The sequence below is a fragment of the bacterium genome, from assembly GCA_020444065.1.
Taxonomy (GTDB): domain Bacteria; phylum Sumerlaeota; class Sumerlaeia; order SLMS01; family JAHLLQ01; genus JAHLLQ01.
The window spans coordinates 173,014-230,684 of record JAHLLQ010000007.1 but is presented as its reverse complement, the minus strand read 5'-3'; the positions used below and the strand labels follow the sequence as shown (position 1 = coordinate 230,684).

52 protein-coding genes (1 of these 52 running past the window's edge) are annotated in these 57,671 nt (G+C 61.2%); 33 read left to right on the top strand and 19 right to left on the bottom strand.

Annotated elements, in window-relative coordinates; genetic code table 11:
- Positions 1-281: 281 nt before the first annotated feature.
- Positions 282-881, bottom strand: coding sequence for a gamma-glutamylcyclotransferase (locus tag KQI84_16720; GenBank protein MCB2156521.1), 600 nt, complete (start codon positions 879-881; stop codon positions 282-284).
- A gap of 126 nt (positions 882-1,007) precedes the next feature.
- Between KQI84_16720 and KQI84_16715 the strand changes: the two genes are divergently transcribed.
- The 8 genes from KQI84_16715 (at position 1,008) to KQI84_16680 (ending at position 7,649) form a co-directional block, all read left to right on the top strand.
- On the top strand, positions 1,008-1,841 hold the full coding sequence (locus KQI84_16715) for a squalene/phytoene synthase family protein (protein ID MCB2156520.1): 834 nt from the start codon (positions 1,008-1,010) through the stop codon (positions 1,839-1,841).
- Positions 1,842-1,869: 28 nt separating this feature from the next.
- On the top strand, positions 1,870-2,574 hold the full coding sequence (locus KQI84_16710; protein MCB2156519.1) for a uracil-DNA glycosylase: 705 nt from the start codon (positions 1,870-1,872) through the stop codon (positions 2,572-2,574).
- Positions 2,561-3,118: a peroxidase-related enzyme gene (locus KQI84_16705; protein MCB2156518.1), complete on the top strand. Its 558-nt coding sequence runs from the start codon at positions 2,561-2,563 to the stop codon at positions 3,116-3,118. Before KQI84_16710 ends, KQI84_16705 begins: the two co-directional genes overlap by 14 nt.
- A gap of 12 nt (positions 3,119-3,130) precedes the next feature.
- Positions 3,131-3,376, top strand: a complete 246-nt coding sequence (locus KQI84_16700) for a MoaD/ThiS family protein (protein MCB2156517.1) — start codon at positions 3,131-3,133, stop codon at positions 3,374-3,376.
- A 407-nt stretch (positions 3,377-3,783) separates the two neighbouring features.
- Positions 3,784-4,587 carry a phosphoadenylyl-sulfate reductase gene (locus tag KQI84_16695; protein ID MCB2156516.1) on the top strand — a complete coding sequence of 268 codons (804 nt, stop codon included), beginning with the start codon at positions 3,784-3,786 and terminating at the stop codon, positions 4,585-4,587.
- Positions 4,588-5,115: 528 nt separating this feature from the next.
- Entirely contained in the window at positions 5,116-5,721 is a 606-nt protein-coding gene (locus KQI84_16690) for a YigZ family protein (protein MCB2156515.1), read from the top strand.
- 20 nt (positions 5,722-5,741) lie between these two features.
- Positions 5,742-6,809 carry a hypothetical protein gene (locus KQI84_16685; GenBank protein MCB2156514.1) on the top strand — a complete coding sequence of 356 codons (1,068 nt, stop codon included), beginning with the start codon at positions 5,742-5,744 and terminating at the stop codon, positions 6,807-6,809.
- A 264-nt stretch (positions 6,810-7,073) separates the two neighbouring features.
- Entirely contained in the window at positions 7,074-7,649 is a 576-nt protein-coding gene (locus tag KQI84_16680) for an STAS domain-containing protein (protein MCB2156513.1), read from the top strand.
- Positions 7,650-7,968: 319 nt separating this feature from the next.
- On the opposite strand, the gene ilvN is transcribed toward KQI84_16680, so the two are convergent.
- Both ilvN and ilvB read right to left on the bottom strand, forming a co-directional pair.
- Positions 7,969-8,553 (bottom strand): acetolactate synthase small subunit, encoded by a 585-nt coding sequence (gene ilvN / locus KQI84_16675; GenBank protein MCB2156512.1) that lies wholly within the window; start codon positions 8,551-8,553, stop codon positions 7,969-7,971.
- Positions 8,554-8,585: 32 nt separating this feature from the next.
- Complete coding sequence (gene ilvB, locus KQI84_16670; protein MCB2156511.1) at positions 8,586-10,433, bottom strand: biosynthetic-type acetolactate synthase large subunit; 1,848 nt, start codon at positions 10,431-10,433, stop codon at positions 8,586-8,588.
- A gap of 554 nt (positions 10,434-10,987) precedes the next feature.
- Here ilvB and KQI84_16665 point away from each other — a divergent pair.
- From KQI84_16665 to KQI84_16650, 4 genes are all read left to right on the top strand, one after another.
- Positions 10,988-12,292 carry a polysaccharide deacetylase family protein gene (locus KQI84_16665; GenBank protein ID MCB2156510.1) on the top strand — a complete coding sequence of 435 codons (1,305 nt, stop codon included), beginning with the start codon at positions 10,988-10,990 and terminating at the stop codon, positions 12,290-12,292.
- Positions 12,293-12,822: 530 nt separating this feature from the next.
- On the top strand, positions 12,823-13,884 hold the full coding sequence (locus KQI84_16660; GenBank protein ID MCB2156509.1) for an OmpA family protein: 1,062 nt from the start codon (positions 12,823-12,825) through the stop codon (positions 13,882-13,884).
- Positions 13,885-14,004: 120 nt separating this feature from the next.
- On the top strand, positions 14,005-14,886 hold the full coding sequence (locus tag KQI84_16655; protein MCB2156508.1) for a DUF4410 domain-containing protein: 882 nt from the start codon (positions 14,005-14,007) through the stop codon (positions 14,884-14,886).
- 98 nt (positions 14,887-14,984) lie between these two features.
- On the top strand, positions 14,985-15,401 hold the full coding sequence (locus KQI84_16650; GenBank protein MCB2156507.1) for a hypothetical protein: 417 nt from the start codon (positions 14,985-14,987) through the stop codon (positions 15,399-15,401).
- 123 nt (positions 15,402-15,524) lie between these two features.
- Here KQI84_16650 and KQI84_16645 read toward each other — a convergent pair whose 3' ends face one another.
- The 3 genes from KQI84_16645 to lexA form a co-directional block, all read right to left on the bottom strand.
- Complete coding sequence (locus KQI84_16645; GenBank protein MCB2156506.1) at positions 15,525-17,615, bottom strand: elongation factor G; 2,091 nt, start codon at positions 17,613-17,615, stop codon at positions 15,525-15,527.
- Positions 17,616-17,810: 195 nt separating this feature from the next.
- Entirely contained in the window at positions 17,811-18,992 is a 1,182-nt protein-coding gene (locus KQI84_16640) for an aminotransferase class V-fold PLP-dependent enzyme (protein MCB2156505.1), read from the bottom strand.
- 140 nt (positions 18,993-19,132) lie between these two features.
- Positions 19,133-19,774, bottom strand: coding sequence for a transcriptional repressor LexA (gene lexA, locus KQI84_16635; protein ID MCB2156504.1), 642 nt, complete (start codon positions 19,772-19,774; stop codon positions 19,133-19,135).
- A 393-nt stretch (positions 19,775-20,167) separates the two neighbouring features.
- Between lexA and KQI84_16630 the strand changes: the two genes are divergently transcribed.
- Entirely contained in the window at positions 20,168-21,496 is a 1,329-nt protein-coding gene (locus tag KQI84_16630) for a Glu/Leu/Phe/Val dehydrogenase (protein MCB2156503.1), read from the top strand.
- Between the two features lie 72 nt (positions 21,497-21,568).
- On the opposite strand, the gene KQI84_16625 is transcribed toward KQI84_16630, so the two are convergent.
- A complete protein-coding gene (locus KQI84_16625) occupies positions 21,569-23,497 on the bottom strand; it encodes an O-antigen ligase family protein (protein MCB2156502.1) in 1,929 nt (642 codons plus the stop codon).
- A complete protein-coding gene (locus tag KQI84_16620; GenBank protein ID MCB2156501.1) occupies positions 23,494-24,624 on the bottom strand; it encodes a hypothetical protein in 1,131 nt (376 codons plus the stop codon). The genes KQI84_16625 and KQI84_16620 overlap by 4 nt, the downstream gene beginning before the upstream one ends.
- 521 nt (positions 24,625-25,145) lie before the next feature.
- Here KQI84_16620 and KQI84_16615 point away from each other — a divergent pair.
- Genes KQI84_16615 through KQI84_16595 form a run of 5 tightly spaced genes read left to right on the top strand, consistent with a single transcriptional unit; the run spans position 25,146 to position 30,973 of the window.
- On the top strand, positions 25,146-26,630 hold the full coding sequence (locus KQI84_16615) for an FHA domain-containing protein (GenBank protein MCB2156500.1): 1,485 nt from the start codon (positions 25,146-25,148) through the stop codon (positions 26,628-26,630).
- Positions 26,605-27,384 (top strand): metallophosphatase family protein, encoded by a 780-nt coding sequence (locus KQI84_16610; GenBank protein ID MCB2156499.1) that lies wholly within the window; start codon positions 26,605-26,607, stop codon positions 27,382-27,384. Before KQI84_16615 ends, KQI84_16610 begins: the two co-directional genes overlap by 26 nt.
- A gap of 57 nt (positions 27,385-27,441) precedes the next feature.
- Positions 27,442-28,578, top strand: coding sequence for a bifunctional diaminohydroxyphosphoribosylaminopyrimidine deaminase/5-amino-6-(5-phosphoribosylamino)uracil reductase RibD (gene ribD, locus KQI84_16605; protein ID MCB2156498.1), 1,137 nt, complete (start codon positions 27,442-27,444; stop codon positions 28,576-28,578).
- Positions 28,575-29,801: a glycosyltransferase gene (locus KQI84_16600; protein ID MCB2156497.1), complete on the top strand. Its 1,227-nt coding sequence runs from the start codon at positions 28,575-28,577 to the stop codon at positions 29,799-29,801. The genes ribD and KQI84_16600 overlap by 4 nt, the downstream gene beginning before the upstream one ends.
- Positions 29,798-30,973: a glycosyltransferase gene (locus tag KQI84_16595; protein MCB2156496.1), complete on the top strand. Its 1,176-nt coding sequence runs from the start codon at positions 29,798-29,800 to the stop codon at positions 30,971-30,973. Before KQI84_16600 ends, KQI84_16595 begins: the two co-directional genes overlap by 4 nt.
- Here the strand turns inward: KQI84_16595 and KQI84_16590 are convergent.
- Complete coding sequence (locus KQI84_16590; GenBank protein ID MCB2156495.1) at positions 30,912-34,055, bottom strand: hypothetical protein; 3,144 nt, start codon at positions 34,053-34,055, stop codon at positions 30,912-30,914. The genes KQI84_16595 and KQI84_16590 overlap by 62 nt on opposite strands.
- Positions 34,042-34,641 carry an RNA polymerase sigma factor gene (locus KQI84_16585; protein ID MCB2156494.1) on the bottom strand — a complete coding sequence of 200 codons (600 nt, stop codon included), beginning with the start codon at positions 34,639-34,641 and terminating at the stop codon, positions 34,042-34,044. The genes KQI84_16590 and KQI84_16585 overlap by 14 nt, the downstream gene beginning before the upstream one ends.
- A 337-nt stretch (positions 34,642-34,978) precedes the next feature.
- Here KQI84_16585 and KQI84_16580 point away from each other — a divergent pair, with 337 nt between their 5' ends.
- The 13 genes from KQI84_16580 to KQI84_16520 all read left to right on the top strand — a co-directional run bounded on the left by KQI84_16580 (position 34,979) and on the right by KQI84_16520 (position 47,078).
- Complete coding sequence (locus KQI84_16580; GenBank protein MCB2156493.1) at positions 34,979-35,620, top strand: NYN domain-containing protein; 642 nt, start codon at positions 34,979-34,981, stop codon at positions 35,618-35,620.
- A gap of 27 nt (positions 35,621-35,647) precedes the next feature.
- On the top strand, positions 35,648-36,691 hold the full coding sequence (gene mtnA, locus KQI84_16575) for an S-methyl-5-thioribose-1-phosphate isomerase (GenBank protein MCB2156492.1): 1,044 nt from the start codon (positions 35,648-35,650) through the stop codon (positions 36,689-36,691).
- Positions 36,692-36,733: 42 nt separating this feature from the next.
- Positions 36,734-37,939, top strand: coding sequence for a hypothetical protein (locus KQI84_16570; GenBank protein ID MCB2156491.1), 1,206 nt, complete (start codon positions 36,734-36,736; stop codon positions 37,937-37,939).
- Positions 37,940-37,999: 60 nt separating this feature from the next.
- A complete protein-coding gene (locus KQI84_16565; GenBank protein MCB2156490.1) occupies positions 38,000-39,097 on the top strand; it encodes an FHA domain-containing protein in 1,098 nt (365 codons plus the stop codon).
- Between the two features lie 7 nt (positions 39,098-39,104).
- Positions 39,105-40,304 carry a serine/threonine protein kinase gene (locus KQI84_16560; GenBank protein MCB2156489.1) on the top strand — a complete coding sequence of 400 codons (1,200 nt, stop codon included), beginning with the start codon at positions 39,105-39,107 and terminating at the stop codon, positions 40,302-40,304.
- A gap of 103 nt (positions 40,305-40,407) precedes the next feature.
- The gene (locus KQI84_16555; GenBank protein ID MCB2156488.1) at positions 40,408-41,784 is read left to right on the top strand and encodes a TlpA family protein disulfide reductase; all 1,377 of its coding nucleotides are present in this window, start codon (positions 40,408-40,410) and stop codon (positions 41,782-41,784) included.
- A gap of 636 nt (positions 41,785-42,420) precedes the next feature.
- On the top strand, positions 42,421-42,738 hold the full coding sequence (locus KQI84_16550; GenBank protein ID MCB2156487.1) for a metalloregulator ArsR/SmtB family transcription factor: 318 nt from the start codon (positions 42,421-42,423) through the stop codon (positions 42,736-42,738).
- Positions 42,735-44,132 carry a permease gene (locus KQI84_16545; GenBank protein MCB2156486.1) on the top strand — a complete coding sequence of 466 codons (1,398 nt, stop codon included), beginning with the start codon at positions 42,735-42,737 and terminating at the stop codon, positions 44,130-44,132. Before KQI84_16550 ends, KQI84_16545 begins: the two co-directional genes overlap by 4 nt.
- 26 nt (positions 44,133-44,158) lie before the next feature.
- The gene (locus KQI84_16540) at positions 44,159-44,773 is read left to right on the top strand and encodes a tRNA CCA-pyrophosphorylase (protein MCB2156485.1); all 615 of its coding nucleotides are present in this window, start codon (positions 44,159-44,161) and stop codon (positions 44,771-44,773) included.
- Between the two features lie 33 nt (positions 44,774-44,806).
- The gene (locus KQI84_16535) at positions 44,807-45,595 is read left to right on the top strand and encodes a sulfite exporter TauE/SafE family protein (GenBank protein ID MCB2156484.1); all 789 of its coding nucleotides are present in this window, start codon (positions 44,807-44,809) and stop codon (positions 45,593-45,595) included.
- 34 nt (positions 45,596-45,629) lie between these two features.
- Positions 45,630-45,863 carry a TM0996/MTH895 family glutaredoxin-like protein gene (locus tag KQI84_16530; GenBank protein ID MCB2156483.1) on the top strand — a complete coding sequence of 78 codons (234 nt, stop codon included), beginning with the start codon at positions 45,630-45,632 and terminating at the stop codon, positions 45,861-45,863.
- Positions 45,864-45,873: 10 nt separating this feature from the next.
- Positions 45,874-46,392, top strand: a complete 519-nt coding sequence (locus tag KQI84_16525) for a hypothetical protein (GenBank protein MCB2156482.1) — start codon at positions 45,874-45,876, stop codon at positions 46,390-46,392.
- Positions 46,389-47,078 carry a sulfite exporter TauE/SafE family protein gene (locus KQI84_16520; protein ID MCB2156481.1) on the top strand — a complete coding sequence of 230 codons (690 nt, stop codon included), beginning with the start codon at positions 46,389-46,391 and terminating at the stop codon, positions 47,076-47,078. The genes KQI84_16525 and KQI84_16520 overlap by 4 nt, the downstream gene beginning before the upstream one ends.
- A gap of 6 nt (positions 47,079-47,084) precedes the next feature.
- Here KQI84_16520 and ruvB read toward each other — a convergent pair whose 3' ends face one another.
- From ruvB to hisB, 6 genes are all read right to left on the bottom strand, one after another.
- A complete protein-coding gene (ruvB, locus tag KQI84_16515) occupies positions 47,085-48,128 on the bottom strand; it encodes a Holliday junction branch migration DNA helicase RuvB (protein MCB2156480.1) in 1,044 nt (347 codons plus the stop codon).
- Positions 48,129-48,224: 96 nt separating this feature from the next.
- A complete protein-coding gene (sulP, locus tag KQI84_16510; protein MCB2156479.1) occupies positions 48,225-49,952 on the bottom strand; it encodes a sulfate permease in 1,728 nt (575 codons plus the stop codon).
- A gap of 226 nt (positions 49,953-50,178) precedes the next feature.
- Entirely contained in the window at positions 50,179-50,775 is a 597-nt protein-coding gene (locus KQI84_16505) for a hypothetical protein (GenBank protein MCB2156478.1), read from the bottom strand.
- Positions 50,772-51,272 carry a GNAT family N-acetyltransferase gene (locus KQI84_16500; GenBank protein ID MCB2156477.1) on the bottom strand — a complete coding sequence of 167 codons (501 nt, stop codon included), beginning with the start codon at positions 51,270-51,272 and terminating at the stop codon, positions 50,772-50,774. The genes KQI84_16505 and KQI84_16500 overlap by 4 nt, the downstream gene beginning before the upstream one ends.
- A 5-nt stretch (positions 51,273-51,277) precedes the next feature.
- A complete protein-coding gene (locus KQI84_16495; GenBank protein ID MCB2156476.1) occupies positions 51,278-52,315 on the bottom strand; it encodes an NAD-dependent epimerase/dehydratase family protein in 1,038 nt (345 codons plus the stop codon).
- Positions 52,316-52,432: 117 nt separating this feature from the next.
- Positions 52,433-53,044, bottom strand: coding sequence for an imidazoleglycerol-phosphate dehydratase HisB (hisB, locus tag KQI84_16490; protein MCB2156475.1), 612 nt, complete (start codon positions 53,042-53,044; stop codon positions 52,433-52,435).
- 127 nt (positions 53,045-53,171) lie between these two features.
- On the opposite strand from hisB, the gene mntR reads away from it, so the two are divergent.
- Positions 53,172-53,633: a manganese-binding transcriptional regulator MntR gene (mntR, locus tag KQI84_16485; protein MCB2156474.1), complete on the top strand. Its 462-nt coding sequence runs from the start codon at positions 53,172-53,174 to the stop codon at positions 53,631-53,633.
- Between the two features lie 11 nt (positions 53,634-53,644).
- Positions 53,645-54,427, top strand: a complete 783-nt coding sequence (locus KQI84_16480) for an HAD hydrolase family protein (GenBank protein ID MCB2156473.1) — start codon at positions 53,645-53,647, stop codon at positions 54,425-54,427.
- On the opposite strand, the gene KQI84_16475 is transcribed toward KQI84_16480, so the two are convergent.
- The 3 genes in view from KQI84_16475 to KQI84_16465 are tightly spaced (at most 15 nt apart) and all read right to left on the bottom strand, a layout consistent with a single transcriptional unit that may run on beyond the window.
- A complete protein-coding gene (locus KQI84_16475) occupies positions 54,424-55,242 on the bottom strand; it encodes a DUF72 domain-containing protein (GenBank protein ID MCB2156472.1) in 819 nt (272 codons plus the stop codon). The two genes, KQI84_16480 and KQI84_16475, sit on opposite strands and share 4 nt — an antisense overlap.
- Positions 55,243-55,247: 5 nt before the next feature.
- Complete coding sequence (locus KQI84_16470) at positions 55,248-56,684, bottom strand: trehalose-6-phosphate synthase (GenBank protein MCB2156471.1); 1,437 nt, start codon at positions 56,682-56,684, stop codon at positions 55,248-55,250.
- Between the two features lie 15 nt (positions 56,685-56,699).
- Positions 56,700-57,671: the 3' portion of a mechanosensitive ion channel family protein gene (locus KQI84_16465; GenBank protein MCB2156470.1), read on the bottom strand. It continues 198 nt past the right edge of the window; only the last 972 of its 1,170 coding nucleotides appear in the window; its start codon lies off the right edge, out of view; it ends in the stop codon at positions 56,700-56,702.

Genomic DNA, 57,671 nt, shown 5'->3' with positions numbered 1-57,671 from the left:
CAAATGCTAGTGGAGAGTGCACCCCCTCCAATCCGTGCTCGTGCTCGCAATCGCCCACTCGAGGTGACTGGGGCAGTTGCCAGGCCGGCTTGTCCGCCGTAGCTCGCAGAACGAAGGCGGAAGCCCACCCAAAAACCACCGCCCAGAACCCGACGGAGCCCCCAACACCCCCGGGGCTTGAGCAAAGATGCTCAATCTACCTCACAAACCACTCGAGGTGACTTGGGCATCCTTGCCCAAGAGCTCCCCCAAGAACCACAGCCAGGCAAATCCCCGCTCTCCTACCCCACAACCCGGTGCCCGCGCACACCCGCCAACACCTCGTCAATCGCCGCCAATTCCTCCGCCTCCAGCGCCGCCTTTCCGCGCCGCGCATACCGCGGCTCCGCCCGATCATCCACCCACGCGTGCTCCCAATGCCGCGTCGACTCCACAAACCGCCGCGCATACTCCTCCCCGTACCTCAGGCAGCCCGCCAACACCGTGTCCACATAGGACTGCACGATCGGCGCATGCGCCGTCGGCCGCACATCCCGCGCAATCACGGTATAGAGCCAGAACTTCGCACCATTCCCCCGCAATTCCTCCCCCACCGCGACATCTTCGGCGGGAACCGCAACGCGTCGATACAGAGCACCCTCCCCCTCACGCCGATCGAAAGCGGCCAACTGCTGATCATCCACCTCCACCGCCACGGCATTTAGCGAGGCCCCCGCAGCCGGCTCCGCCCCCAGCACACACATCCCGCGCACCGCGATCGTCCAACCCCGCTCGAATCCCCGCACCTCAACGGGCACAGCCACTCCGGAGCCCGCCGTCACCGCACGACTGTGCGGATTGATCAAGCTCCCGTATCCGATAATGAAGTGCCTCGTCGACATCGCGGCTGCCCCGATGGAAGTGCCCGCGATGGTAGACAAACCGCCCTCGCTGGCAACCGTTGAATCACCCCGACTGGCCAGAACATCCTCGCCCACCGGGGCAAAGAAATTGCATGGAAAACGGCCATGGACCTTCTGCGGAACAAACGCCGGCTGCCCTGGGCCGTCCGGCTCGCCTCCACGGCCCTGCCTGCCGACAAACGCCGTCAGGCCGCCGAAATCCACGACCACTGCCTCCGCGTCGACGGTCGCATGAAGGCCGCCTTCGCCCGCGGTGGCATCGAGTTCCGCAACGCCATGCAGGCCCAACTCCGTGAACTCACCGATCTATTCGCCGAGGGACACCCCAAAGACCCCGCGCTCCACCCGCTGCGCGAAGTCATCGACCGACACGAACTTCCCAAGCGCGACTTCTCCGCGATCATTGACGGTTGCAACCAGGCCATCCTCCAGCGCGATTTCTCCGACTGGCACCAGCTCGAAGCCGCCTTGCATCAATCCGCAGCCACTCCCGCCGCGATGATCGCACGCGTTCTGGGGGCGACCTCCGACCCCGCCCGTATCGCCGCACAGAACCTCGGCAAAGCCATCCGCTACTCCGACATGTTGCTCGATATCACTGCGGCACTCGACGACGGGCGCGTCCCGTTTCCCGTCATCGACATGCACGATTTCGAAGTCGATCCCAACACCCTGGCCACGCGCGACTTCACGCCGGCTTTCCGCCGATTGGTCGAACACCAGGTCGAACGCCTGCGTCGCCTCCTCTCCGAACCACACGAAGCCCTCGATGAATTCCCCGATGACGGATGTCGCCACTTCGTTCGCGTGATTCTGGCCTGGCAGACATCGCTCCTCGATCGCATCGAAGCTGCCGATTACAATCTCTTCCAGGACAGCATTGCCCTCGGCACCTGGGATTCGATACGAATGGCTTTCACGGGAGGAAAGAAATCGTGAGAACAAAAAGTAGGGACGTAGTCAATCCATGAACCTCAAACGCTTCGAAGAACTCCTCGCCGACTCGCCCGAGCGCGACGACCTTTACAATCCTTGGTGGCATTGCGATCCAGACCACGACATTCCCGATTTCGACACCGCCGCAATTCGACGCACCCATCTGCGCGCGTACCTGCAGCACCGCGCCGGCCGCGCGAAATATCTCCTCGTCGCCGAAGCACTCGGTTACCAGGGCGGACACTTCAGCGGCATCCCCATGACTTCCGAACGCATGCTGCTTGGCCACCAGGCCGTCGAGCCGACCGTCATTTTCCCATCCCCCATGCCACAACGCACCAGCCGGCCCGAACTGAAGAAAAACGGATTCATCGAACCGACCGGCACCATTGTCTGGGGAGCGATCCTGAATTCCGGCCACGATCCGCGCGAGTTTGTGCTGTGGAACGCCTATCCCTGGCACCCCTATCACAAAAACAAGGGATTGCTTTCTAACCGCCCACCGGCGAAGAGCGAACTGCCGCATGGCGAAGTCGTTCTGCGCGAACTGATGACTCAGCTCGGCGTCGACAACGTCCTCGCCATCGGTCGCAATGCAGAACGCGTGCTCGGCGAGATCGGCATCCAGACCGGAGTCGCCCGCCATCCGGCCAATGGCGGCGCAAACGAATTCCGCCGGCAATTCACCCAGTGGCTTCAAGAAATCGACGAGGAGCACCCCGATGGCCTGGATTGAAACAATCGATGACGACGGCGCCGAAGGGCCGCGGGCTGAAATCTACACGCGCATCAACAAGCAGCGCGGCAAGATCGCCAACATCTGGAAAGCCGGCAGCCTGAACCCCGAAGCGCTCCAGGCACACCTCGATCTGTACATGGCAATTCTCTTTGCGGACTGCTCGCTCTCGCGCGAAGACGCCGAACTCCTCGCCACCGTCGTCTCTGCTCGCAACGGATGCGGATACTGCACACGCCACCACGCCGAAGCCCTCAAGCACTACTGGAAGAGCGACGAACGCGTCGAACAGCTCGCCATCGACTTTCGGAACGCGCGCTTGTCGCCCAAACAGCGCACCCTCGTCGCTTACGGCGTCAAACTCACCAACCTCCCCCAGCAGATGGCCGAGACCGACACCGAAGCCCTCCGCGACGCCGGCTACACCGACCGCGAGATCCTCGACATCGTCCTCATCGTCGGCTACTTCAACTTCGTCAACCGCATCGCCCAGGGCCTCGGCGTCCAGATGACCGACGAGGAGGCGGCCGGGTACGAGTACTGACCCCGCGGCACCATGAAGATCGAAATCCTCTACTTCCAGCTCCTCCGCACCACCGTCGGCACCGACCGCGAAACCGTCGACCTTCCCGACGGCGCGACGGTCGCGACCGCCATTCAGGCTGCCGTCGCCCGCCACGAGGCCCTTGCCCCCTGGCAGGGCAGCCTTATGCCCGCCGTCAACGAAGAGTGGGCTCCCCGCAGCCAGGAACTCACGAACGGCGACCACCTCGCCCTCATGCCCCCCGTCAGCGGAGGGTGATGCCCAAGAAGCCCCGCCTGCCTGCTCTCGGCCAAGGATGGCCGAGTCACCTCGAAGTTCCCTCCATGCTCTTGGGGTGACTTGAGCATCCTTGCTCAAGTCCCGTAATCCCCGCCAATCCTGCCAGCGCCCGCGCCGGAAAATCGCCTAAGTCACCCCAAAACAACGCTCTCTACCCCGCAGCCGAATCGCCAACGGCGCGCCCCATACCAGCCCGGGGCGCAGCCCTGGGACCCCAACTTGTCCGTCGTAGCTCGCAGAGCGAAGGCGGGAGGCCCGGCCCATCGCCACCCGGTATGACGCTCCCACCAGCGTCATATTCCCATTCTTTCATTGAAAAGGCATCCCTTTTGCCTAACTCCTACTGCGGAAGTATGAATTACGCCAATGCACCAGGAGGAGCCCCCATGGTGGCCATCCAACAGACCTCGTTCCCCGACCTTCAGGAAATCCAACGCCTGAACGCCGAATTCGAGCGGGCCCCGGCCCATGAGATCATCCGTTGGGGAATCGAAACATACTTCCCGCGCATCGTTGTCACCTCCTCCTTCGGAGCTTCCTCCGGCGCCATCCTCCACATGATCGGCCGCATCGATAACTCTGTGCCTGTCGTCTTCCTGCAGACACACTATCACTTCGAGGAGACCCTGCGCCTGCGCGATGACATCGCCGATCGCTTCGGCCTGGTCGTGGAAAACTGGGAAGCCCGCGGCGGCCGCCCCGGCTTCAAGCGCCAGTACGGCACCGACCTCTACGAACGTCCCGACGTCGACGGCCTCGCACTCCCTGAGGCCGCACAAGGCAAGGTCTCCACCGGCGCCGATCTCTGCTGCTGGATCAACAAAGTCGAACCCCTCCAGCGAGCCCTGCGGAACCGCTACGCATACTTCACTTCCCTGCGCCGCGACGGCGGCACCGAAATCCGCAAACGCACCCAGATCCTCGAATACTACCAGCCCGCCAACCGCACCGAGCCCCTTGTCAAAATCAACCCGCTTGCCAACTGGACAAAGAAGGACATGTGGGACTACATCCACAAACACAAGATCCCCGTCCACGATCTCTTCCTCCAGGGCTACAAATCCATCGGCTGCGCCCCCTGCACCCGCCCCGTCGGCGAAGGCGAAGACGAACGCGCCGGCCGCTGGGCAGGCAAGAAGAACGAGTGCGGAATCCACACCCAGGACAAACCCATCAACTACTCGATCTGATCGAGCCTGGGGACCGCCGATGGATTCGTGCTCGTTCCTGCTTTCGAGGTGACTTGGCCATCCCTGGCCAAGAGCGGTCAGGGAGATGGTGGCTGGCATAGAACGGCCTCGGCCAGTTGATCGGTTGGGCCTGCGTCGCTGGGGCTTGAGCAAGATGCTCAAGTCACCTCACACCTGGACACCCAAATCCCGCCTGTTCGCGATGAGCCGAGAGCGAGCACGCGTATCCTCCTCGCACTCGTACACGTACTCGAACTCGATCGTTCCCAAGGGGCAACGCCCCGCTCAATACCAGCCCAGGGCGCAAGCCCAGGGTTCTCGTCGCCCTCCGCCAAGCGCTGAAAGCGCGACCTATCCCTGAAACCGCCGATCCCCGTGCTCGTACTCACAGTCGGCCACCGAGAACGAGTACGAGCACCGCTTCACTGAGCACGAGAATCTCTCCCCACCCCGGTGAGGGCATTCTTGTTGCCCACGCTGCGCCCCCCTGCCCGACTGGCTCGACGTCCCCCGGAGCCCTCGTCGCGCATGGCCGCCCTCATCCTCACTCGCCCCGTTCGCATCGAGCACCGCGTTTCCAACTCGCGGTTCATCGCCACATTGCGCCCGGCCGTATCCGTCGACGAAGCCCGCGCTGTCATCGCCTCCATTCGTGAAGAAATGCCCGACGCCACGCATCACGTGTACGCCTTCGCCATCGGCCACGGAAACAGCGTTACCGAAGGCATGAGCGACGACGGCGAACCCTCCGGCACCTCCGGACCGCCCGCTCTCGCCGTCTTGCGCGGATCCGGCCTGGGCGACGTCGTGCTGGTCATCACACGCTACTTCGGCGGAACGAAACTCGGCACCGGCGGACTCGTTTCTGCATACGGCGACGCCGCCCGCCTGGCCATCGAAGCCGCCGAGACCCGCGAGAAGATCGCCCGCACCGCCATCGAACTCCACGTTCCGTACGCACACCACGATCGCGTGCGCCGCATCGCCGAAGATGCCGGCGCCATTGTCGAACACGAGCAATTTGCCGTCGACGTGGCCTTGCGTTTGCTCATCCCCGATGCCAGCTTGAAGTCGTTCTGCACGCACGTTCGCGACGCCACCGGCGGCCAAGTCGAGCCGCGGATGGACGAGTGAGCCCACACGAAAGGTCTCTCATGGAACTCATCGTCGGTCACAACACCGAGGCCGTATCATCCGCTCAATGGCGCGCCGCTGAACGCTCCTGGGGCGAACTGATGGAGCGCCGCGACGTCGACCTGCCCGCGATCAACCTGCCGCAGGACGACCTCATCCCCGTGGCCGCCGAGCAGCTCGCCCGCAAATACCGCCGCCGCCTTCAACACCTTGTCCTGATCGGCGACCCCGCCCCGGCCGCAGCCGCCTCCCTCACCGCCTCCATGCTCGGGCTCGGAGTCCCGCGAAACGGCCGCCGCGGCAAAGGCAAGGGCGCCGAGGCCATGACCCTTTCGATCTTCACGCTCCACGACGTCTCTCACGGCGCCATGCCGCCCCTGGGCGAGACACTGTTCTGCGCCATCGGCGGCGCCCGCGTCTCCGACAGCACCCTCTCCGCCCTGACAATCGTCGACAGCCGCATTCGGCGCGAACTCGGCGATGACCGCGTCCGCGATCATCTGATTCTCATCTGCGACAGCGAGCGCGGCCCCCTTCGCGAGTACGCCGACAGCAACCAGCTCCCGTCCCTGACGCTCGACCCCGGCATCCCCGTCGACCTTGCGCCGCTCAGCGCCCTCGGCCTGTTCCCGCTCGCCTGCGTTGGTGGCACACCCGCCGACATCCTCGAAGGCGCCCTCGCGGCCGACGCCGAGATGATGGAAGCCCGCATCCAGGAGAACCCTGCCGCCCGCATCGCCATCGCCATGTGCACCTCGCCCGCCGGATCCCCCGAAATCCTCGGCTTCGCCGGCCGGTTCGACTGGACCAACTGGTGGCGCCTGTCCGGCCATCGCAAAGCCGCCTTTGCCGCCCTTCCGCTCCCCAACTCCGAGCACCTCGTCCCGGACAATGGCCTGCCCGGCATCGACGCTGTCGAGTCGCTCCGCGGCAAGAACGCCTCCGACATTGCCGCGCGCGACCTGCCCCCCAACGTCCTCGGCATCCGCGCACAGAACCACTCTCCCCGCGAAGCCGGCCGCATCATCCAGACGCTCGTCACCGCCCGCTCCCTCGCCGACGTCATGGGCACCCAGACCTGGGCCTGACAACTCCCCGTGGTCTGGATCGCGTACTCGCACTCGTACGCGTACTCGAACTCGATTGCCGACGCGCGAGCCCCCGAGAATCCTTTTGACTTTGGCGGGAAAGCGCGCATTCTGAATAGCGAAGGCCTCGCGCGCTGGGACTCCCTCCGGCGCGACGGGGGAGTCTTGGGACAACTGTCCCGGGATGCCTTGACGACGCGTCATGGGCATGTTTCAAGAGGTGTTCGGCTCGCGCTTCCTGCGGGACGGGCGAATCCGGAGAGAATGACGCCGATGAGCAACTCCTCGACGCAACCCCGCAATCCCGAGTCGGATATCCGGTGCGCGGTCCTGGAAAACGATGATATCGCCGTCGTCCGCGTGATCGGGCGCGGCTCCTTCCTGAACAGCGTCCCCTTCAAGCGATTCGCCGACCACCTCCAGGCCCAGGGCCACCCTGGCAAGTTCCTCGTCGACCTCGCCCAGTGCGAAACCATGGACTCCACCTTCATGGGGGTCCTGGCTTCCATCAGCATCGCCCAGACCAAGAGCGGCCGCGACCGACTCCTCGTTGCCAACGCCAACGAACACGTCCGCCGCCTCCTCAAGACCCTTGGCCTCACCCACCTGCTTTCCATCCACGATGGCGACCACGCCGAGCGGGCCATCTCCAAGGCCGAAGACCACCTCGAAACCCCCGACACCGGCCCCATCAGCCGTCTCGATCAGATCCTCCACACCCTCGAGGCCCACAAAACCCTCGTCCGAGTCGACGACGAAAACGAGCTCCGCTTCCAGTCCGTCATTCACTATCTCGAAAAAAGCCTCCAGAACGCCGAAGACGGCAAAGAAGACTGGTAAGCCCCCTCACCCGACCAAAAGACCGAGTACGAGTTCGAGCACCGCTTCGCTGAGTACGAGTGCGCCCAATCTCTCCTCGTACCCCCACAGTCCTCATCAAAATCCTGCTTCACCGAGGTGACTTGGGCATCTTGCCCAAGCCCCAGAGATATTCAAAATCCAGAGAGGTTCACGTCCCAACACTTCTCTGCCTGGCCGCATGCAAATGAAAAGAAGGCGGCCGGTGGGCCGCCTTCTCTGATCCCAAGCCTCGTGAGCCAGGAACCAAGTTCTCATTCTACTTTCTAGCCACTCGTCACTCGCCACTAATCACTAGCCACTAGCTCTTCAACGGCGTCGCGTGCTTCGTGCTCTGTCCCGCTGCGTACGTGCGCGTGAACGACGAGTGCAAACCGCCCGGACCGCGCGTCAGCGCAACGCGACCCGTGCGTGCAACCTCCAGCAGACCGTACGGCGCCAGCATCTCCAGGAACGTTTCGATCTTCGGCTGATGACCCGTGATTTCCAGCGACATCGTATCCGGTGTAATGTCGATCGGCTTCGCCTTGAAGATCTTCACCAGTTCGATCACATCCGTGCGTCGTCCCGGCGGAACCGTGACCTTGATCAGCACCAGTTCGCGATCGATGTAGCTGCCGAGCTCTGTCAGATTCTGCACCTTGATGACTTCGATCAGCTTGTTCAGTTGCTTTTGAATTTGCTCGATGATCGTGGAGTCGCCTCGAACAACCAATGTCATGCGGCTCGCCGTCGGATCGTGCGTCGTGCCGACAGCCAGCGACTCGATATTGAAACCTCGTGCGGCGAACAGACTCGCGATTCGCGCCAACACACCGAACCGGTTCTCCACCAGCACCGAAATCACGAACTCCTGACCTTCTGTATGGCTTCCATTGTTACTCATAGCATTCGCTCCATTCAGATTCGGTTGTTGGATTAGAACAAGTCCGGCGTCGACTCGGGATCGACCTTCTCAATCGGCCCCTGGTCGCGGCGCTTGATGTGCTCGCCGGTGATCATCTGCTTGTAGCCCATTCCCGGACCGACCATCGGATACACGCCGGCGTCCGGATCGATCATCACCTCCAGGAACGCAGGCCCCTCGAACGTGATGAACCGCTCAAGAACCTCGCGCACCTTCGCCTTGTCGGTCAGCCGCTCGGCGAACTTGTAGCCATCCGCCTCGGCCGCCTTCACAAAGTCCTTCGCGTGCAGCGACTTGTCACTGCCCGAGAAACGTTCGCCGAAGAACATCTTCTGCCACTGACGCACCATCCCATCGCCCAGGTTGTTGAACAGCAAGACCTTCACGGGCAGATCGTACGTCGTCGCCGTTTCCAGCTCGCCCAGGTTCATGCGCAAGCTACCGTCGCCATCCACATCCACAACAAGCCGATCCGGATTCGCCGCCTGCGCGCCGATTGCCGCCGGCAAGCCGAATCCCATCGTGCCCATGCTGCCGCTCGTCAGGAACGAGCGCGGCTTACTGACCGCGCAATACTGCGCCGCCCACATCTGATGCTGCCCGACGCCGGTCACGACGATCGCATCGCCCTTTGTCAGATCGTTCAATGTTTCCAGCACAAAATACGGCTGAATCAACTTGCTGTTCCGATCGTAGTCCATCGGGTACTTTGTCTTCAGTTCCTTGCAGTACGCCCCCCACTGCGAGAAGTCGCGCTTGAACTCCTTGCCGAAGTCCATCAGATCCTCCAGCGCACGCCCTGCATCCCCGACGTGCGACCAATCGACGATCTTCACCTTCCCGATTTCCGCCGCATCGATATCGATGTGCGCGAAGTTCTTCGCCAACGGCGCAAACTCTTTCACCTTGCCCGCCACGCGATCATCGAAACGCGAACCCACCGCGATCAGGAAATCGCAATCTTCCACCGCATAGTTCGCGTGCGCCGCGCCGTGCATTCCGAGCATGTTCATGCACAGGTCGCTCTGCGTATCCATCGAGCCAATTCCCATCAGCGTCGTCACAACCGGGATGCCGAAATGCTCGGAGAACTTCCGCAACGTCTCTGCGGAGCCGCTGTTGATCACGCCGCCGCCTGCATAAATCAGCGGACGCTTCGACTCGCCCAACATCTCGAAAAACTGCTCCGCGCGCCGCTTCGGCACACGCGAATTCATCAACGACTCGACGCGCTTCTGGTAACCGCGAAAAGACAGGGTTCCTTCGCCCTTATACGTTCCGATCCAATTCTGCACATCCTTCGGGACATCGATCACCACCGGACCCGGTCGGCCGCTGCGAGCAATCTCGAACGCCGTGCGAATCGTTGCTTCCAGCTCTTCCGGATCCTCCACCAGGAACGCATGCTTCGCGCACGAGCTCATGATATTGAAAACCGGCGCTTCCTGGAACGCATCACTGCCGATTGCCGCGCGCGGAACCTGGCCACTGATCATCACCACGGGGACGGAGTCCGCCATACTGTCGCGGATCGGCGTCACGCAATTCGTCGCGCCCGGACCCGACGTCACAAGAAAAACCCCGACGCGCCCCGTCGATCGCGCATAGCCCGCCGCCATAAAGCCCGCGCCCTGCTCGTTTGCCGGAACAACCAGACGAATCTGATTCTTCGGATCCTTCTCCTGCTGCGCGTTGTGACGGAACACCGCGTCGTAAGTCGGCAGAATCGCGCCGCCGCTGTAACCAAAGACCGTATCGACGCCCTCGTCCGCCAGCACCTGGATGATCATATCCGCGCCGTTCATCTTCTGGCCAATCGGCGAGGAAGTCGTTTTCTGTTCGATATGCTCGGCAGTCATTGCTCGCTCCTTATGTATTCAAACCCTTCGGTGATCGATTCACGCAAAAAAGACCGCCTCGAACAGCGGTCGGTTATTCGGCCCTGGAGTGTGTAGGGAGACCATTCAGACGGTCGCCGCACCCCAGGGCCGGCGTACCAGTACGAGAAGCAGGACATTAATCAGCGCCACCGCACCCGAAAGAACCGGGCCGGCAAGAGATTCAGTCATCGTCAGGCGCTGCTTCATCATGAAAACCTTCGAGAGTTCATTCCCAAACTGCAGACCTATCGAAACCGGCCCGCGGGCATTCCCGTCAAGCACAAACCCCCAATGACACAAACACCCCCCGTCATCGTGCTCGTAATCGTGCTCGCACCACCCCGCAAAGGGGCAACGCCCCGCGTATACCAGCCCAGGGCGCAAGCCCTGGGGAACCCACGCCCCGTCGCGAAGCGCTGAAGGCGCGACGCATCAACGCGCCCCAGCGTTTCGCATTGCTCCCCGCGCATCGCGAGAAGACCGTATTCCGACGGAAACACACCGCCGCACACGTCTTCTCGCGAGGTCTCGCCATGCAACGCAAGCGCTCCGCTCTCTGGATCATCCTCTGGATCGCATCGCTGCTGTTTGTTGTCGCATGCGGAAGCCACGCGGCGGAGTTGGAAGGAGAACCCCCAATGCCCGGCACCGTGCGCATCACATTCGAACTCACCGTTCCGGAAGACCTCGATGATCCCGTCTTCATCACTGGCACGCTGCCGCAATGGGGCCCGTGGGATCCCGCCATCGCAGAAATGAAAGGCACTGGCACCACGCGCCAATACGTTGCCGATGTTTCCATCGGCACATCGATCGAATACAAGTTCACACTCGGCACATGGCAGCAGGAACTGCAGGACGAGAACGGTTACATCTCCGGCAACTTCTCACTCGAAGCAAACGAACCCACGACCGTGCAGCATCGCGCGTACTCATTCGGTTCCGGAGCCAGCCGCGACGCCGATCCCGATGGACTCATCAAAGCCACTGCCGATGCGCCCGATATCTGGATCGCAAAGTACCCGAAGTTCTACGAGACATTCCTGTTTCCCGACGGGCGCAGCAAAGCTGTCGTCATCAGCATGGACGACTGCCCGCAACAGGATCGTCGCTTCGTCGCGCTACTCAACGAACACGGCCTGCACGGCACGTTTCACCTGAACTCCAGCCGACTCGTGCAAGATGATTACATCGGACACGACGAAGTCAAAACCCTCTACGCCGGCCACGAAGTCTCCGGCCACACCGTCACACATCCGTGGCTTACCACACTGTCGCGCGAAGAAATCAAAGCCGAAGTCGGCGACGACCTCGAAGCCCTGACCGAAGCCGCCGGCTACGAAATCCGCGGCCTCTCCTATCCATTCGGCGCGCTCGACCAGGAAACCCTCGACGTCCTGCACGAACTTAGCGTCGCGTACGCACGCACCGTTGCTCCGAATCCGGAGATGGCCCTCCCCTACGATCCACTCGTCTGGCCTGGGGGCTCGCACCAGAGCGACGCCGTCCCGCAGGCCCGCCGCCTGATCGACGCAAACGACGGCCGCCTTCGCCTTCTCGTCGTCTGGGGCCACGCCTGGGAACTCGACGGCCATCCCGACGGCGCGCCGAACAGTTGGTCCTCCATGGACGACTTCTGCACGCTGCTCGAAGGCCACGCTGCCGACATCTGGAATCCCACCTACATCGAAGCCGCCGATTATATCCACGCACTCAGCCAACTCGAATTCAACGGCTCGCAAGTCACCAACGCCGCCGAAATCCCTGTCTGGCTCCGCGACGCCTCCGGCCAACCCAACGAACTCTCCCCCGGCGCCACGGTGAATCTGGCCCCCTAATTTCCTGGACCGCCCCCCTCTGAGGTGACTTGGCCATCCCTGGCCAAGAGCCTCCCTGTTCGCCGACGTCTGACAGTGCGTCCTCAGTCGATAACCTTCTCAAGAGGCCCAATACCGCTGATGCCTGGGCAAGCATGCCCAAGTCACCTCACCCCCCGATACTCGACCATCGCGTCCGAGTCCGCACAATCCCCCGCGCACTCGTACTCGTACTCGTACTCGAACCTACCGCTTCCCATAGGGGCAACGCCCCGCCGAATACCAGCCCAGGGCGAGAGCCCTGGATACCTCGTCACCCCCACCATCAAGCGCTGAAAGCGCGGTACATCGCCGATTGTCCTAATCCTCTTAAAAAGACATTCCCGCCTTCGCGCTTTTTACTTGTCATTGTTCCCTCCGTGCAGGCACGTCGGAAGGGATCGTCCTCGAAAGGCGCCGAAACTCCACACGGGCGCGCCGGGAGCGGGGATGGTCAGGTTCCAGTTCCAGCTGACCAGGCAGATCCGCACGGGATGAAAGGAGTTCGACCGATGAAGTGGACCAGAATTTTCGCAACCGCCGGCGCATTGGTTTTCGCGTTGGTTATGACGACAGGGTGTAACTCGATCCAGAAAGGCGCAGCCGCGGGTGGAGCCCTCGGCGCCGCCGTTGGTGGAGTCGTCGCCCACAACTACACCTCCATGGCCGTTGGCCAGGGCATCGCCATGGGTGGTGCCGCAGGCGCCGCGACCGGCGGCCTGGCCGGCGATGCATATCGCCAGATGACCGAAGACGACGTGGAGCGCGAACTGCAGAATCTCCGGGCCGAACTCGATTCCAAGAACCAGGAACTGGCAGAACTTCGCGATGCCGGCGCCACCGCCGATACACTCGCGGAAATGGATATGCTGCGCGGCGAACTCGATCGCACCATCAGCGATCTCGAAAACGCCCGCACCTCCCTGGATCAGCGCACTGCCGAAGTCGAGCAGATGAACAACCAGATCGACCAGATGGCCGAGGCCCGCGATCAGGCCAACTCCCGCGCCACCGCCATGCAGACGCAGTTGCGCGAAGTCGAAGACCAGCTCGCCATGGCCCGAAACCAGGTCCAGACCATCCAGGCTTCCCTTCGCGAGAAAGAGCAGGGCCTCAATCAACTGCGCGCCCAGCTCAAGGACCTCAACGTCCAGCTCGACGAGACCAACCGCGGCCTGACTATGACCATCGTCAACGAGCTCCTCTACAAGCCCGGCAAAGCCGAACTGAGCGACGAAGGTATCGAGCTCATGAGCCAGATCGCTGAGATCATCCAGACCAACTTCCCCAACCGCGAACTGCTGGTCGAAGGGCACACGGACAACGAGCCCATCCAGTACTCCAGTTGGAAGTCGAACTGGGAACTTGGCGCCGCTCGCGCGCTGACCGTCGTGCACGAACTGGTTGAGGGCCAAGGCTTCGATCCCTCGCGCCTCTCCGCCACAAGCTACGGCGAGTACCGTCCGATCGCTCCGAACGCGACCCCCGACGGCCGCGCCCAGAATCGTCGCTCGGTCATCGTCATCCTGCCCGAGAAAATGCCGCTGCAGCGCACCACACTCGCGTCGCTGTAACGACCACCACCGAGACTTTACCTCGGAGCGGGCTGGCCGGGATCGAATCGCTCGAAAGGGCGCGCCGGTCCCGGCCATTCCTTTTCCGGGCAACCGCGGGATGGAGAAAAGGACACCAGCATGCAGCCCAGCCCCCCTAGAATCAATCGAGGTGACTTGCGCACCCACGCCCCGCTCCTCCTGCTGCTCCTCCTGACCGCCGTTGCCCTGACCGGATGCACACGCACCGTTGAACCCATCGGCGTCCTCGATGACTACGCCGCATTCAACTGCATCAATGAACCCGACGTGAAACTCCGCGTCGGAGGCTGGCAGGACTACACCGTCGACCCACTCTATCTGACCCGTGCGCAGATCCGCGAATACCACGATGACGGCCGAGCCATTCCCATCCCCGAGTCCTTCGGCCTGACCGAAGAGAAGATTCAGCCCACACTCTTCATCGTCCCCGAGCCAATCTGGGCAACGCCCTATGATGAATTCGACGACACCGACCGCGACGAGATCCTCTTCACTGTCCGCGAGCGCATGTATCGCTACCTGCTGCGCGCCTACCCGCATCCGGTGCGGGTCCGCTACGCCATGCCCCTCGACGATCCGATGCTCACCGACCATCGCGTTCTGACCGTTCGGACCTACGTCACCGATGTAGAGGACGGGCAAGGCTTCTGGCGCTATGTCATCGGCTACGGTGCCGGCGCCACGGTGATCCAACTCGAAGGCCGCATCTACGAAGGCGTCGAAGACGAAACCGTCCTGGCCGAGTTTGCCATCCGCGAATCCCACGGCGGATATCCAAACGGGTTCTTCAACCCCCAGGTCTTCGATGCCCCCTACTGCCTCAAGTACGCCGTCGAAGAAGCCATCGGCAAACTCACCGAGCGCTTGCGCGAGTTCATCCCCGGGGTTCTGCCCAGGCCGGGAATGGAAAGAGAGGTCCGCCAGTTGCTCGAGCAGAACTATCCCGATTACAAGCCGACCGTCTATGACGGGTCCGAATAGAACGCCTGAAAACAGCACTTAGTTTTTCTTGACGGTGTTAGCGCCCCACGCGCCACCTGAGTGTTGCGAAGCTCGAAAACCCGTAGAGGACGTGCGCCATGCAACAGGTACTCGACAGACTCATGCTCTCCTCGCTCAGCGAGGCCAATGATCCATTCTTCCTCGAGCACCACCGCGTGCAGGCCATCCTGTACTTCGGCGATGGCGGCATGTTCTCGCAGGAATACAAGCTCTACCACCGCCCGGTCGAATCCGGCGATGGCCACCTTGAGAACAATGAACTCCGCGACGGCATCGAATTCCTGCACGAAAGCCTTCGCGCCGGCCGCCGAGTCCTCGCCGTCGGCCCCACAGGAGCCACCATCGTCGCCGCCTACCTCTCCGAGATGGGCTTCTCCGACGCCCAGGCCCTCCAACTGATCTCCACCGAAGGCGTTCCCAAGCCCGATTCGGAAATACTCAACGCCCACGCCAAAGAACTCAAGAAGCGCTCCACAACCTCAGTCCACGGCTAAAGCCATCCATCATTCGCCACTAGCCACTAGCCACTCTTCACTAGCCACTCTTAAGCACTCCGCCCGCCTCGACTTCGAGGCGGGCGGGTTTTCTTGGAGACTGCGTGTGTGCGGAACGAGCGATTATTCCGCTTCGTGGTGGTCGATGCGGACTTCCTCGATCACCTTGTCCACGATTCCCGGCGGAACCGGCTCGTAGTGATCGAACTCGCTCTCGAAGATCGCGCGACCCTGCGTCATCGAACGCAGGTCGCGGCTGAAGGTTGCCATCTCCGCCGCGGGGACCTCCGCGTTCACGCGAACGCGAGTGCCCATCTGGTCGCTGCCGGCGATGCGGCCGCGCTTGCCCGATACGTAACCCATGATGTCGCCCATGTAGCTGTCGGGCACTTCGACGATCACCTTGTTGATCGGCTCAAGAAGCTGCGGAGCGCACTTCGGCGCCACATTCTTGAACGCCAACGACGCGGCGACCTGGAAGGCCATATCGCTCGAGTCCACCGAGTGATACGAACCGTCGAAGCACTCGGCGTGCACGTCGACCATCGGGTAGCCCGCAATGATGCCGCGAGTCAGCGAGTCGCGCAGGCCCTTCTCAACCGAGCTCGTGAAGTTCGTCGGGATGTTACCGCCGACAACCTTCCACTCGAAGTTGAAGCCCTCGCCGCGCTGGCGCGGAGCAAGGCGAATCCAGCAATCGCCGAACTGGCCGCGGCCGCCCGTCTGCTTCTTGTAACGGCCCTGGCCTTCGCCCTTCTTGCTCAGCGTCTCGCGATACTGAACGCGCGGGGCCTTCATCACGACCTCGACCTTGTTCAACGACTCGAGCCGCGCAGCCGTCACATCCAGGTGCGTGTCGCCCATGCCGGAGATCACCGTCTGGTGCAGCAACGAATCGCGCTCCACCTTCAGCGTCGGATCGGTCTCGAGCATCTTGTGCATGCCCATGCCGAGGCGATCTTCATCGCTCTTGCTCTTCGCCTCGATCGCCATGTGCACCGTTGGCTTCGGCATCCGCGTCGGAGCGTACACAACATCGATGCCCTTCACCTCGAGCAGCGTATCGCCCGTGTGGACCGTGTCCAGCTTCGCGAACGTGCCGATGTCGCCGGCACAGATGCCGGAGACACTCAACTGCTGCTTGCCGCGCATCGAAAAGACATGGCCGACGCGCTCGGTCTGATCCGTGCGCGCGTTCTTGATCGTGCCATCGCCCTTCGCTTCACCGGTGATGCACTTGAAGAACGAAAGGCGGCCGACGAACTCGTCGTTGACCGTCTTATAAACCAGCGCGCTGAACGGCGCCGACGGATCGATCTTCTTCATCTCGATCTCGTCGCTGTCCTTGCTCTTCAAAGCCTGGAAGCCTTTGCGCTCGGTCGGCGGCGGGCATTCGTGAATGAAGAAGTTCTGAAGAACCGTCAGGCCGATTTCCTTCGCCGCAGAGCCACAAAGCACCGGCGCGAAACGACCTTCCTCGAGATCCTCGCGCAGTCCGCGCTTGATCTCATCATCCGTCAGCGTCTCTTCCATCAGGAACTTCTCGGTCAGATCGTCGTCGCCTTCCGCGGCGGCTTCGACCAGGCGCTTGCGCGCCTCCTCGGCGGCGTCCTGCAGCTCCGCAGGAATGTCCTTCACCTCGCGCTTGCCGCCCTCGTCGTAAATCGCCTTCATGGTCAGCAAATCGATCACGCCCTTGAAGTCCGCTTCGGAGCCAATCGGAAGCGTCAGCGGAACACAGTGCACGTCCGGGAAAGACTGCTCGATGCTGCTGATCGCGCTGTCAAAGTTTGCCCGTTCCTTATCCATCTTGTTGACGAAGAAGGCCTTCGGGATCTGGTACTCGTCCGCGAAAGAGACCGCGAACTCAGTACCGACTTCCACGCCGGTCGTCGCGTCGACGACGATCAGCGCCATTTCCGCCACGCGGACGGCCTGCTTGATCTCGCCCACGAAGTCACGGAAGCCGGGGCAATCCAGCAGGTTGATCTTCACGTCCTTCAGCGTGATCGGCGCCAACGACGAGTTCAGCGAAACTTGGCGTTTCTGTTCCTCGGCATCATAGTCCGAGACGGTGGAGCCGCTCTCGATGGCACCCATCCGGTCGATCATGCCGGAGGTGTGGAGCAGCGCTTCGACAAGGATCGTCTTGCCGGAGCCGGAGTGCCCGGTCAGGGCGACGTTGCGAATCTGTTCGGTGGTATAGCGTTCCAAGGGTTCTCACTCCTCAATGACATTGGTTGGCCCGCACACTTGCTCGGGGGCCGCAGCCCGGCCCGGGAGCCTCCAAGGGGCGGCTAGATTTCACAACCCGGGCCGCGTTCGCAACCCCTTTCGCAATAGGGGACTGGACCGGTCCCGATTGAGGAGAGAAACGGCCGCCGACACGCGCGGCCAGGATTCGGCAAGCTACCGCTCGCGCATCTCGTAAAGGGGCGAATGGGAACGCAGCCGCCGCACCGCATCAACCACGCGCTGGGCCGCAAAATCGACTTCTTCGATCGTTGTAAATCGCGTCAAACCAAAGCGCAATGTTGCGCGTGCCAGCTCCCGCGAGCGCCCCAGCGCCGTCAGTACGTGGCTTGGCTCCGGATCCTCCGAGCTGCACGCCGACCCCGTCGAAATCGCCAGGTCCTCCCGAAGCGCATTCACCAGCGCACCGCCTTCCACGTACCCGAACGACAAGCTCAACGAATGCGGCAGCCGATGCTCGACGCTTCCGTTCTCCACCACCTCGTCCAGCTCGGCCAGCAACCGCTCTCGCAGCCGATCGCGCAGACCCGCCAGCCGGACCGATTCTTCCGGCAAATCTTCCAACGCCACCTCCAGCGCCTTGCCCAGCCCGACGATCCCCGGCACGTTCAGCGTCCCGCTACGAATGCCCCGCTCCTGGCCCCCGCCCTCGATCTGCGGAATCAGACGCACGCGCGGTTCGCTCCGCCGCACATACAACGCCCCGACGCCCTTCGGACCGTAGAGCTTGTGCGCCGACAGGCTCAACAAATGAATCCCCAACGCCCGCACATCGATCGGCACCTTCCCGACTGCCTGCGTCGCGTCCGTGTGAAACAGGATGCCGCGCTCCGCGCAAACCGCCCCGATCGCCGCCACATCGTGCAGCACCCCGATCTCATTGTTCGCAAACATCACAGAAACCAGAATCGTCTCGTCGCGAATCGCCTCGCGTAGCCGCTCCGAATCCAGGCGACCATCCGGCTCCACAGGCAGCACCGTCACATCGAACCCGTGCCGGTCCAGGCGAACCAAGGGATCCAGCACCGCATGGTGCTCCGTCGCGCACGTCACGATATGGTTGCCGCGCTTCTTCAGCGCCTCCGCCACCCCACGCAGCGCCAGGTTGTTCGATTCCGTCGCGCCGCTCGTAAAGACGATCTCTCGCGGCTCCGCGCCCAGCCCCTCCGCCACGCCACGCCGCACGCCATCCACTGCATCCGCCGCTGCAAGACCAAACTCATGCGCCGTCGAACTCGCATTGCCGAAATGCTCCGTGAAAAACGGCAGCATCGCCTCCAGAACCCGAGGGTCCACGGGCGTCGTCGCGTGACTGTCGAAGTAAACCGGCCGGCGGATCGTCATGAGGGAGCCTCCGCCGCCTGATCAGGCCAGAAATATGCCGAAATCACGGGTCGGACGAGTCGGACACGTTTCTACGGTCCGACTCGCCCGCCTGTTCCAGTGAGGTGCTCCCTGTGCTTCCCGGCGTGGAAATCTCAAGCGTCGTAGCGCCGCACCAGGCCGATCACAACGCCCTGGATCGCGACATCCGCGGCCTTCACATAAATCGGTGCCATGTACGGGTTGGCGGGCTGCAAACGCACCTCGCTCGGGCTCTCGCGATAGAACTTCTTCACCGTCGTCTCGTGGCCGCCCACCAGCGCCACCACCACCTGCCCGTTGCGCGCTTCGCTGCGCCGCTCGCAAATAATGAAGTCGCCCTCGCAAATGCCCTCGTCGATCATCGAATCGCCCCGCACGCGCAGCACAAACGTCTGCTCTGCGTTGCGCACCAGGTCGCTTGGCACACTCAGCCGCTCCGTCAGGTCCTCCTCGACATCCAACGGTTCGCCGGCGGCCACCGTGCCTCGAATCGGAATGGCGTAGCACGCCTCCAGCTCCATCGACACCATGCTGGGCTGGCCCAGATCCGAGCAGATCTCGATCCCGCGGCCACGATTCCAATGCCGCCGGATCATGCCCTTCTCCGACAGATTTGTCAGGTGCTTGTGTACCGTCGCGAGGGACGAAAGATCGAGCCCCTTGGCCACTTCCTCGAGCGAAGGCGAATAGCCGTTCTCGTCGATAAAGCCGCGAATGAACTCAAAAACTTCCCGCTGGCGCCGTGTCAGATACATCGTCTGTTCTCCCGAGGCGGATTCTACAGCGATCTTCGGGCGAAGTTTGGGCGAAGGTCAAGGGCAAAAAGAAAGCGAAAAGAAACTCCAGGGATCGCTGGGACCGCCGACGTCTCGCCGGCACAACCAGTTCATATCGAGTACGAGTTCGAGTTCCGCACCGCTGAGAATGAGTACGCCCTCCCCCTATCCGTGTCCTCCGCGCAATTCGTGGTTCCAACCCAACATCTCAATAATCGCATCCTGCAGACATGACATGCACACAGGTGGATGGGACTTTTTACCCTCCTCGTGTCATAAAAGAGTTGACCCTGCGCCAGGCCCCTCCGGTATATTGAACGATAATTCAAGCATTACACCACCCTACACCACCGTATGGAGAGGACGATCCCTATGACTACCGTGGTAGAAGCACCCAAAAAAGAGGCCACAAGCCTGTTCGAGGGGGCCAAACAAGTCCTGCTGCGCGCAGCAAAGCATGCCAATATCAGCGAAGACGCCCTGATGAAACTCCTGACGCCCAAGTCGTCGTTGGCAGTTTCCATCCCCGTGCGCATGGACGACGGCTCCCTGCGCGTGTTCGGCGGATTCCGCGTTCGTTACAACGAGTCTCGTGGACCCACAAAAGGCGGCATTCGCTATCACCCAAACGTGAACCTCGACGAAGTCACGTCGCTAGCTTTCTGGATGACCATCAAGACCGCCGTCGTCGGCATTCCGTTCGGCGGAGGCAAAGGCGGCATCAACGTCCACCCGAAGGACCTGTCAAAGATGGAGCTCGAGCGCCTCTCGCGCGGCTACATCGACGCGATCGCCGACTTCATCGGGCCGGAAGTCGATATTCCCGCCCCGGACGTCTACACAAACTCGACCATCATGGGATGGATGGCTGACGAATATTCAATGATCGTGCGCCACAAGGTGCCCGGCATCATCACCGGCAAGCCCATTTCCCTCGGTGGCAGCCTGGGCCGCGACACCGCGACCGCTCGTGGCGGCTACTTCTGCATCAAGGAAATGGAAGCCGAAAACAAGTGGTCCCCCCAGAACACCACCGTCGCCGTGCAGGGCTTCGGCAACGCCGGCATGCACATCGCACGGATGCTCTTCGAGGACGGCTACAAGATTCTCGCAGTCAGCGACTCCCACGGCGCCGTGTACGCCGAGGACGGCCTGAACATTCCGGAAGTCATCAAGGTCAAGGAAGAGTCCGCCGACGTGCGCGACTCCGTCTACACTCGCGCCTCCGTCTGCAGCATGAACGGCGGCCGCTGCACCTCGATTTCCAACGAGAAACTCCTCGAACTGGACGTTGACATCCTTGTTCCGGCGGCGCTCGAAAACGCCATCACCGGCGACAACATGGAAAACATCAAGGCCCGCAACATCCTCGAGCTGGCCAACGGCCCGTTGACGGATGAGGCCACCGAGTACCTGAGCGAAAAGGGCGTCTTCATCGTCCCGGACGTGCTGGCGAACGCCGGCGGCGTCACGGTCAGCTACTTCGAGTGGGTCCAGAACATGAACGGCTTCTACTGGCGCGAAGATCAGATCGAAGATCGCCTGAAGCCCATCATGGTAAAGGCCTACCACGATGTCTGCACCGTGGCCAAGGAAATGAATGTCCACATGCGCATGGCCGCCTACATCCATGGCGTGCGGCGCATTGCCGAAGCCATCGAGGCACAGGGAACCAAGAAGTACTTCATGCGGAAGGGCTGATACACAGTCTCCTTCGGTGGAACGTGGCGCGGACGCCGGCCTACGGGCAAGGCTCCGCGCCACGGTTCGTTTTTACCGCACCCCGTACTCCCTCACCAGGCGCTCGCGGTGAGCGTCTTCCAGTTTGCTCTTGTTCAAATCCGAAGTGCTCGCGACGAGTTCGCGGGCCTCATCCTTCTCGCCCGCCTGCCACAGAAACTCCGCCAGCACAAGGCGATGCGTCGCGTCCAACGGATGCAGCCGCACGGCCTCGCGCTGCAGACGAATCGCCTCGTCGAGATTTCCAGCGGCAACCTCAAACAACGCCAGTGACTGGTGCAGCCGCGCGGAGAACGGCGCCAGCTTCAGCGCCCGCCGCAGATCGTCGATCGCCCGCGGGTCCCCGGCCGCGCGGCGCGCGAACGCACGCGACTCGTAGAGCCGCGGATCGTCCGGCTGCCAACCCAGCGCCTCCGTATAAGCCGCCACACGATCGTCCGGATCCTCGGCTCGCTCCTCCGCAATCGTGCGATAGAAATCCGCCCCTGCGGGACGCAACTCGCACATCCACCACGATGCCGCCCCGGCCACGACAACGATCCCCACGAACGCCAACTGCAGCGCCCGCCGCCCAGACTTTGCCGAAAGCAGCGGAAGCCGCGCCCCCATCCCCACCAGAACCCCCAGGACCAACGCCGTATCCAAGTAAATCTCGCGCGTCGAAAGTGTGAACTCGATCAAGCCATGCGCGAGCGCCGCTCCGCCGGCCGCCACGAACGCTGCCGGCAGCAAACTCTCCCGCCCGGCCGCCCTCCACCAGCGAATCCCGAGCGCCAGCACGGCAACCAACCAGACCAGGAGAACCGCGAGTCCCAAGATCCCAACCTCGGTCCCCCACTGGACGATCCAGTTGTGTGCAAAGGCCGTCTCGTTGGCCCCAGGCAGACGATGCTGCGGGTAGTAGGCCGCAAAGCTCCCCGGCCCCGCACCCAGCAACCAGTTCTCCGACCAAATCTGAACACCGCTCGTCCAGTACGAAACGCGCTGCTGCACCGTCGTGATCCCGAACCAGCGACTACCCGACAACGGTGCCGGCCCCGCCGCCGCGGTCAGAAGCCAACCCGATGCGAGCAACCCGACAGCCGCGAGCGGCGCTTTCGACCCACGACGCAACAAGACCAGCGCTCCCATCAGAACAAGTCCCGCGAACGTTCCCAGCACTCCCCCGCGGCTGCCGCTCAGGACCAGCGCCCAAAGCGTCCACAACCCCGCCGCTCGCCAGAACCACCGCGCCCGCGCCTTGCCCGGCCCAAAAGCCAGCGCAACGATCAGCGGCATCGCGATCGCAATCAGGCCCGCGAAGACATTCGGCGATCCCAATCGGCTGGCCGCGCGACGCTCGCGCAGTGCATGCAGAATGCCCTCGTAGGATGCCGGATCGAATGCCTGCGGATTCGCCGCAACGGTTTGCTCCTGAGCCCGGTACGTGAACGGCAGCGACGGCGGTCCGATCACCTGGTAGATCGCAAACAGTGCCAGGAACGCCGTCAACCCACCCAGCCACATCGCCGCCAACTGATGCGGCGGCAGCGTATGGTGTTCCTCGCCGATCGGCCGAAAGTCTCGCCGCGGCCAGGTGACAATGGCGCTCATCGCGGTCAGGAAAACCAACGTCCCTTGGAACATCTGGGCCAACTGAATCCGCGCCTGCGCTGGCAACGGCGAATCCAACTGACGCAACGCCCACCATCCCACCCAGGCAATGCTCGCAACCGCCGCCGCAATCAACAGCGGACGGCCCTGGCCGCGCCAGCGCCGCGCCGCATGGTGAAAACCGGTCGCCGCAAACACCAACACCAGCCCCGCCCCGATCGCTACACCGTGGAGCGGATAGGCGGCCTGGGGGTACAGGTGGGAAATCGACAGAAGAATGAACAGAAAGAACAGACAAACAGCCGGATAGTGGTAATAGACGGGGGCTGGCTGCTCGACTCGTGGGGATCGCGCCCTACTGCGGGTCATGGGGCGCCCCCCGCCCGACGCTCGGCAAGAATCGCCCGCGCGGCATAAGCGACCAGCAGCACCCCCGCCGCCGCCAACAGAAGCGCTCGGAAGACCTCATTCTCCGCCACCGAAAAGCGAATGTAGAGCAACGCCACGATGGCCGCTCCCCACATGAAGAAGCTGACGTAACGCAATGTCGCCACATGGTCCTCACCGCGAGCGATCAGGAAACGCTGGTATAAGTGCTCGCGATGAGCGTGCAGGATATTCTTCCCGCGAATCGTCCGGTGCACCAACGTGTAGGCCACGTCGAACAGGAACGGAGAGACCAGAATCACGCCACCCAGGAACGGATCGAAGCGCGGCGGCGTGAACCGCAGATCGTTGTTTACCAGCAGCAACACACCGCCGGCCACCAGCGCCCCGAGGGGCTGGCTGCCGCAGTCGCCGAGGAACGTCTTCGCCTTCGGCAGGTTCCAGCGCAAAAAACCCTCCGCCGCGCCGTACAGCACCGCGCCGAAAATCGCGAACTCGGTACACCACGAACGATTCAGCCCGACCGCAATGAAGAGCACCGCGATGACCTGCGCAAACCTCCCTGCCAGGCCATTGATGCCGTCCATGAAATTCACCGCGTTCATCAGCCCCACGATCCAGAGGAATCCTATGATCGCTCCGACCGGGGCCGGCAAATCGAACACACCCACGAAAGGAATCGCGACCTGGCGAACAAGCAACCCCATCGCCGGCGGAATCGCCGCAATGATGAACTGCCCGGCCAGCTTCACCAGCGCAGGTGGGTCACCCTGGTCGTCCCACAAACCCAACCCGAACGCCAACGCGACAGAGATCGCGAACCCCGCAAACGGCAGCCACGGGGTCGTATCGACATCCACAAATCCCTGCAGCCGCTGAATCGGGCCTGCCAGAACCTGGTAAGCAATTACGAGCACCAGGAACGAGCCGATCATCCCGATGCCGCCGACACGCGGTGTCGGTACCGTGTGGCTCGATCGCTCATTCGGATGCGCCAGCAGCCCACCTTTGTGCGCCAGCTCGATCGAGCGCTGCGTCAGGAAAAGCGACAAACCATACGCAGCAAACCCAAACAGCAGCGGCGGCAGAATCATCAGGATGATATTCATAAGAAAGCCTCTCCGGCAATGAAGCGACGATCATCGTGTCGATCCCCCGCCGAGAGGGTCAACGGCAGTCCGCCAACCCGCCCCGGGACCGCCGGCACAACACCAGTTCCCATCACGCTCATCGTGCTCATGCTCGTGCTCGTAATCGCGCCAGCCCCCCACCAATCGAGTACGAGTTCGAGTGCCGCTCCGCTGAGTACGAGTACGCCAAATCCCCCCTTCAAACAACCCCGCAACGCCCCCACTTCACCCCAAACACCAAGAAAACCCTTGCCCGCCGTGGTGCCCTCCGCTCTTAAGGGAATTTCTATCCTGCCAGGGATTGATATTGTTCTGCTTGGGAAGCGAAACCGGGTGTTTATCCGGGGGTTCGTGGGAAGCGTCGGGAGCGGCGGTTAGCAGTTGCACCCCTGCGGGGGTTATGGAATGCTCCCTACGATTGAGACCGGTGCCGCAGCCAATCGGTGGTGGGACAGTCAGCTCCACCAGAGGTTTCAACAACCGGAACAGAGAGTGAGTCCATGCCGGAAATCATTGTCAAACTGGGCGATCAGGTTGTCCAACGTTACCAGATGGACAAGGATGTGGCCTCCATTGGACGGGCACGAGACAATGACATTGTCGTCGAAAACCTCTCTGTCTCACGTAACCACGCGCGTATCCGTCAGCAGGATGGAAAGTACATCCTGACGGATCTCAACTCCGCCAACGGCAGCTTCGTCAACGGCGTCAAGATCACCAAGACGGAGCTGGTCGACGAAGACATCATCTCCATCGGCAAGCACAAGCTCCACTTCATCAACAAGCCGGTCAAGGAAGTCGCCGAAGAAGAAGCGCCCCCGGCGCCCGCACTCGGCTCTCCCGACGAGATCACATCCAGCTCGCCCCGCGGCGTGCTCACCGTGACCCGCGGCAAGCAGCTCAACCAGGAATTCAACCTCACAAAAGTCGAAACCAGCATCGGTCGCGCGAATGAAAACGAGATTCGCCTGCACGACTGGTTCGTCTCGAAGAAGCACGCCGTCATCGTGCGCGAAGGCACCCGCTACAAGATCAAGGATCTGGGCTCCTGGCGCGGCACAACGGTAAACAGCAACCAGGTCCGCGAAGCCGAGCTGAAGGACGGCGACGAGCTTCTGTTCGGCACGACTCTGCTGCGCTTCAACATCATGGCGGGCACCCCGCGCGACATTCCGGGCTTCGAACCCGAACCCGTCTCCGCGCCGTCCGAGCCCGAACCTCCCGAGCAGTGGGAAGACGAGCCGTCCGGCGTCGTTGTGGAAGCTGGAGAGCAAGAGCCCGAGCGCATCACGCTCGACGATGGTGGCCCGGATACGGTCGAGGAAGTCGAGAAGGTTCATGAGACGCCGCCTCCGCCAGGCGCGCCGGTCGAAGACGATTCCGTCAGCCTCGGTGTCGAAGACGATGAGTTCGCCCCGATGACCGACGAGGAACTCGAAGACCTCGAGCGCCAGGTCGACGAAGAACTCGGCCAGCAGGACGAAGACATGATCGCCCGCGCCGAATTCGAGCAAATCGAAGCCGAACGCATGCTCGAAGAAGGCGGCGGCATGGAGTCGCGCCGCAAGGCGCTGTTCGAGGAAGAGGATCAGCAGGAAGCCGAAGCAGAAGAGCTGCTGGGCGACCGCGAACCCTCAAAGATCGAACCCGCAGAAGAAGCCGAAGAAGAACCCGATTCGCTGGCCGTTGATATCGGCGATGAAGAAGAGGCGGCGGAAGAAGCTCCCGCAGAGGAACCTGCCGCAACTGAATCGGCAGATGAGTCCTTTGAAGACGAAGAAGAACGTCCTGCTCCTGTCCTGACGGGAGAGACGATCGAAGTGAAGGGGAAAGAGTATCCCGTGCCCGAAGGAGTGGAGCCGGACGTTGTGCGGCGCTGGGCGCGCGGCCTGCATAACCGGAGCAAGGTGATCCGTAGGGAAGCCTCCCGGAAATTGAAAGACTTGACCGGAATCGACTATGAATGGGAATCCCAACCCGAGTAGCAGCGTCCTGAATCGCCCCGCACGGCGAATCGCGATCTTCTCGGATATCCACGGGAATTATCACGCCCTGGAAGCGGTCCTGGCCGCGATTGAAGAGGAAGAGGCGGACCTCCTCGTTTGCTGCGGAGACATCGTGGGCTACGGCGCGCGTCCGAACGAATGCGTCGATCGGATACGTGCGATCAATGCACCCGTCATTGCCGGCAACCACGATCACGCGTGTCTGCTGCTGACGGACATTTCCAATTTCAACGAAATCGCAAAAGCCGCCGTCATCTGGACGAAGCAGGTTCTGACCGAATCGAACGTCTCGTTCCTGCGCCAGATGCCGCTGACCATCAAGGACGAGAAGAACAAGATCTGCTACGTCCACGCGTCGCCGAAAGATCCCGGCGAGTGGAACTACATCCTGACGATGGGCGAAGCGCGCACGAACTTCAATTATTTCACGGAGCAGATCTGTTTCATCGGTCACAGCCACCAGCCCTTCATCATCGAAAATGAAAACGGCAACCTGGCCTGTCCCTCCAAGCCCGAGATCGAGATTCGCGACAACCGCCGCTATCTGATCAACGTCGGCTCCGTCGGACAGCCCCGTGACCACAACCCGGACGCCTGCTACGTCATCTACGATGTCGAGAACCGTCGCCTGGAAATCAAGCGGCTGGAGTACGACATCGAGGGCGCACAGCGCGCGATCCTCGAAGCGGGACTGCCCAGGGAACTCGCCGAGCGACTGGCGCACGGAATGTAAGAGCCGGCCTCGCCCCTCCGCGCGTTCCACACCAACCCAAAGCAGCACAGCAATCCGATGGCAGAACACGAATACTCTGAATACATGCGGCGCGCCATTGAGTTGGCGCGCCGTTCCTTCGGGCGCACCCGACCGAATCCAAACGTCGGTGCGCTGATCATCAAGAATGGTGAGATCGTCGGCGAAGGCTGGCACCACCAGGCCGGTCAGGCCCACGCCGAAGTCGAAGCCCTCCGTTCCTGCAGCGTCGATCCGCGCGGCGCCACCATGGTCGTTACGCTCGAACCCTGCAATCACACCGGACGCACAGGTCCCTGCAGCGAAGCCGTCCTGCGCGCGGGTATCTCGCGTCTCGTCATCGCGCAGCTCGATCCCAACGTCGTGTCCGGCGGCGGGATCGAACGTCTCCGCGCGGCGGGAGTCGAAGTCATCACCGGCGTCGAAGAAGGTCTCTCGATGCAGATGAACCCGGCCTTCAACACGTTCCACATGCTTGGCCGTCCGTTCGTGACCATGAAGTGGGCTGTCAGCGCGGACGGTTGCACCTCCTGCGAATCCGGACACTCCTTTTGGATCACAGGCGAATCCGCCCGACGCCACGTGCACGAGATGCGTGCGCTGCATGACGCGACGCTCGTCGGGGTGGAAACTGCGCTGCGCGACAAGGCGCGTCTCTCAATTCGCGGCATCGAGATTCCACCCGGCCCCCCGCGACGCCGCATGGTGCTCGACAGCCGCCTCCAAGTGCCGGTCGATCATCCGCTCGTTACCGAAACACAGGGCATCGCAACCGTCGTGTGTTCAGAGGACGCCCCCGCGGATCGCGAAGAAGCACTCGCGAATGCCGGCGCCGAAGTCTGGCGTCTCGAAAGCGACAACAATGGCCACGTTTCCTTGCCTGCCTTGATGGCGCGGTTCCGCGAAGAGGGCGTGCAGTCCGTCTTTGTCGAAGGAGGCCGTCACGTTGCGGGTGCATTCGTGGCAAACGGTTTCGTCGATCGTGTCGCCGCCTTCATGGCGCCCGTTCTGATCGGCGCTGCGCAGAGCCCACTCAACGCGCTTGTCATGCCGCAGGCGCCGGACTCGATGGAACAGGCCATTCGCCTGCACCACGTTCGCACCGAAGCGTTCGGCGACGACGTGCTTCTCGAAGGCTGGGTCACCCGTCACCTGTTCCCGGAGGAACAGCCGTGACGCCGTCGAGCAAGAAGCCCATCACCGTCGGCTTCGTGCTCGGGACGCTTGGGGTCGGCGGCGCGGAAGGCCAGGTGATCCGACTCGCCGAGCGCCTGCCCGAATACGGCTTCCGTCCGATCCTCGTCATCATGGAAGAACGCGGACCGTACCTCGAAACGGTACGCGACATGGGCATGCCGCTGCATTGCACGCACTCCGTGATGACCTATCGCAAGTACGACCCGCGCTTTACGTATCACTTCGCGCGCACCGCCTGGCGCATGCGCCAGGCATTCAATGCCGAACGTGTCGACATCATCCACGCCTTCCTCTACTGGGCATACATCTTCGCCGCGCTGGCATCGCCGTTCTCCCGCAACAAGGTGCTGATCACAAGCCGGCGCAGCCGCGGCATCTTCAAGGAAGGCCGGTTCGGCTACCAAGCCATCGAAAACCTGACGAATCACTGGATCGATGCCGCCACGGTGAATTCGCTTGGCCTGTACGACGACGCACTCGGGCGCGAAAAGATCGATCGCAAACGCATGGCGGTGATTTACAACGGCGTCGACATCGAAGGCTTCGATGCCGTCGAACACGCAAACCTGCGCACGGAATTCCCCGAACTCTCCGACGCTGAACCGCTCGTCGGAGCAGTCGGAAATCTCAAACGCATCAAGGGCTACCCCGACTTGCTCGAAGCCGTCGCGATGGCCCGGCGCGAAGTGCCAAAGCTCAAACTGGTCGTCCTTGGCTTCGATAACGAGAACCTCCGCGAAGAACTCGAACAACAAGTCCGCTCCCTCGGCCTCGAGGGCGCCGTCGTGTTCGCAGGCGGCCGGAAGCAAGTCTGGCCGTACTACTTCGCATTCGACATCCTCGCCCATCCTGCCCATTCGGAAGGTTTCGCAAACGTTCTGCTGGAAGCCATGGCCGCCGGCCGCCCAATCGTCGCCACAGACGTTGGTGGAAACAAAGAATCCGTTTCCGACGGCGAAACCGGCTACATCGTTCCACCGCAGAAGCCCGTGAAGATGGCCGCGAAGCTCGTCCAATTGGCCAAAGACCCCGCTCTCGCAAACCGCATGGGAAAAGAGGGACGCAGACGCGTTGAGGCCCGTTTCTCCGTCGACGCCATGGTGAAGGCGCACGTGCGAATGTACGAAGCGCTTCTCGAAACCGGCAAGCTCCCCCCCATGCAGAACCCGCCCATCCTGACTGCAGAGGATGGCCAGTCGTGACCAAACCGTTGCGCATCGCATTCCTGATCGGCTCGATGCGCGAAGGCGGCGCAGAGGGCTATCTCGTCGGACTGATGCGAGGCCTGCGCACCCGCGGCCACGATGTGCGGCTGATGCTGTTGCACTATGAGGGCGTTCGCCTCCAAGGACTGCTCGACGAGGGCTTCGAGGTCTTCCCTATAAACCTCCCGAAGCTCCGCCCCGTGCTCTCGCCGTCGTCGAAGGCCGAAGCATGGCGCGCGCTGAAGCGCACCCGCGACTACCTGAAGCAGTTCAACCCCCACATCTTCCACGCGTGGCTCTTCGAAGCCGAAGCGTGGGGAGGCCTCGCCAAACGCATGGGGGCGCCCGGCGCGTTCGTGACAAGCCGCCAGAATCTTGGCCATTACAAAGACGCCGCGCCGTGGAAGCAACGTGTCCAGAACTGGTACAACAAGCGCACGGAACTCGTCATTGCAAACAGCCAGGCGGTGGCGCGCGACGTCATGAAGCGGGAGAAGAATCTCGATTCCAACCGTGTCGCGATCGTCTACGGCGGCGTGGACGTGGACCGCTTTGATCGCGCACTGCCGGCAAACTTGAAGACGGAGTTTCCACCTCTTGAGCAGGCCGATTGTGTCTTCGTATCCGTCGCGAATTACTTTCGATATAAAGGCTATTTGGATCTGATCGAAGCGTGGCATTCCATCGCGAAAGACCATCCCGGCGCACACCTTCTTTGCGTTGGACGCGACGATGAGATCGGCGAAGAAATGAGCCAACGCGTCGCCGACCTGAAACTCTTCGGCCATGTCCACATCATCGGACCGCGCGCGGACATTCCGAATGTGCTCAAGGCCGCCGATGCGCTCGTCCTCGCGTCGCACGAAGAAGGTTTCTCAGGCGTATTGCTCGAAGGAATGGCCGCGGGCCTGCCCATCGTGGCAACTGACGTCGGCGGCAACGCCGAGGCCGTAGAAAACGAGCGCACCGGTTTGATCGTCCCGCCGCGCAATCCGCAGGCCCTCGCCGGCGCCATCGCACGACTGGCAAAGAGCGCAGAACTTCGTGAGCAATTCGGGAAAGCAGGCTATGCGCGCGTGCGGGAGAAATTCACGCACGAGCCCTTCGTCACAGAGCACGAGGCTCTATATCGTCGCGTGGCGGGGCGCTCTGCAGGCCGGCGCGGATAACAATATCGCCGGCCGATTGCAGCCCGCGATCTTCATCGTAAACAAGAACCCCATCGTTATCGAGCCCGTCCGGCCCAAGACTCCAGACCCTCCACGTCGAATCCGAATCCTTCGAATAGCGAAACGGCTCTGTCTTGCCGGGCGAGAACGGATCGTTCAGCGGATACCCGATTCCATAGCGCCGCAACTCGTCGAGCGACTCGGGCAGTTGCCCGCGCTGGCGATAGTACTCGATCACCCAATCGCTTACCGTCTTGAGGTTGTTCTCCGTCAAACGAATGCGCTTCTTCAGCTCTTCCTCGACCAGCAGTGGCACGCGCCAGAACTGCGCCGCCGAGAGAAAGCTGTCCGGCGCCATCAGGAATACCCCGTTCATCGCCAGCCGTCCCCCATTGGGGCGCAAAGCAATGAACATCGGAATGCGACTATTGCTCGCGTTCACCGATGAGGTTCTGCCGGGCTCGAGGACCGAGAGCATCGTCTCCAAGAACTTCGGATAGAGCTTGGAGAAATCGCCGTACACGATCGCGGCGGTCTCTTCCGAATCCGTCTCGCGTCGCCAGTCGGCGAACGCACTTGTTTGTTCCAACGTCTCCGCGCGACCAAGCTCCGCATCGATCTGCTGCTCGAAACTCCGCGCATGACCCCAACCGAGACATAGCGAATCATTCGTCGTCCGCCACATCAGCGTCGGCAAATTCGTGTGGTCCGGCACAACCGCCTGAAAGCGCACCCCCTGGTGCCACAACTCGCGCGTCTGCAGGTTGAGGCGCTCCACCGTGAAACGTAGAATCTCCTCCACCACGCTCGGATCGTCGGTCTCGCACAGAACAACCCAGTCCATCGTCTTGTCCTCTGCGGGCAGGACGGCCACGGCCACGTGCGGACCAAGCAATGGCAACAATGAAGAGCGCGGATCATAACCAAGCTGCGTCGTCAGCTCATCTTCGGCACGCTCCAATGCAAGCGTATCGCGATCGAAGTACAACTCCCGCAGAACGTCGCGCCAGGTATTGTAAACATCTTCCAGCGAAGTGAACCGCATCGTTGCCAGCGCAACAGACTCCGCAGGCACGCGAGCCAGGAAGGGATGGGAACTCGTTTCGCAGAACAGATTCAACGCGGGCACTTCCGCTTCCTCATCCGGCTCGAACTCGGCGTTGATTTCCACGAAGCTCGATTCAAGGCGCGCCGTACCGAACAGGTTCTTCCAGTGTGCGATGCCCAACTCATTGACGGCAGTTTCGGCAACTTCCGAGTGGGCGCGCAGAGCCTCAATCCCCGGCTCAAGGTCGAGCGCATAGAAGATTTCACTGCTGGTCGTGCGCTCGGCGCTTGCCTCCTTGTAGAACTCCGTCTCCGTGAAGTTCTCCTCCGCCGAAGTCGTCGGTCCCAGGAATCGCCCCTCCCCCGCAACACTTCCGATCAGACGGCGCGGGTTCTCATCCTGATTGCTGACCAGCAGCAAGTCACGGCTCGCGGCAATCCACAGGTTCCGGAAGTACGGCCGCGGCCCCCCGAATGCCTGGTGACGGATCAACTGAGTTGTGCCCAGCCGATAATCCTGCTGGTACTGGGGATACCAATGCACCTCGAATCCCAAAGTCGATGCGACGCTCTCCATCAGTCCTTTGGGGTCCATCAGGTTCGCGACCAGTGTGATCGATTGGCGGCGATTGTTCATCGCAATCACCATCGGCCCCGACACGCGTGGAGTGAAAGGCTGCAGGACGGTTGAGAAGAATTGATCCGGCACCAACTCGAGCGCCTTGCTCAACTCGCGGCTCTGGATTCGCGCCTGGCCTGCATCCACCGACACATCGAACCGTTGCGGCGACAGATCGACCTCTCGCATCAGGAAACGTAGGAACTCGCCGCTATTCTGGATGACCATCCAGCCAGTCGTATCCGCCGGCAGCAGCGCGCTCATCCGCTCGATGTCCGCCTGGCTCAGCGCACGCTTCCGTGCCTTGGCCCGACGCACAATGCTCATCTGATCTCTCGACGTCCCGGATTCCGAATCTCCAAAAAAGTCGACCTCGCTTTGGGGCGAGGCCGTGTTCTGCGAGTGCTGTATGTCGGATGGTCGTTCGAGCGGCGGTGGATTCGCCTGAACGAACTGGCCTGTCCAAATGCCCACATCGGGCGCTTCAATCGTCTCAATCTCCGCAGAGTCCGCATCCATCTGCAGCGCCTGGCCGGCTTCCAGCGTCGTCGTGCCTGCCGGGCCCGTGATCTCCACCGTGCCGCGACGAACCGCCACGCGCGAACCGTCGATCTCAAACTGAGCGCCGGTCGCCTTCACGATCCGATTCCCGACCTGCACCGAGAGAGTTCCTTCGCTCGGGATGTCGTAGAAGACCCGCCCGCCCTGCTGAATGGCGCCGGTCTTCGTCTCGAACTGTAGATGCGTGCCGCCGTCGGCAGTGGCCACAACCGCTTCGGCCGTCACATCGTTCAACGTCTGCACCTGAACGCGGCGACCATCCGCCACATTCATCGGCTCCGCGGCGCTCAGCACCTTATTCTCCGGCACCGCCGGATCGGTGCTCTTCAGAACATGCGCGACGCGCTCATTCGAAGATCCCGCATCGTTCCGATCGAAACCCTGCTGACCGATGAACCAGGACATTGCCGCTACGCCGCCCAGCACGAACACCGCCGCCGCCAGACCCCAACCATGGGACGTCTGCAGCAGTCGGGCGAACACACCGCGGCGGGGCTTCGGAGCTTCCGCCACTTCGAGGACGCGATAGTCACCCTGGGCCGTCGCTTCGCGATGCAGCGCCAGGTCGCTGTCGTCAGTCTTCGCGGCGACAACTGCCGGGGCGATCGGCTCGACCGCCGCGGGCATTTCACGCATCTGGCTCGGCGTGTAGAGCGCAATCCGATCCAGGCCCGTATCTTCCCAGGCCTGCTGCCCAATGCGAGAGAACTTCGCATCCAGCATCGCCATTTCGCGATACTCCGCGGCCAGCTCGGGATCTTCCTCGAGCCATGCCTCAAACTGGGCGCGCTGCTCCGCCTCGAGGTCATCCTCGAGATAAGCGATCAGCCACATTTGGCGGTCATTCGATTCCATTGCCAACTTCCTCTGCCAGCGCTCGAAGCTTCTTCAATCCATGATGGACCCGAGACCACACAGTGCCTACCTCAAGTTCCATCACTTCGGCGATTTCCCGGCTCTTCATTCCGGCGAAGTACTTCAACCGCAGCACTTCCCGGTGTCCTTCATCCAGGCGATCCATTGCCCGGAGCAGCCATTCGGCTTCTTCCTTCGAGGACAGAACCTCGCGCGGATCCGGATTCTCATCGACGGCCAGGGAGGCCCAACTGTCGTCCGCTTCCGGGGCGGTTCGTTCTTCTCCTCGAGCGGCGGTCCCGATCTCAGCGACCTGATGCTTGCGGCGGCGCATGATGCTGATGGCACGGTTCCTGGCGATCGTATACAACCAGGTTTTGAAGTTGTAGCGCGGATTGAACTTCTCGGCATTGCTGTAAGCTTGCAGGAAAGCGTCTTGCGCCACATCCTGGGCTTCTTCGGCATCGCCGAGCATGGACCAGATCCAACGCACCAACGGCTTCTGGTGCCTCAGCATCAGCTCCTCGAAGGCGGCCCCGTCGCCATCGACGACCCGGGCCATCAGTTCCTTGTCGGTCGCTTTCAAAGGCGGCCTTTCCGAAACTTCCGCCAACATCAAGTCCCCTTCTCGGTCCTGACGCTGGTTTTTCTACGTTGAACTAGCTTTCCCCTTCACGGGGCGGACGATTTTTTCGTCAGTGGATACTCCCGGCCTCGCCAGCCGCTCATTTCCACCCGCGAAGGTTGACACCAAAGGGGTTGGCAATTCAAGCCTGTTTCAGAAGTCGCCCGCATTCGGCGCGCCACCCATTTCCGCATCGAAAGCGATTCGCACGGCCCAATAAAGAACCGCCCCGGTGACCCAGGGCGGCGGCCCAGGGATACTCTCCCTGGGGGGGTTATCTTAAAAGGAGTAAATCACAATGCCCCCGCCGAGTCAAGTGCCCGCTCGTGTTTCCTTCTATATCGATGGCTTCAATCTGTACTTCGGGATGAAGGCCAAGGGCTTTCGGAAGCACTATTGGCTCGATCTGGCCCTCCTCTGCAACCGTTTGCTGCGTCGCGGGCAGAACGTGGCCAGTGTCAAGTACTTCACGGCTCGTATCTCTCCAACCCCGTCGAACCCAAAGAAACACCTTCGACAGAGCGAATATCTCGATGCCTTGGCGGCCCATGGAGGCGTGCAAATCATCTACGGTGTCTATCTTGCAAAGACGATCAAGTGCAAGAACTGTGGCACCGTGTTTCCCAAGAATGAAGAGAAGCAGACCGATGTGAACATTGCTGTCGCACTGCTGGAAGATGCGGCGGCGAATTTGTTCGATACGGAGATCTTGATCACGCCCGACAGCGATCTTGCGCCGGCGATCGAGTCCGTCCGTCGAACTCATCCGCAGAAGCGCGTAATCGTCGCCTTTCCGCCAGGCAGGCACTCGAACAAACTCAAGTCCATCTCATCCGGATTACTGCACGTCAAAGAACGACACCTGAAATCAAGCCAGCTCCCAGACCCAGTTCTGACGCCGAGCGGCTATGCAATCAACAAGCCGACCCATTGGAGCTAATTGAAACCCAAACCAGACAGGATCCCCATGAAAACAGCAAAGACCATCGAATGGACCGGGCGCGCCGCCCGGATTATCGACCAGACCCTCCTCCCCCAGAAGGTCAAATACCTCACCATCCGCACCGAGCAGGAAATGTGGGAGGCCATCAAGGTCCTTCGAATCCGCGGCGCACCGGCCATTGGCGTGGCCGCCGCCTACGGGCTCTACCTCGGTGTGGCACGGCGTAAGCCAAAGACCCTCAAAGAACTGCGTCGCGCCACTGCCAGCGTCGCGAAGTACCTCGCCTCTTCCCGCCCGACCGCTGTGAACCTGTTCTGGGCTCTTAAGGAGTGCACCGACGCCGTCGATGCGCTGCCGGACACCGCCTCCGCCCGGGATGGGCTCGACCTCCTGCTGGCCAAGGCCCTGGAGATCCATCAGGACGACGCCGATCGCTGCGCAGCCCTCGCCCGCCACGGCGCGCCCCTACTTAAGGGCCTCAAGGGCGTTCTCACCCACTGCAACGCCGGAGCCCTAGCGACCGCCGGTGTCGGAACCGCCCTTGGCGTCATCATCGAGGCCGCCAAAACGAACAACTTTACGGTCTATGCCGACGAAACCCGCCCCCTGCTCCAGGGCGCTCGCCTGACCGCCTGGGAACTCAAGAACGCCGGCGTTGACTATCGCCTGATTACGGACTCCATGGCCGCCAGCGCCATGAAGGCCGGCCGCGTCCAGGCCGTCGTCACCGGCGCCGACCGAATCGCCGCCAACGGGGATTCCGCCAACAAGATTGGCACCATGCCGCTCGCGATTTGCGCGAATTACTTCAAGGTTCCCTTCTACATCGTCGCCCCGCTCTCGACCGTGGATTACTCAATCAAATCCGGCGAGGAAATCCCCATCGAGGAGCGCAAGGACGATGAAATCACCAATTGGGGCAGTGTCCGGACCGCTCCCGCCGGCACGATGACGTTCAACCCCGCTTTTGACGTTGTGCCAGCCCGATTGATTTCGGCTATAGTGACCGAGAAAGGCGTAATTCGTCGCCCGTTCAAAAAGGGCCTGAAGGAGGCTGCCGGAAACTGACAGCCTGTCTGCCAGGTTCAAACGCCCTATCGAAAGCATCCCATGTCCGACCAGGATCCGGAAGTTCGCAACGAGGAATACGATCCGTTCGATCCGGAAGTGCGGAAGCGTCGCCAGCGCACCGGACCAAGGATGCCGGACTACTCGCAGCCGCGTGCCGCTCCCGATCCGGGGCCGGCAATCCCGCGGCGCTACGCCCCCCACAAGCGCATTCGCGCCGACGCCATCGTCCCGCCGGAGGACAACCCGCTGCGCGGTTGGCGATGGTTGGGCGCCTGGCTACTCAGCCGCGACCTGTGGCCGCGCGAGGCCGCAACCAACCCCGTGATGGTCTACTACTCCGGGCGGCGGCGAGGCCGCGTCGTGGAGGACATGACGGGACTTCTTCCCTGGGTTGTCGTTCTGATACTCGAAGCCGTTTTCATGTTCTCGCTCAGCGGGTCCTTTGGCGACATTGCCAAGATCACCTTGCTGGAATGCGCGGCCGTCCCCTTCCTAGCGGCCGTTGTTGGTGCCTCGATGACCGCGGTCCATATGCGCCGCAACGTCGCCAACCTGCCGCTCGAGGAACTCCTACTCACGCGCCTGAAGCCCGTCGACATTATCCAGGGCCTCTCGATCCGCCCCATCGCCGTCCAATCGGCCGGGCTCGTCTACTACTCGATCGCGAACCTCGCACTCGGCGCATTTGCAGGCGCCGTCCTCGGCGATCTCGGCGAGCCCTCCATGTACGTCTGGGCATTCGTCCTGGTGCCGCTGCGCTGGTATCTGGCCTCCATCGCGGTTGAAAGCGGCGGCGCCTACGCCATGCGGGCCCACATGTGCATCGAGTCCAGTCTCGTCGCGACCCTGCGCATGTTACTGGATATGATTTTTATGCCCCTTTTGCTTGCGATCGGCACGGCCCTGTTGTTTGGTTTTATTGCATTTATCGTCGCGTTGTCGGGCGGTTCGCTGCTGGTGATGGCCTTCGGGTTCCTGATCTCACTTCTGATCATCCTGGGACTCGGCGGCTTTATGATTTTGATTACCCGATCCCTCGGCACAGATGCCATGGATTGGGTGCACCATCACCCAGGCGAGTGGTGGGTCCGGACGGGAAAGGAAGCGAGGGAATCGGGCTATCAGGAGCGAGGGCTCTTTACCCCCTGGAAGCCAATTGCCGAACGTCGCAAGTATTTGGATTTGCGGCGCGGCGGATTTCCTGGACAATCCCATATTCCCCGGAGAATGGACCCGAGGCGGTAGGATGGAGAGGGGCGGCGGAACAGAAGGGCACGACCGACAATCTCTCTGATTGGACGCGCAATGAGTCACTACCTGGTGATTAGCGGAGAGGCCAACTGGGCCTATAGCATCGAGCTGGAAAAAGGGACTACCTACCGAATTGGTCGAGCCGGCGACAACGACGTCGTCATCAAAGACCAACGCGTCTCCTCCTACCACTCCCGCCTGATGTTCGAGGATAACGGCCTGGTTCTGACCGACCTGGAAAGCCGCAACGGCACCTGGGTCAATGGCCAGAAGGTCCGCAATTCAACCCTACGAATCGGCGATCGTATCCGCATCGGTCATACGCATCTGCAGTACGTTCGGAAACTCGATCCAGCCAACCTCTCCTCGACGGCGATTCTCAGCCCCCGCCTCAGCCAGCCGTTGTTGAAGACCCAGATTCAACGTCTGCGCGACCTGATCGGAGAACTCAATCGCCTTAGCGCCGTCGTACGCAGCGGCCCCATGAACGACGGCGATCGCGAAACCGTCGCCAAGCAGATGGACACGATCGTCGAGAGCCTGAAGGACGTCGAGATCCACACGCGCACCCTGACCGGCACGAATCACTTCCACGAGATCTTCCACAAGAATCTGGGCCTGAAAGAGCTCTTCCTCGAATCGCTGCGCTTCGTCGTCTCCGCCGTCGAGGCTGAGAACGGCGCATTGGTGCTCAAGAGCGACGCGAGCGACTCCGATAACTCTCTCGTCGTCGAGGCGACGATCGGACTCAGCGTCTCCGGCTGGCCCGGCCAGATCCCCGAGAAATTCCACCGCCTGATCGAGCAGGTCATGTCCGAAGGCAAGACCACCTACATCCCGACCATGTACCGCGATTCCCGCGTCAAGAGCGATAGCGGCCGGACCGGAACCGGCGATCATCGTTCAATCCTGGTTGCGCCAATCGCTTCGAGCCGGGGAAAGGTATTGGGAGCGGCGTACTTCGATAATCCGCTGCGTCCCCAGCGACTGGAGGGACGCGCGTCCCACGTCGCGGAAGGTTGCCTGAAAATCCTGGCGGATCACTTGACTGGCGATGCCGCCCGGGACCAAATAGAAGGACGTGACAAGCGCGAAACACAGCGCATGAGTGGCGAGTCGGAAACGACGATCATGTATCCGAACAAAGATTAGGATCTGAATGCCCGCGGGCGATTCAGACATCATCCTGGAAAACGATATGGACTACGAAGATACTCAAAAAATCCAGCCGATGAGCCCCCGTTCCCCCGGACAGGAGCGCGTCGCTGCGCTGTTTGCGCGCCATCACTTCGAACTGCTCGGCGAATTGGGTCGCGGCGGCATGGGCATCGTCTACCTGGCACGCGACACAAAGCTCGGTCGCAAGGTCGCCCTCAAGACGCTCTCGCCCGAACGCGCCAGCCGCGAAAACAGTCTGCGCCGCTTCGAACGCGAAGCACGCACATTCGCACAGATTCGTCATCCGCACATTGCGACGTTGTACAAGTTCGAAGACGAAGGCCCGCTGCAGTACCTCGCGCTCGAATACATCGATGGCTTCGATCTGGAAAGCGAACGTCGCCGCGGAAAGAAGTGGGCACCCGAAGAAGCCTCTCGCATCATCCAGACGGTTTCCGAAGCCCTCGACTACACGCACAGCAAAGGCATTTTGCACCGCGATATCAAGCCGGGCAATATCCTGATCGAACGCCGCACGAACCGCGTTGTGCTGACCGACTTCGGCCTCGCCAAGGGCCGGAAGGACGAGACGCTGACCGCCAGCGGCTTCGCCGTCGGAACGCCCGCCTACATGGCGCCGGAGCAAATCTCCGATCAGTTCGGCGTTCGACCCGATGGGCGCGCCGACCTCTTCTCGCTCGGCACCGTTTTCTACGAAATGCTCTCCGCCAAGCACCCGTTCCTCGGCGCTGACGATTTGAAGACGATGCGTAACATCGTCCACAACCAGCCAATCCCGTTGCGCGACATCGATCCGTCGCTGCCGGAGCCCATCGAACGCCTCGTCTTCTCGATGCTGGCTAAGCACCCCGACGATCGCATCGGCCGGGCAAAGGATGTGGCCGACGGCCTGCAGGAATGGCTCGATCACCGCGAAGTTTCCGGACACATTCCCGAAATGAAGATCCCCCGCCCGCAATCTCCGGACGACAAGCCGGCATCGCGGGCACCAACGCCCAAGCCGGGCCTGTCGCCGGCGGACGCCGCCGCAACGACACGACCCATGGGCGATCAGGACGTATCGGCTCCCGCCCCCGCCGGCGCCGGCATGTCCACCAAGATGACGATACTGATCAGCGTTCTCGTTGGGATCGCCTTCCTCATCGTGGGAGTGGCGGTCGGGCTCTGGCTGAAGAGCTGACGCCCCGACGAAAACTGCCCGGTTCCAAACTGCCACGTTGAACTCTCAGTCCAATAGCATGAAACCGTGGTCCCGTTCATGGACCCGCCGGGAGCCCATCCGCATGGTCCGAGCGCTTCTCCTCTTGGTTTGCCTGGGTTTGCTGCCGATTGCAGCGAACGCCGCCGGTGAGCGCGTCGACATCGTTCGCGGATTCCTCGAGGAAGTCCCCTCCAGCCAGCCCCACCGGATCGACGTTGGTGAAACTCGTTACATGATCCAGGCAGCCGGCACGCCCGTCGACCGCCGTCAGGTCTATGAGGCGGGGATTCTCTACGTCGATCAGTTCCCCGACACCGCCGAACTCTTTCGCGACGACATGGATGCCTTCGACCGCATGGTCAAGAAGGGCGGCGTCCTGATTCTGCTCTGTGGCGCGGACGCCAACGCGATGACGCTCGAAAACATGAACTACCTCGGCAAACGATTCGGATATCGCTTTGCCGAGAACACGACCCCGGGCGAAATCCTCCCGGCGCGCGTCGGCCAAGGACCGATGGGCGGCGATGTCTGGCTTTGCGAAAGCGGTTACCGCATTCTCACCCAGACCGACTCCGAATGGGCGTGGCACTACATGGGCGTCGATGGCACCAGACCCGTCGCCGTCTCGCGCCATTGGGGCGAAGGATTCATCCTGCTGATGGGCACGACGGAGGTGAATCGCACATCCGGCGGTCGCGTCTTTTCCGCCCTGTCGCTCATCGATTGGGCGCGCAAAGCCAAGATCCTTCCTCCCCCGCCGCCGACGGAAACGCCGACGCCGATTCCGACGCCGGAACCCACTCCCGAAGCAACACCAGATGCAACGCCCGTCTCCCCGATCGAGGCCGCCATGGAACGCCTCTCCGGCACGGAAGGTCCCACAGCCGCGGCAACCGCCACCGATGTTCCAACGCCGGACCCGACCGATGCCCCGCCCCAGTCCAACCTGCTCGCAGAGCGACTGAAGGAAATGCGCGCAAGGCTCGGAGTGCAAGATCCGAACGCCGAGGATTCCGGCCCGCTGATTGCCGAAGACAAACGCGCTTACTTCCCACCCATCGTCAATGGACGCGATCTCGATGGTCGGATTGTCGACCTGACCGACTACCGTGGCAAAGTGCTGCTGATCGATTACTGGGCAACGTGGAGCGACAAAAGCGTCGAGTCCATCCCCGAACGCGTTGCACTTCGAAACGCCTTCCGCGCAGAAGGATTCGATCTCCTCGGCATCAGCCTCGACAAATCCATCCCGTCCATTCGCGCCAAAGAGAAAGAATTCGGAATGGACTGGCGGCAAATCTGCGACGGCCAGGGCTGGAACTCGCGCCACGTCAGAATCGTCGATGTCGGCAGAGTCCCACATTCCTATCTTCTCGACAAAAAAGGCCGCATCTGCGCCGAAAACCTCCGCGGCAACGAACTCCGCGCCGCCGTCCGCCAGGCCCTCGCCGAGAAGTAGGTGCCGACTCTGCGAATGGGAGAGCGGAAGAGCCCTGGGACCGCCGGCTTCCAGCCGGCAAGACCACCCGCGCTATCAGCCGCTACCAATTCGTACTGACTTGAGAATCCTTGCTCAAGCCCCAGTGATACGGGGGACTCCACGGAGCTACGAGCATCGGATTCAACGCCAAACGAGGATCAACGGTTTCGCTCTTGGCCAGGGATGGCCAAGCCACCTCAAACCGTTTCTTGATCGCAGCCCGTGCTCCTGCGCGTAATCAGCTATCGAGAACGAGTACGAGTGCGCATACCACGCCCCTCGCACTCGTACTCGTACTCGATCCTTCCGCATTCCAAAGGGGCAACGCCCTGGGATTGTCACGCCCGCCCACTAAGCGCTGACTTGTCCGCCGAAACCTTGGCGAAGGCGGAAGGCGCGACCCATCCAGCGCCGAAGATCCAACACGCCTGGCTCTTGGCCAGGGATGGCCAAGCCACCTCAAGCATACGGCGGCGACCCAGCCCCGCTCTCTGCGTCTTTGCCTCTCTGCGCGCTGCTCTCTCCCCGCTCCCCCGCCCTGCCACATCCCCCTTGACACCACTTGGCGGTTTGGCCAAGTATGCAATCAAGCGTCCGGAACGAAGGAGACCCCGCATGTCCGACATCACCCGCAAAACCGAAGCCCGCGCCGGGATCCTCAAGGCCATGGCCCATCCCGCCCGCCTCTTCATGATGGAGGAGCTCGCCAAGGGCGAACGCTGCGTCTGCGAATTGCGCGAAATGGTCGGAAGCGACCTTTCGACCGTGTCGAAGCACCTCTCCGTTCTGCGCAACGCCGGCCTGGTCGAGATGGACAAGCGTGGCCCCCAGGTCTTCTACAGCCTCACGACCCCATGCATCCTCAAGTTCGTCGATTGCATCGACGCCGTCGTGCAGACCAACGCCCGGAAGCACATGGAACTGGTCAAATGAGCACGAAAGCCTCCGCCCCTTTTTTGAGCAAGGACTTGGCGAATACGCCAAACAACCAAAAGCCAAGCCCACCCTGGCGCGAGCGCCTCGGGCCGCTCGTCGGCACGGAAGGCAAGATCCTCCTCGCGTTGATCGCCGTATTCGGCGTGGCGTACTTCCTTCCCATCGACCAGGCGCGCTTCAACAACGCCGTTCACGAATCGCTGGCGCTGACCAAGTGGTACGCCCAGGAGCACGTGCTGCTCTGCCTGATCCCGGCGTTCTTCATTGCCGGAGCAATCGGTGCCTTCGTCAGCCAAACCGCCGTGATGAAGTACCTCGGCGCAAAAGCAAACAAGCTGGTGGCCTACAGCGTGGCAGCGACCAGCGGAACATTGCTCGCCGTCTGTTCCTGCACGGTGCTGCCGCTATTCGCTGGCATCTGGAAGCGCGGCGCCGGGCTTGGTCCAGCGGCCGCATTCCTCTACAGCGGCCCCGCCATCAACATCCTGGCAGTTGTCCTGACGGCGCGCGTTCTTGGGATTGAACTCGGCCTCGCGCGAGCGATCTTCGCGATCGTCTTCAGCGTCGTCATCGGCCTGGTCATGGCGCTGCTCTTCGCAAAGGAAGAGGCCGAGAAAGCGGCCGAAGCCGCGAAGCAACCTCCGATACCGGAAAGCCGCCCGCTCTGGCAAACGGCCACGATGCTGGCCGCGATGACGGGCATCCTGGTGTTCGCCAACTGGGGGCATCCAGAGGAGCAATCGGGCGTGTGGTACGCAATCTGGTCCTGGCGCTGGATCGTCACGTCGGGGTTCGCGCTCATCCTCGCAGCCGGACTGCATCTCTTCTATGCGGTCCGACTTATCGAGGTCGTCGTCTCCGTTATCGCCGCCGGCGCGTTAGCCTTCCTGTTCCCCTCTTACCCACTCATCCCATTTGTTGCCGGAGTCATCGCACTGGCCATGATGGCAACCAACGGCAACGAAGAGCTCGCCGACTGGCTCGGCCAAACATGGGACTTCGCAAAGAAGATCCTGCCGCTTCTGCTCGCCGGCGTTGTCATTGCCGGCCTGCTGCTAGGACGTCCCGGCCACGAAGGCCTGATCCCTTCGGCCTGGGTGGAGAACGCACTCGGCGGCAACTCCTTCGGAGCAAACGCATTCGCCTCGATCGCCGGGGCATTCATGTACTTCGCAACACTCACCGAAGTGCCGATCCTCCAAGGTCTGCTGGGCGCCGGCATGGGCGAAGGCCCGGCCCTGGCGCTGCTGCTCGCCGGACCGGCGCTTTCCCTTCCCAATATGATCGTTATCCGCAGCGTGATGGGCACGAAGAAGACCCTCATCTTCGTCGGTCTCGTGGTCGTGTTGGCAACGCTCAGTGGTTTGCTTTACGGCAACCTGTTCCACTAAAGAATTTCTGAAAGGAAGGCAGTACCATGATTGACGCGAGAACTTACTACGAAGCCGGCCTTCAATTGCACGGCCACAAGTGCCCCGCAATGCCCATGGGTCTGCGGGTCGGGGCAGCCGCCATGAACATGTTAGGCGTCGAGAGATCAAAAGACGGACAGCTCGTCGCCCTGGTAGAAATCGGAGAGAACCACTGCGCAACCTGCTTCGCAGACGGCGTTCAAATGATCACGGGTTGCACCTTCGGCAAAGGCAACATTCAGAGGCTCCACTACGGGAAGTGGGGTCTCACTTTGGTCGAAAAGAAATCCGGACGCGCGGTGCGCGTAACCCCCAAGGCGGAAGCGATGCAGGCCAACAAACAGTCTTCCTTCTTCAAGGACTATCGCGAGAAAGGCATTCCAGCCTCGGAAGTCCCTGAAGAGGTCATCGCCCCATTGGTCGAGCGAGTGATGTCCGCTCCGGAAGAAGATCTGCTGATCGTGAGCGATGTCTTCGAGTACGCGCTGGAGTCTCCGCCGCATTCTTTCGCGGGATTCGTCTGCGACATCTGCGGCGAGATGACCGTCGAACCCTATGGGCGAATCCTCAACGATAAGAAAGTCTGCATCCCATGCCGCGAGAAAGCGATTAGGGGCTGAGGCTGCACCGAGTGTTGAAGGGAATCACTTGCCATGATCCTGATTCTCATAGCCGTGTTCTTCGTCTTCTCTGCCATCTTCTCCATGATGGGCCAGGGAGGCGGGGTGGTCTACACCCCGATTCAGGTTTGGGCGGGAATCGACTTTCACGAAGCCGCAGCGACGAGCCTGTTTCTGATCGCCGCAGTCTCGCTCTCTTCAACGATCGTCTTTCGCAAAGCAAAGAAAACCGACTGGGGACTGGCGATCACGCTCGAGTCGTCGACGATGGTGGGAGGCTTCCTGGGAGGAATCGTCTCCTCGTGGTTCACGGCCGGTCCCTTGTCGGTGCTCTTTGCCGTCATGGTCTTCGTCTCATCCTACTTCATGCTCTCTCCGAAGACGCAGAAGGATCATTGCTCTGAGGTGAAGAGAACGCGACTTCATTGGAGAAGATCGCTCGGCGACAGAACCTACTGCGTTAATCTCCCGCTGGCACTTTCCGTGTCCTTGCTCGTTGGTCTTTTCTCAGGCCTCCTCGGTGTCGGCGGAGGCATTCTGAAAGTCCCCGTCATGGTTCTGCTTCTCGGGATCCCCATGGATATCGCCGTCGGCAGCAGCGCCTTCATGGTGGGAATGACGGCAGTCGCCGGCCTGGCTGGTCATATTCTGCAGGGCCATTGGGACTGGAAAACCTCGCTCATTCTGGGCGTCGTCGTCTTCGCGGGCGCCCAGATCGGAAGCCGACTCACCGTGGGCATCGACAAACTCAGGCTCAAGAAAGCGTTTGGCTGGTTCTTGCTGGTCATCGGATCGCTGATGGTGATCCGGCTGTTCTACTAAAAACTCACACCGGAATCAGGAAAGGGAGTGAACAATGAAGAAACTGCAAGTGCTGGGCACCGGTTGCCCGAAGTGTAAGAAGCTCGCCGAATTGACCGAGGCCGCCGCGAAAGAAGCAGGCATCGAGTACGAACTGGAGAAGGTGACCGACATCAATGACATCGTGGAATTCGGCGTCATGACAACCCCCGCCCTGGTCGTCGATGGCGAGGTGAAGAGCGCAGGCAAACTGCCCTCTGCAAGTGAACTTCGAGCAATGCTGACCTGAGGAGAACGGTATGAAACCCAAAGCAATCATCACGGCGGCATTGCTGCTCTTCGTCGGCATCAGCCTGGCCGCCATCGTCGTGAAAGAGATGCGCAGTGAGCCTGCGCCCATCGAGTCTACGGCAACGGTGCAAACGAAGACTGAGGCCCAATCGACAAACGAACCCATCAAGGCGCTCGAGGAAACGCACTTTGTCGTTTACTACTTCCACGGCAATGTGCGCTGCACGACCTGCAACGCGATCGAGAAACAGTCCCGCGACGCCATCTCGACAATGTTCGCCGATCAGCTCGATGCCGGCGACATGGAGTGGCGGCTCGTCAATTACGACGAGCCGGAGAACACCCACTTCCGCGACGACTTCGAACTGGCGTTTCAATCCGTCATCCTGACGGAAGAACGCGGCGACACGATCTTGCGCTGGAAGAACCTGCCGGACATCTGGACGAAGATCCATGAGACTCCGCAGGAGTTTGAGGAGTACGTCGTGGAAAACACAGTCGACTTCATGGCAGGCGACGAATCGTGACAGAGTGGCTGATTGGGCTGGGCACGGCGCTCTGGCTCGGCATCCTGACATCGATCAGTCCGTGCCCGCTCGCCACAAACATCGCGGCCGTGTCGTACATCTCTCGCCGCGTTGAAAAGACGCGGCTCGCCGTGTGGTCAGGCCTGCTCTACACGGCCGGCCGCACGCTGACGTATCTCGTGCTCGGCGTCATTCTCTCCGCCAGCCTCCTGGCTGTGCCGCAACTCTCGCACTTCCTCCAGAAGTACATGAACATGCTGATGGGACCCCTGCTGATTGTCGTCGGCATGTTCCTACTGGAGCTATTGTCCCTGCCGTCCGGCTCCGGATCCTCCTGGGGACAGAAGATGCAGAAGCATGCGGACAAGTTCGGCGTCTGGGGAGCAGGCCTTCTGGGTTTTGTCTTCGCCCTTTCGTTTTGCCCGACATCCGCGGCGCTCTTCTTCGGCAGCCTCTTGCCTCTCACCGTGAAGAGCGGTTCCTCGATCATTTATCCGGGCATCTACGGAATTGGAACGGCCATCCCGGTGCTGGGCTTTGCACTGGTGATTGCGTTCGGGGCAAACGGCCTGGGAGCGGCCTTCAAACGCGTCAGCGCCTTCGAACTCTGGGCCCGACGCATCACCGGCGTGCTCTTTATCGGAATTGGTATTTGGATGAGCGTACGATTTATTCTGTTCGTGTAGAGGTCGTCAGCCTTCGTCTTCAAACAGATCGACAGCCGCGTCGCCGTTCAAATCCACGGGCGGCCGCAGACCGAGGTGCTCGAACGCAGACGATGTCGCCACGCGTCCGCGCGGCGTGCGTTTGATGAAACCAATCTGAATCAGGTACGGCTCCACGACGTCGATCAACGTGTCCTCGTCTTCACTCAAACTGACCGCCAGCGTATTCAACCCGACCGGACCGCCGCCGAACTTCTCGATCAGACAGGACAATAGCGCGCGGTCCTGCGTATCGAGTCCGCGCCCATCAACATCGAGCAATCGTAACGCGTCTTCCGCCACGTCGGAGTTGATGTGATTGTCGTGCCGCACCTGCGCGATGTCGCGCACGCGTCGCAACAGCCGGTTTGCAATACGTGGCGTTCCGCGCGACCGGCGTGCAACGAGCGAAATCGCCTCCGCGTCGATCGGCGCATCCAGAATCCGCGCAGAGCGCCGAACGATCTTCTCCATCTCGCCCTGATCGTAGAACTGCAGCCGCTGCGTAATTCCGAAACGCGATCGCAGCGGTGCGCTCAGCATGCCCGCGCGCGTCGTCGCACCGACGAGAGTGAACGGCGCCACCTCCAGCTTGATCGACTTCGCGTGCGGCCCCTCGCCGATCATGATGTCGATCTTGCGATCCTCCATCGCCGGATACAGGCACTCCTCCACCACGCGATTCAGCCGATGAATCTCGTCCACAAACAACACGTCGCTCGGCTTCATGTCCGTCAGGATCGCGGCCAGGTCATCTTTGCGCTCGATGATCGGCCCGCTTGTCGAGCGCAGATTGCTGCCCATCTCCGCCGCGATGATGTGCGCCAGCGTCGTCTTCCCGAGCCCTGGCGGACCGTACAGCAGCACGTGATCCAACGCCTCGCCGCGCTGCGCCGCCGCCTGAATGAAGATCCGCAGATTCTCCACCGCCTGCGTCTGGCCGATGAACTCGCCCATCGACTTCGGGCGCAGATGCTGATCGTCCTCGCGGTCTCGCGGATCGTTTGGTTGCGGGTTCAGATTGTCGGCCATGAGGCGAACTCCGTGCGGCGTTGGTACTTCCGAGCAGAGCGCCGCAGCGCCCGGAATGTCAAGGCCGCGATTCGCCAGAGTTTCGCTTTTCAAGAATCACCCCGCGTTGGGGGCAACAGCCCCTTCACGAGCCACCACCGGGACAAACGGCGCGGGATGCTCGGGGCGGGGCTCTCCCAGAAGATCGCACGCCCGATCGATCGCATCGTCGATGTTCCCGTGGATGTTCTCCTCGCCGATCGCGTCCCACAAGCCCTTGCGCTGCATCGCAACCAACGGCTGCGCATGCACACCGGACAGCACCACCGTCGTTCCGTCTCGCCGGCAAAGATGCAGCAACTCCTCCAGCAAGTGCAGGCCCGTCGCGTCCATCGCGAACACGTTCCGCATGCGAACGATCAACACCTTCGGCGGACGCTCCACGGTTCGCAGCGTCTCCTTGAATCGGTCCGCTGCGCCAAAGAAGAACGCCCCTTGAATCTCGAACACTTCCGCCCCGGCCGGAATGTGTCGCAGCGACAACGCATTCGGATCCGGCCCCTCTTCCTCGTCGCCGCGAACTTCGCGCGTGATCATGCCGACGCTGGTAACCTCAGACATACGCCGGATGAAGAGCAACGCCGCCAGCACGATGCCGACCTCCACCGCAACGGTCAGGTCGATCAACACCGTCAGTCCGAACGTGCTCAGCAACACCATCACGTCGCTGCGCGGTGCCTTCAGCAGACCGATGAAGTGATTCACTTCACTCATGTTGTAACTGACGACGACCAAAATGCCGGCCAGCGCTGCCAATGGAATCGCCTTTGCCAGCGGCGCAAAGAAGAGCAGCAGCAGAAACAGCGTCACGGCGTGAATCAATCCCGCCACCGGAGTCTTTGCGCCGCTCTTGATGTTCGTCGCCGTCCGCGCAATCGCGCCCGTGGCAGGAATACCGCCAAACAGAACGGTTCCGACATTCGCCACGCCCTGCGCGATTAGTTCCGTGTTCGGCTTATGACGGCCGCCCGTCATACCATCGGCCACTGTCGCGGACAACAACGACTCAATCGCCGCCAGCATCGCGATCGTGAATGCCGACGGCACGAGCGCACGCAACTCACTGAATGAAATCGAGGGAAGCCCCGGCGCCGGCAACGTCCGCGGAAGCTCCCCAAAGCGCGAACCGATCGTCTCGACATCCAGGTGCAACGCCGCCGCCGCGATCGTCGCGACAAGCATCCCCACCAGCATCGCCGGAATACGCGGCACGAACTTCCGCGTCACTGCAATGACAAGAATCGTCCCGATGCCGACGGTCGCGGCGCTGGGGTTAATCGAACCCAGGTGACGAACGTACTCGATCCACTTGTCGACAAACTCTGCGGGGACGGACTCCATCCGCAGCCCCAGCAAGTCGCGAATCTGCGTCGAGAAAATCACCACGGCAATGCCGCTCGTGAAACCCGTCGTCACGGGGAACGGGATGAACCGAATCAGCGCCCCCATTCGCCCGATGCCGAGCGCCACCAGCAACCCGCCCGCGAGGAGGGTGCTCCACACCAGGCCGTCATAGCCGAACTCGGCAACGATCCCGGCAACGATGACAACGAACGCGCCGGTCGGCCCGCCGATCTGCACGCGGCTGCCGCCGAGAGCCGAAATCAGAAACCCGGCAACAATCGCCGTAAACAGACCGCGCTCCGGCGGAACCCCGCTCGCAATGGCAAACGCCATCGCCAGCGGCAACGCCACAACACCCACGGTCAGGCCGGCAAACAGGTCGGAAAAGAACGTTTTTCGAGAATAATCGCGGAGACAGACAACAAGCTTGGGAATGAACATTTCGTGCGGAGAGAACCTTCTTTCACGAGAAGAGCGCCGGGGCGCGGTCCACTGCGCCGTCGTTCACCATCGCCCGTCTCACGCCCGCCAAAGACTCCGAATTGCCCCTGCGGGCAAGCGGAATTCCTCCCAGACCGCTCCACAACGCCTATCCCCCGTACTCGTACTCAGCGCAGCGGCACACGTACTCGCACTCGAATTCTGTTTTTGGAGGAATGGAGACTATTCAATCAGACCCGCCTTCCGTGCCCCGCGCCTCCCCAAACCACAAGATGTCACCGATGCTGGTCTCCCCATTGGTCGGGTCGTAAGTATTCCGCAGCACGAAGTCGCCTCGCAAGTTCCCATCGTCGTCGATCAACACCTTGAAGTCGCGGATATCATAAACACTGTCTGGCCCCGGTGAAAGCATCACCCATCCGGGCGAGTCCTCTGCCCCGAATAACGGCCCATAGGCAAAAGAAGGTTGGCTTGGCGCAAAGACATCGACAATCAGACTCGTGATGTATGAAACTGGCGTCGTGATACTGCCCATCCCATCCTCATCCGTGGGGTTTCGGAATGTGGTTAACCGAGGAGGGAAGTTCGGTTCAACAAACGGCGCCGCGGCGGGACAGGAACCCATATCATCTCTGTACGATTCAATGGCAGTCGCCAAGTAACGCATGTCTGCCCTCACCCGTGAGTAGTTGGATCGGCGCGACGGAGTCGTGGCATCCATCCAGAGCAAGCCAAGCGTAATCAGGATCACCGCAACCGCAACAAAGATGGCCATTGAGCGTCGAAACACGGGATTGAATGGGGACATGATTGGCGGAATCATGAGTCCGACTCCGACAACCCCTTCCGCATCACGGCATCGCCTTCATCGTCCGGACCGTTGGTCCCGGGAATGACCGCGACCGGGTGGAAACCGTTGCGACCGTAGAAGGCGATCGTACCCGCATCGGCCGCATATGTTTTCGCGAACACTGCATGCGCCTTCGCCCGCCGCGCTATGTCCACTGCGTGATTCAGAAGCTCCGTCCCGACGCCGCTGCGACGATGCGCGGCCATTGTGCCGATCGAGACAACCTCTGCCGACGGCGCGCAATGCAGCTTGCGCTCGACAATAACGGCCACGATCCCGAGAGGCGCGCCATCATCCCCCCGTGCGGCGAAGAACTGCGCACCCATCGCAACGTACACCTCAATCCGGTGGCGCAGGAAAGCAACATGCTCCGCGTTTGCCATATCGAAGTGCGCACCGCACTCAATCTCGGCCAACAACGGCAGAAACTTCTCCAGATCCTCCACTCTCAGTTCGCAAATCGACGACACCGTCGCTACCCAATCCCCAGCCGCGCCAGAATCTTGTCTTCCTCGGCGTAATTGAATGCGCTCTCGTCGATGCGCGGAGGATGATTCTTGCGCTGCCATTCGATCGTGCGGCGCAGCGCTTCCGGAAGATCGATCTCCGCCTTGAAGCCCAATTCGTCGCGAATGTGCGAGCAATCGCAGACAAGATCCTGGTCAGTGTTCATGTCGGCAACAAGCGACTCGGGCAGTTCCTCCTTGGGGACGGAGACAACGCGCCCGCTCCATCCGGCTTCGCGACCGATCGCTTCCAGCCACTCCTTCTCTGTCAGCCCGTCTTCCTCGCCAACATTGTAAGTCCGTCCCGCCGCGCGATCGTCATTCACCGCCAACGCAATTGCCGCCGCGACATTTTCCACGTAGCCGCGCGTCGTGCGCCACGCCGCATAGCCTTCCTCCAGAAGAATCGCCGGACGTGCATCGTCCATGCGCTTCAACGGATCGAACAACCGATACTGATAATCCTCCGGACCGTAAACCATCGGCAGACGCAACACCGTGCCCGGCAACTTCGGCTCGCCAAGAACTGCGCGCTCGATCGGGATTTTATCGTAGTCGTCCATGCGCTTCATCGGATCGTCGTCCGCGCGCGGTTCGTCTCCGCGATACGGATACAGATTCGTGCGCAACTTGCTCGTTTCATCCATCGGCACCGGCTGCAGCGGCCCGTCTTCCTTGCCCAGCAGAATTCCATACGCACGATAAACGTCCATGCTGCTGGCCACGACGAAGCGCTTCGCCAGGCCCGTGAAGACTTCCATCGCCTCCACCGCGTCCGACTCCGTGACGGCGATCATGTCCAGCACGACGTCCGGCGCAAATGTGCGGAACTCCACCGCGTGATCGCGCAACCGCCGCCGATCGCCGTGCAGGCGCAACACCTCGTGAGGGAAATCCGGTTCGGTGTGTCCGCGATGGAAGACGGCAACCCCGTGCCCCATCGCAATCAGCCGTCGCACAACGTGGGGGCCCATGAATCGGGTGCCGCCGATGACAAGAACGCGCATGACGGTGCTCCTTCGCCTGGGATTCTACCCTCATTGGCCAACATTCCCGGCCAAAAGGCAATCCGAAGCGTCATACGCTTTTCATTTGAAAGGATCGATCGCTACGAAGGCCCCGCCCTAAAGCATCCCCTTCGTGCTCGGCACGCCCGACATGCGCGGGTCCGCAGAGATCGCCACGCGCAGCGCACGGGCGAACGCCTTGAACAGGCCCTCGACGATATGGTGGGCATTGCGCCCGCGGCGGCACTCCAGGTGCATCGTCAGCCCGGCGTTATTGGCCACGGCGCGGAAGAAGTCCTCTGTGATTTCCGTCGCGTAATTCTCGATCATCGGCCGACGAAAATCCGCGTGGAAGTAAAGGAACGGCCGGCCGCAGAAATCGATCGTGCATTCGCACAACGCCTCTTCCATCGGCACGACGGCGTGTCCGTAACGCATGATGCCGGCCTTGTCGCCGGCCGCTTCCGCCAGCAGCATCCCAAACACGATCCCCGCGTCCTCCACCGTGTGGTGGCACTCCACATTCGTGTCACCGTCGGCGGTCAGCTTCAGATCCAGCCCGCCGTGACGCGCCAGCAGCACCAGCATGTGATCGAAGAACGGTACACCGGTGTGGCCCTCGAACCGGCCGTAGCCATCAAGATCGAGCCTGGCCGAAATGTCCGTCTCCGCCGTCTTGCGGCGCGTTTCGACGATCTTGCGTGACGAGTCCGTATCCTTATTAGGCATGGGTGCCATCCTCGACGAAGGTGTTTCGAGGTTGACCCGCCCGGCCGTGCGATGGCAACTGCATTTACAAGATGTAGCCGCCGCTAATCTGTGTCACAGGCCTTACAACTCCGCCCCGGAAATCCCCATGGCACCCAGCGATTTCGAACTCACTCGCTCCCCCGCCCGCCAGCGGGCCGACCACGCCATGGAGAACGCCGAGGACTACGTCGAGTTGATCAGCGATCTGCAGCGCGAAATCGGCGCCGCCCACAAGAGCGACATCGCCGCCCGCCTCGGCGTCAGCCACGTCACCGTCCACAAGACGATCAACCGCCTGAAGGCCCTCGGGCTCGTCAACGCGGAGTCCTACCGCGCGGTTTCGCTGACCGACGAGGGCGCGAAGCTCGCCGAGGAATCCCGCGCTCGCCACCACTTGGTCCTGCGCTTCCTGAAGGCCCTCGGCGTTCCCCGCCAGGCCGCCGAAGAAGACGCCGAAGGCATCGAACACCATGTCGGCTCGGACACGCTGAAGGCCATGACCCGTTTCTGCCAGGCCATGGAGAAGGACGGCACCTTCACCCGCGCGGCATCGAAGAAAACAAACTGAAAGGACAAGGGATGGAAGGACGGGAGACGATCCGGCTGATTGTTGCAGACATTGATGGCTGCTTCTCCGCGGGAGGAAAGCACCAGTTCGATCTGGAGGTTACGCGACGCGTTCGCGAATGGAACGACGCCTCGAAGGAAGACCCAACGATCCCCGCGCTCGTGTTCTGCACCGGACGCCCACTGCCCTACGTCCAATGCCTGCATCAATACGCTGGCGCGTACCTGCCCAGCCTTGCCGAGTGCGGCGCCGTTATGTGGGACCCGCGAATTCGCCGCTACAAAGTCCACCCCACGTACACGATTGAGAATCGTTGTCACTACGTTGAACTGGCAAGCCACGCCGAACAGGATCTGCAAACCAAGTACGGCAACATCGGCATTGAAGCCGGCAAGATCTGCCAACTGACATTGTTCCCGATTCCGCCGATGACCATGCAGGAATTGCTGCCACTTGTCGAAGTGTTCGGCGAGCGCTGGCAGGAGCGCTTCATCGTCGATCGCACGCACGCGGTCATCAATTTCCTGCCGCCTGGGATCAACAAGGGCACTGGATTGCAGTGGATGCTCGACGACATCGACATCCCGGCAAAGAACGTCCTCGGCCTCGGCGACGCCTCGAGCGATTGGGACTTCATGCAGCACTGCGGCCTCTCCGCAACGCCAAGCAATGCCCAGGCGGACTTGCGCGAACTCAGCGCCTGGAAACTCGACGGCGGACCGGCCGAATGTGTGATTGAACTCTACGATCGCGCCATGGCACACAACCGCACACTGACTGTCTCTGTGGATTAAGAAAACAAGTCGCTGTATCCGCTGCCCCGCAACGGCTGGCCAAGCAATCCCGCCAGGTCCTCCGCATCCTTCGGCGCATTGCCGTCCGGATGGTTATTAAAGAACACCATCGTCGACTGTGCCTTCTCCGACGATTCGCGAACCCGCGGTACCCACTCCTCTAGTTCCTTTTTGGAGTAATCGTACCGATAACGGTCGGACATCTCCTCGTGCTGGAACCACGCGTCGCGATTCCGCCCGTGAAAACGGAAATACGCGATCGGACCCGTCACGCTCTCGCGCGCCGACGCGGACAATTTCGAGACGTCCGGCTGGTCGAGAATCGCTCGCGAAAACTGCAACGCTGAAAGCTGCACATCCGCCCTGGCATTGTCCCACGAGTTGTGACGCATCTCCACGACGATCGGATCGTCCGGAAAAGCATCGCGAATGCGCGAAAGAAAATCCCACGTCGCCGGCGAAGCATGAAACGCGTACGGAAACTGAAACAACAAAGCGCTCAACGTCCCGGTCTCTCTGAACGGCTGCAGGAAATCGCGGAATGGTTCGATCACCGATCTTCCGATTTCCCGCCGATGCGTCAACTCGCCTGGGGCCTTGATCGAGAAGGCCAATCGCCTTTTCGATTTCTCCAGGATCGATTCCGCACTGCGCGGCGGCGGCGTACGGTAATAGGTGACATTCAGTTCCAGCGCATCGAACACATCCGAATAGAATCCAAGCATGTCCTTCTTCGACAGGTCAGGGGGATACCACGTCCCCTTCCAATCATCGTAGGAAAACCCGGATGTCCCGATCAAGATGCGCTTCGGCATGGCCGTCACTCAACAAGTTCACGATCGATCGTATCGAAAATCTGGCGTACCCACCAATGAACATCGCTGCGACGAATCACACTCCGCAGCCGCTCCATCCGCTTGCTCCGATGTTCATCATCCATGTGCAGCGCTTTGTAAATCGCGTCCGCCGTTTCTTCCTCGTCGTACGGATTCACCAACATGGCGCCTTTCTTCAACTGGTCCGCCGCGCCGGCGAATTCGCTCAAGATCAGAACGCCGTCATTGTCGAAATGCGATGCACAGAACTCCTTTGCAACCAGGTTCATCCCATCGCGCAGCGGCGTAATCAGCGCCACCTCGCACGACTTGTAGCGCCCCACCAACTGCGGGCGACTCAGCGTCCCGTAAACATAATAGATCGGCGCCCACCCGGATCGCGCAAACCGCCCATTGATCCGGCCCACCAATCGATCGAGCAGATTCTTCAAATCCTGGTAATCCGGAACGTGTGTCCGGCTCGGAATCAAATGCTGATACAGAGAAACTTTCCCCTGCATGTCGGGGTACTTCTCCAGGAAACGCTCAAACGCACGGAACCGCTCTGGAATGCCCTTTGTATAGTCCAGGCGATCCAGGCCCATGATCAACTTCATGCGCGGGAAATGCTCGTGAAAGTACCACGCCTCCTGATTTGCTTCCTCTGACTTCGCCGTTTCGACAAATTCATCGAAGTCGATACTGATCGGCCAGTTTCCGACGCGAACTTCTCGCCCGTCCTCCAACTGAATCGTCGTGACGCGTCGTTGAATTGTCGCGTTGGCGCCATGAACCATTTCGCGAACGCACGCTACGAAATTCTTTCGATCTCGCAGCGTCTGGAAACCGAGAAGATCGTATTCCAACAAGGCCTTGATCATCTGCCGCCGCCACGGCAGCCGTCGAAAGAGGTCCGGAGATGGAAACGGAATATGAAGGAAGAACGCAATCGGCCCCTTCCAACCGTGCTTCCGCATGTAATGCCCGGCCAGGCAAAGCTGATAATCATGAACCCAGACCACGTCCGCAGGTTCCGCCGACTCGCACGTCACGCGGGCAAATCGCTCGTTAATCTCCTGATAGGAATCCCACGTCTCTCGATCGAACCGACAGTATCCAAGAAGATCGTGAAACAGAGGCCACAGAACCGCATTCGAAAACCCGCGATAGTATTTGTCCTCTTCCTCTTTCGTCAGCGGGACGGACTTCAATTTGTATGCCATCGAGTTGGAATGCTGCTCGAGCACTTCGTCGACTTGCTCATCCGGCTCTGCACCAATCCAGCCGGTCCACACGCCGCCGTTCTCCGACAGGATCGGATTCAGCGCCGTCACCAAGCCGCCCGCGCCGGGTTTCACTTCCCAATTGCCATGTTCGTCTTTATTCAGAATGACCGGCAGTCGATTGGACACAACAACCAGACGTTTCTTCAATGTCGTCATTTACATTTCCTCCAATCAGGCTTCCGAGTTTTCTTCTTCTTGCTGCTCCGTCGTGAGTTCGACTTCGCGTTCCGCAATGCGTTCGCTTTGAACACGAATGGGGCTGTCTCCGCGAACATACAACGTTTGCGTCGGGTAAGCGAACGAGAGTCCTTCTTCCGCGAATCGCCGATAGATGTTCAGGTTAATCTTCTCCTGAATATCCATGTACAAATTGTAGTCCGGACTCAGAACATAGTAGACGACTTCGAAATCCAACGAAGAGGCCCCGTAAGCCTTGAAGTGCACGCGATCGTGCCGCGTCTTCTCCTCGTTCTTGATCACGTCTTCCACAATCTGCTTAGCACGTTCCAACTGATCCGCGTTCGTTTGATAGATCAGCCCAAAAGCAAACACCACGCGCCGTTCGCGCATCCGTTTGTAATTCCGAATGCGGCTGTCAATCAAATCGGTGTTGGCGAAAATCAACTGCTCGCCTCCCAGGCTGCGGATGCGCGTTGTCTTAATTCCGATGCGCTCTACGGATCCCATCAGATCGCCCACAATAATGAAGTCGCCAACCTCGAAAGGCTTATCCATCAGGATCGCAACGGAACTGAACACATCGCCAAGAATCTTCTGCAAGGCAAAGGCAACAGCGATACCGCCGACGCCGAGCCCTGCGATCACTGCACCGATCTTGATGCCCATGTTCGAGAGCACCAGCGCCACCACGATCGCCCAGATCGAGATGATCGCGAAGAACTTGATCACGGATGCTGTTGTTTCGACCGCAATGTCGGTCTTATGGAACTTCTTCAACCCTTTGCGCAACCATTGCTCCACGCTCGCGTTTGCCCAGAACCCCACCTGGATCAAAACAATGACAACAATGACCTGCAGGAGAATCTTCCGCGTCTCCAGCGGCATCGTGATCAGAAACGTCCCGATATACATTGCAACGGCGAGCAACGTAATTGCGTACGTGCTATCCACGACTTTCTCAAA

Excerpts from the sequence above, each read along its gene's own strand:
- KQI84_16705 (MCB2156518.1), top strand. The coding sequence starts at position 2,561 with ATGGCCTGGATTGAAACAATCGATGACGACGGCGCCGAAGGGCCGCGG.
- KQI84_16625 (MCB2156502.1), bottom strand. The coding sequence starts at position 23,497 with ATGACCCGCAGTAGGGCGCGATCCCCACGAGTCGAGCAGCCAGCCCCC.
- KQI84_16615 (MCB2156500.1), top strand. The coding sequence starts at position 25,146 with ATGCCGGAAATCATTGTCAAACTGGGCGATCAGGTTGTCCAACGTTAC.
- lexA (MCB2156504.1), bottom strand. The coding sequence starts at position 19,774 with ATGTATCTGACACGGCGCCAGCGGGAAGTTTTTGAGTTCATTCGCGGC.
- KQI84_16710 (MCB2156519.1), top strand. The coding sequence starts at position 1,870 with ATGAACCTCAAACGCTTCGAAGAACTCCTCGCCGACTCGCCCGAGCGC.
- KQI84_16570 (MCB2156491.1), top strand. The coding sequence starts at position 36,734 with ATGTCCGACCAGGATCCGGAAGTTCGCAACGAGGAATACGATCCGTTC.
- ruvB (MCB2156480.1), bottom strand. The coding sequence starts at position 48,128 with ATGGCCGACAATCTGAACCCGCAACCAAACGATCCGCGAGACCGCGAG.
- KQI84_16650 (MCB2156507.1), top strand. The coding sequence starts at position 14,985 with ATGCAACAGGTACTCGACAGACTCATGCTCTCCTCGCTCAGCGAGGCC.
- KQI84_16610 (MCB2156499.1), top strand. The coding sequence starts at position 26,605 with ATGAATGGGAATCCCAACCCGAGTAGCAGCGTCCTGAATCGCCCCGCA.
- KQI84_16480 (MCB2156473.1), top strand. The coding sequence starts at position 53,645 with ATGGAAGGACGGGAGACGATCCGGCTGATTGTTGCAGACATTGATGGC.
- ilvB (MCB2156511.1), bottom strand. The coding sequence starts at position 10,433 with ATGACTGCCGAGCATATCGAACAGAAAACGACTTCCTCGCCGATTGGC.
- sulP (MCB2156479.1), bottom strand. The coding sequence starts at position 49,952 with ATGTTCATTCCCAAGCTTGTTGTCTGTCTCCGCGATTATTCTCGAAAA.
- KQI84_16525 (MCB2156482.1), top strand. The coding sequence starts at position 45,874 with ATGAAACCCAAAGCAATCATCACGGCGGCATTGCTGCTCTTCGTCGGC.
- KQI84_16540 (MCB2156485.1), top strand. The coding sequence starts at position 44,159 with ATGATTGACGCGAGAACTTACTACGAAGCCGGCCTTCAATTGCACGGC.
- KQI84_16690 (MCB2156515.1), top strand. The coding sequence starts at position 5,116 with ATGGCCGCCCTCATCCTCACTCGCCCCGTTCGCATCGAGCACCGCGTT.
- KQI84_16665 (MCB2156510.1), top strand. The coding sequence starts at position 10,988 with ATGCAACGCAAGCGCTCCGCTCTCTGGATCATCCTCTGGATCGCATCG.
- KQI84_16715 (MCB2156520.1), top strand. The coding sequence starts at position 1,008 with ATGGACCTTCTGCGGAACAAACGCCGGCTGCCCTGGGCCGTCCGGCTC.
- KQI84_16660 (MCB2156509.1), top strand. The coding sequence starts at position 12,823 with ATGAAGTGGACCAGAATTTTCGCAACCGCCGGCGCATTGGTTTTCGCG.
- KQI84_16630 (MCB2156503.1), top strand. The coding sequence starts at position 20,168 with ATGACTACCGTGGTAGAAGCACCCAAAAAAGAGGCCACAAGCCTGTTC.
- KQI84_16535 (MCB2156484.1), top strand. The coding sequence starts at position 44,807 with ATGATCCTGATTCTCATAGCCGTGTTCTTCGTCTTCTCTGCCATCTTC.
- KQI84_16505 (MCB2156478.1), bottom strand. The coding sequence starts at position 50,775 with ATGATTCCGCCAATCATGTCCCCATTCAATCCCGTGTTTCGACGCTCA.
- KQI84_16470 (MCB2156471.1), bottom strand. The coding sequence starts at position 56,684 with ATGACGACATTGAAGAAACGTCTGGTTGTTGTGTCCAATCGACTGCCG.
- ilvN (MCB2156512.1), bottom strand. The coding sequence starts at position 8,553 with ATGAGTAACAATGGAAGCCATACAGAAGGTCAGGAGTTCGTGATTTCG.
- KQI84_16720 (MCB2156521.1), bottom strand. The coding sequence starts at position 881 with ATGTCGACGAGGCACTTCATTATCGGATACGGGAGCTTGATCAATCCG.
- KQI84_16680 (MCB2156513.1), top strand. The coding sequence starts at position 7,074 with ATGACGCCGATGAGCAACTCCTCGACGCAACCCCGCAATCCCGAGTCG.
- KQI84_16590 (MCB2156495.1), bottom strand. The coding sequence starts at position 34,055 with ATGGAATCGAATGACCGCCAAATGTGGCTGATCGCTTATCTCGAGGAT.
- KQI84_16695 (MCB2156516.1), top strand. The coding sequence starts at position 3,784 with ATGGTGGCCATCCAACAGACCTCGTTCCCCGACCTTCAGGAAATCCAA.
- KQI84_16620 (MCB2156501.1), bottom strand. The coding sequence starts at position 24,624 with ATGAATATCATCCTGATGATTCTGCCGCCGCTGCTGTTTGGGTTTGCT.
- mtnA (MCB2156492.1), top strand. The coding sequence starts at position 35,648 with ATGAAAACAGCAAAGACCATCGAATGGACCGGGCGCGCCGCCCGGATT.
- KQI84_16545 (MCB2156486.1), top strand. The coding sequence starts at position 42,735 with ATGAGCACGAAAGCCTCCGCCCCTTTTTTGAGCAAGGACTTGGCGAAT.
- KQI84_16550 (MCB2156487.1), top strand. The coding sequence starts at position 42,421 with ATGTCCGACATCACCCGCAAAACCGAAGCCCGCGCCGGGATCCTCAAG.
- KQI84_16475 (MCB2156472.1), bottom strand. The coding sequence starts at position 55,242 with ATGCCGAAGCGCATCTTGATCGGGACATCCGGGTTTTCCTACGATGAT.
- mntR (MCB2156474.1), top strand. The coding sequence starts at position 53,172 with ATGGCACCCAGCGATTTCGAACTCACTCGCTCCCCCGCCCGCCAGCGG.
- KQI84_16655 (MCB2156508.1), top strand. The coding sequence starts at position 14,005 with ATGCAGCCCAGCCCCCCTAGAATCAATCGAGGTGACTTGCGCACCCAC.
- ribD (MCB2156498.1), top strand. The coding sequence starts at position 27,442 with ATGGCAGAACACGAATACTCTGAATACATGCGGCGCGCCATTGAGTTG.
- KQI84_16530 (MCB2156483.1), top strand. The coding sequence starts at position 45,630 with ATGAAGAAACTGCAAGTGCTGGGCACCGGTTGCCCGAAGTGTAAGAAG.
- KQI84_16565 (MCB2156490.1), top strand. The coding sequence starts at position 38,000 with ATGAGTCACTACCTGGTGATTAGCGGAGAGGCCAACTGGGCCTATAGC.
- KQI84_16580 (MCB2156493.1), top strand. The coding sequence starts at position 34,979 with ATGCCCCCGCCGAGTCAAGTGCCCGCTCGTGTTTCCTTCTATATCGAT.
- KQI84_16495 (MCB2156476.1), bottom strand. The coding sequence starts at position 52,315 with ATGCGCGTTCTTGTCATCGGCGGCACCCGATTCATGGGCCCCCACGTT.
- KQI84_16700 (MCB2156517.1), top strand. The coding sequence starts at position 3,131 with ATGAAGATCGAAATCCTCTACTTCCAGCTCCTCCGCACCACCGTCGGC.
- KQI84_16555 (MCB2156488.1), top strand. The coding sequence starts at position 40,408 with ATGGTCCGAGCGCTTCTCCTCTTGGTTTGCCTGGGTTTGCTGCCGATT.
- hisB (MCB2156475.1), bottom strand. The coding sequence starts at position 53,044 with ATGCCTAATAAGGATACGGACTCGTCACGCAAGATCGTCGAAACGCGC.
- KQI84_16685 (MCB2156514.1), top strand. The coding sequence starts at position 5,742 with ATGGAACTCATCGTCGGTCACAACACCGAGGCCGTATCATCCGCTCAA.
- KQI84_16560 (MCB2156489.1), top strand. The coding sequence starts at position 39,105 with ATGCCCGCGGGCGATTCAGACATCATCCTGGAAAACGATATGGACTAC.